The following is a 55,451-nucleotide window of genomic DNA, read 5'->3' on the forward strand; positions in this document are numbered from 1 at the left end:
GTGGTGACCCCGACGACCGCGGCGATCTCTCCGATCCGCATGCCCCCAGTAGAAACCCTGCCGCTGCGTCAAGGTCAAGCCAGGTCGTCGCCCCGGGTAACATGGTCGCCACGGCAGACGAGTCGGCCGGGCGGCCGCGTCGGGATCCTCGGATCCCGCCGAGGAACGTCCGGGCTCCACAGGGCAGGGTGGTGGCTAACGGCCACCCGGGGTGACCCGCGGGACAGTGCCACAGAAAACAGACCGCCAGGGGCTCCGGCCCCCGGTAAGGGTGAAACGGTGGTGTAAGAGACCACCAGCGCCTGAGGTGACTCAGGCGGCTAGGTAAACCCCACCCGGAGCAAGGTCAAGAGGATCCGTCCCCGGACGGGTCTGCGCGAACGCTCGAGGGCTGCCCGCCCGAGTTCGCGGGTAGACCGCACGAGGCCGGTGGCAACACCGGTCCTAGATGGATGGCCGTCTCCCCGGCGACCGCGAGGTCTCCGGGCGACAGAACCCGGCGTACAGGCCGGCTCGTCTGCCTTCTCCACTCCCGTTCGGGGCGCCGCCGAGGATTCCGGCGGCCGCCCCGCTCCCGGCAGTCGGTGCACACGCCTATCGGCGGTCCGGCCGATGCGGCACTCTCGGCCACATGACCGAGCACCCTGCCCGCGCGGCCGCGGCTGCCGCGCACATACGCGAACTCGCCGAAGCGACCACCGATCACCGCACCGCCTATGCGAGCCCCGCCGAGATCGCTGCCGTGACCGGGAGCCTGCGCGAACTCGCCCGCCATCTCGAGGACGCGCTGGACCAGTTGGAGACCCACGTGCGGCGGCGGGACAAGGGCGACTGGGTCCCGCCGGACGGGGAGGCGCACCGCCCGTACGCACGGCAGGCGGCCGATGCCGTCCAGTCCGCCCGGGCCGACGCGAAGACCATGGTCCGCCACCTCGACCGGGCCATGAACGCCCTCGGCCCCTTCAAGGCCGCGCCCTGACCGGCACACGGGAACGGACGCGTACACGGACGCCGACGCGGGCGCCGACGCGGTGACGAGCCGCCCCCGCCGGCGGACCGCCGTCGGCGAGGGCCTTCCCCGGCGGGGTCTACCGCAGGTGGGACGTGTCGTTCAGGAGACGGACCGAGGCGTTGCCGTCCGCGTAGTAGGCCACCGCCGAGAGGGAGGCCGCCGAGAGTTCCATGCGGAACAGGGCCTCCGGCGGGGCGCCCAGGGCCAGGCGGACCAGGATCTTGACCGGGGTCACGTGGGTGACCAGCAGGACCGTGCGGCCCGCGTGCGCGGACAGCAGCCGGTCCCGGGTGGCCGAGATCCGGCGGGTGGCGGCCATGAAGCTCTCGCCGCCGCCCGTGGGCGCCGCCTTCGGGGAGTCCAGCCAGGCCTGGAGGTCGTCCGGGAAGCGCTCCTGGACCTCGGCGAAGGTCATGCCCTCCCACGCCCCGAAGTCCACCTCGCGCAGCCCCTCTTCGACCGTCACGGTGAGGCCGAGGCGGTCCGCAACGGCCCGGGCGGTCTCGCGGCAGCGGCGCAGCGGGGAGCTGATGACCGTCTGGACGGTGCCGCGGGCGGCCAGCGCCTCGGCCACGGCGGCGGCCTGGCGGTGGCCGGCCGGGGACAGTTCGGGGTCGGTGCCGCCGCTGCCGGAGAAGCGCTTCTGCGGGGTGAGGGCGGTCTCGCCGTGCCGCAGCAGCACGAAGGTGGCGGGCGCGCCCATGTCCGGGCCCCAGCCGTGGCTGCCGGCGGCGACCGCCGGGGCGTCGGCGTCGAGGCAGGGCTCGATCGCCTCCGTCAGGGCCTCGGCGTCGGCGAACAGTGTGTCGTTCAGCTCCTGGGCCGCCATGCCCTTGGCCGCGCCCGCGGAGGCGGTGACCAGGGCCGCACGCACGGCCGCGGCGCCCTTCGCCGCGTCCCCCGGCGGACCCACCGGAGCCGGCGGGGTGGCCAGGGCACGCGCGGCGCCGTGGTCGAGGGCGGCCGTGGACGCCGAGGGCTCCCACTGCCTGCCGCGCTTGCCCGCGTCCATCGCCTCGTTCGCGAGCCGGTCCGCGTGCTTGTTCTGCTCGCGCGGGATCCACTCGTACGTCACCTGGGCGCGCGGCAGGATCCGCGCGGCCTCGGCCGCGAGCGGCTTCATGTCCGGGTGCTTGATCTTCCAGCGGCCCGACATCTGCTCGACGACCAGCTTCGAGTCCATCCGGACCAGGACCTGCGCGTCGGAGGCGAGGTCACGTGCCGCCGCGAGCCCGGCGATCAGGCCCTTGTACTCCGCCACGTTGTTCGTCGCGACGCCGATGTACTCGGCACGCTCGGCCAGCGTCTCGCCCGTCACCGGGTCGAGCACCACGGCGCCGTAGCCGGCGGGCCCGGGGTTGCCCCGGGACCCGCCGTCCGCCTCCACGACAAACCGGACGGGCCTCTGCATCAGATGCCCGAGTCGGCCGTACGGACCAGGATGCGGCCGCAGTTCTCGTGGCGGACGACCTGGTCGCGGGCCGCGGCCTTGATCTCGTTGACCTCGGCCATGTCCAGCTCCAGCCGGCAGCCCTCGCAGCGGCGCTGGTAGAGGCGCGCGGCGCCGACCCCGCCCTGCTTGACGCGGATCTTCTCGTACAGCGCCATCAGGTCGGCCGGCATGGACGCGACGATGACCTCGCGGTCCTTGGTGACCTTCGCGGCCTCGGCGTCGATCTCGGTGGTGGCGGCGTCACGGCGCGCGGTGGCGTCCGCGGCCTTGGCCTCCAGGGCGGAGACGCGCTCGGTGAGCCCGGTGACGCGCTCCTGCGCACCCTCCAGACGCTCCATGACCTCCAGGACCACGTCCTCCAGGTCGCCCTGGCGCTTGGCGAGGGAGACGACCTCGCTCTGCAGGTTCGCCAGGTCCCGGGCCGAGATGCCCACGCCCGAGTCGAGCCGCTGCTGGTCGCGGACGGCGCGCTGGCGCACCTGGTCCACGTCCTGCTCCGCCTTGGTCTGCTCGCGCGCGGTGTCGCTCGCCTGGGTCTGGGCGGCGACGAGCAGGTCGCGCTGCTGCGCCAGGTCCTTGGTGAGCGAGTCGAGCTCGGCGTGCTCGGGCAGCGACTTGCGCTTGTGGGCGAGCTGAGACAGCCGGACGTCCAGGGCCTGGACGTCGAGAAGTCGGATCTGGTCGGCGGGCTCGGCGTTCAGTTGGGGGCTCCAGAGATAGAAGGGGGTGTGACGGACGGCGCGTGGGCCGTCCACGGATCGGTGACCGTGTGCGACACGTGGGTCCGCAGACCCCAGCCGTGGCGCTCGGAGATGGCGTCGAGCTGCGCGGCCGCCTGCTCGCACCAGGGCCACTCGGTGGCCCAGTGGGCGGCGTCGACGAGCGCCAGCGGGCGGCTCGTCTCCCGGGCCTCGGACGCCGGGTGGTGGCGCAGATCGGCGGTCAGGAAGACGTCCACGCCTGCGGCGCGGACCTGCTCGAAGAGGCTGTCGCCGGAGCCGCCGCTGACGGCGACGCGACGGACCGGCATGTCCGGGTCGCCGGCCACGCGGATGCCCTGGGCGGTCGGCGGCAGCCAGGCCGCGGCCCGCGCGGCGAACTCGCGCAGGGTCTCGGGGTGGTCCAGTTCGCAGATCCGGCCGAGGCCACGGCGGCCTTCCCGATCGGTCGGGTCGGGCACCAGCGGGCCGATGATGCGCAGGTCCAGGGCGCCGGCGAGGGCGTCGGAGACTCCGGGGTCGGCGGTGTCGGCATTGGTGTGGGCGACGTGCAGCGCGATGTCGTTCTTGATCAGCGTGTGCACGACGCGGCCCTTGAAGGTGCCGGCCTCGACGGTGGTGGTGCCCCGCAGGTAGAGGGGGTGGTGGGTGATGATCAGGTCGGCGCCCAGCTTCACCGCTTCGTCGGCGATCTCCTGGACGGGGTCCACGGCGAACAGGACCCGGGTGACCTCGGCGTCGGGGTCGCCGCAGACGGTGCCGACGGCATCCCACTGCTCGGCCCGCGAGGGGGGCCAGAGAGCGTCCAGCGCGGCGATGACTTCAGAGAGACGGGGCACGGGCCAAGGCTACCGTCCGGGGCGACCGTCCCGGTCAGCCCCGTCCGGCCCCGTCCCCCGCTGCCAGACCGGGAAGCCGCGCGGGTCGTGAGGAACCTCGTCGCGGACATCGTCGCGAGCCTCGGCGCGGACCTCGTCGGCGGCGGTCACCCCGGGCTCCAAGCGCCGAGTTCCGTCCGGTACGGAGTCCCGTCCGGCACCTCCGCGGCCCGCGCGGAGCCGATCGCGGCGGCCGGTGAGGCACGGCTGACATCGCCGCACCCCAAACGCCCCGATATCGCACAGCACAATCGCCTCGTCCACCACGCACGAATCGCCGTGCGGACACCCGTATGTGTGAAGCGGTGTTGGTGGTGTTGTTCGCCGCGATGCCCGAAAACTACCTTCCCCCCCGGAGGTGACCACGGATGACTGTCTGTGCCATCGAAATGACGACCACGGCCGCGTTCACCATCGCCGCGGACGGGTCGTACGCCGCCCGGCTGGCCGGGGAGGGCGAGTCGCTCTACGTGGAGCGCTGGACCCTGGCCGGGCCCGAGGCGTACGCGGTACCGCTGCCGCTCGCGCAGCCCGAGGAGGCGGACAGCGAAGTGCTGCCGCTGGCCGACGGGCGGGTCCTGATCCACCGGCGGGTCGCCGACCGGCACGCCTTCGCTCTGCTGTACCCGACGGGCGCCGAGGCCGGGCCGAGCACCGGGGAGCTCCAGCTGGGCGCGGTGGACGTGCGGGAGGGCGTACGGCTGCGCCTGCTCCCGCCCTCCCCGGACGGGTCCGCGGCCTTCGCCCTGGCCGCGGAGGACACCGTGACCACGGTCTGGCAGGTGGCCGGTACCCCCTTCGGGCCGCAGCCCGTCGCCCGGATCCCCGGGCGGTGCTCGGGCGGCGTCTGGCTGGACCGGGCGGGCCGGCTGCTGGCCCTGGACCGCGAGCTGGAAGGGATCACCAAGGCCGTCGCCGTGGACCTCGGGCCCGGCGACGTCTCCCCGCTGCTGCAGATCACCGAGGACAGCGACGACCGGCTGCTGCTGGCCGACCCGGACAGCGGGCTGCTGCTGATCCGCTCCGACGCGCCGGGCGAATCACGCCTGGGCTGGGGGGTGTCGGGCAGCTCCCTGCCCGTCCGGTTCCCGGAGTGCCTCGCCCGCCTGGGGGCCGCGCACCCCTTCGCGGTCCAGCCGGGCCAGGCCCTGATGCCGGAGACGTGCGGGGTGGCGCTGCGGCTGCCCGAGGGCGGCATCGGGCTGTGGCGTCCCGCGGACCGGCACGTCTTGCGGGTCGGCGCCCCGGCGGGCTGGCTCGGCGGCACCGGCCTGTGGAGCCCGCAGGGCCGACTGCACCTGCCGTACGCGACGCCCGAGGTGTCCTGCGGGATCGCCGGCCTGAACCTGCCGGTCGCCCCTCCCCCGCCGGTGGTCCTGGACCCGCCCGCGCCGACCGCCCCCCGCCCGGTCCCCCTCCAGCAGGCACCACTGGCGGGACGTTAGGGCGGGGGGCGGCAGGACGGGGCGGAGGTTGCCCGCTATGCGTGCTTGAGGCTCAGGACCTCCGTCGCGGCGAAGGTCTCGTTCGCCGGGCGGGAGGCGTAGTGCGGGGTGAGCAGCTCGTCGAGCTCCTCGAAGGAGAAGGACTCCTTGGCCGTGTCGAACTTGGCGGCCACCTTCGGGCGCTCCATCACGACCACGATGCCGCCGTGCACGACGAACAGCTGGCCGTTGGCCCCGGCGGAGGCGGGCGAGGCCAGGTAGCCGACGAGCGGGGAGACGTGCTCGGGGGCGAGGGCGTCCAGCTTGCCCTCCTCCGGGACCTCGAAGCCGGCGAAGACGTCCTCGGTCATCCGGGTACGGGCCCGCGGGCAGATGGCGTTGGCCGTCACCCCGTACTTCGCGAGCGCGAGCGCCGTCGAGGTGGTCAGGCCCACGATGCCGCCCTTGGCCGCCGCGTAGTTCGGCTGGCCGGCCGAGCCGCCGAGGAAAGCCTCGGAGGAGGTGTTGACGATCCGGCCGTAGACCGGGCCGCCCGCCGCCTTGGACCGCTCGCGCCAGTGCACGGACGCGAAGTGGGTGGTGTTGAAGTGGCCCTTGAGGTGGACCCGGATCACCGAGTCCCACTCCTCCTCGGACATCGAGAAGACCATCCGGTCGCGCAGGATTCCCGCGTTGTTGACCAGGATGTCCAGCTTCCCGAAGCTGGACACCGCCAGCTCCACGAGCTCCCGCGCCTGCTCGAAGTCGGCCACGTCGCCCAGGTGCGCCACCGCCCGGCCGCCCGCGGCGCGGATCTCCGCGGCGACCTCTTCCGCCGGGGCGGCCGAGGCCTCCCCGGAGCCGTCGCGGCCCGGCTGGCCGAAGTCGTTGACGACCACGCTCGCGCCGAGCCGCGCGAGCTCGACCGCCTCGGCCCGGCCGAGGCCGCGGCCCGCGCCCGTGACGATGGCGGAGAGCCCCTCAAGTGGGAGTGACATCCGTAGCGTTCCTCTCGCAGTTCTCAGAGCGGTCAGCGATCCGCGGTCAGCGATCCGCAGCCGGCGGTCAGCGGTCAGAGTTCGATGCAGGTGCGCAGGGCCACGCCCGTACGCATCTGGTCGAGCGCGTCGTTGATCTCGGCGAGCTGCACCCGGTGCGTGATCAGGCTCGCCAGGTCCACCCGGCCGGCCCGCCACAGGGCGATGGTGCGCTCGTAGGAGCGCAGCACGTCCCCGCCGCCGTACATCGACGGCAGGATCTTCTTCTCGTCGAAGAACAGCGAGAACATGTCGATCTGGAAGTTGTCGTCCAGCGCACCGGCCCCGACGATCACCACGCTGCCGCCGCGGCGGGTCATCTTGTACGCGGTCTGCGCGGTCGCGGACTTGCCGACGACCTCGAAGACGTAGTCGAAGCCCTCGCCGCCGGTGATCCGGTTCTTGGCGTCGTCGAAGGCCTCCGGCCCCACAGCTTCGGTGGCCCCGAACCGCAGGGCCGCCTCGCGCCGCGACTCCACCGGGTCGACGGCGATGACCTGGGCGGCGCCCTGGACCTTGGCGCCCTGGATGACGGATATGCCGACGCCGCCGCAGCCGATGACGGCGACCGAGGATCCGGCCTCCACCTTGGCGGTGTTGATGGCGGCGCCCAGACCGGTGGTGACACCGCACCCGATGAGCGCGGCGATGTCGAAGGGCACGTCGTCGGGGATCGGGACGGCGCACGCGGCGTCGACCACGAGCTCCTCGGCGAAGGTGCCGGTCGCGGCGAAGCCGAAGATGTCGCCGCCCGCGCGCCGGAAGTTGGGGGTGCCCGCGTTGACCAGGCTCGCCAGGCACAGGTGGCCCTGGCCGCGCCTGCAGGACGGACAGCTGCCGCAGGGCGGCAGCCAGCAGACGAGGACGCGGTCGCCCTGCTTGAGGGTGGTGACCCCGTCACCGACGTCGGAGATCACTCCGGAGCCCTCGTGGCCCGGGACGAAGGGGGCGGGCTGCGGCAGGACCCCGCTCATCGCGGAGAGGTCCGAGTGGCACAGGCCGGTGGCCCTGATCCGGACCTTCACCTTGCCGGGGCCGAGGCCCACGGCCTCCATGTCGTCGACGACCTCGAGCTTGTCCTGGCCGATCTCGCTCTGCAGTGCTGCGCGCACGGTGCGGCTCCTTGGTCTCGTACGGTCTGTGCTCGTTCTCGCTGCTCGTTCTCGCTGCTCGTTCTCGCTGCTCGTTCTCGGTTCGCGTGCTCGTGCCCGGTGCTCTGTTCGCGTGGGCCTGCTTACGCGTGTTCGACGACGGTGTCGGCGAGGACCGGCGCGTCGTCCCGTTCGACGGCTGTCACCGACACCAGCACCCGGCCCGGCTCCTGCCACATCCGGATGCGCAGCGTCTCGCCGGGGAAGACGATCCCGGCGAAGCGCGTGCGGTAGGCGCGGACCCGCGAGACGTCCCCCTGGAGGACCGTGTCGACGACGGCCTTGAGGGTCATCCCGTACGAGCACAGCCCGTGCAGGATCGGCTGGTCGAAGCCGGCCGTCTTGGCGAACTCGGGGTCGGCGTGCAGCGGGTTCCAGTCGCCGGAGAGGCGGTAGAGGAGCGCCTGGTCCTCGCGGATGTGCCGCTCCTCGATGCGGTCCGGGGCGCGCTCGGGCAGTTCCTCCCGGACGGAGGGGCCGCGCTCGCCGCCGAACCCGCCCTCGCCCCGTACGAAGATCTGCGCGTCGCTCGTCCACAGCGGTCCGTCGGCGTCGGCCACCTCGGTGCGCAGGACGACGACGGCGGCCTTGCCCTTGTCGTAGAGGGCCGCGACCCTGGCGGTCGAGGTGGCACTGCCCTTGACGGGGATGGGCCGGTGCAGCTCGATGGACTGGCCGCCGTGCAGGACGTTCGCGAGGTTGATGTCGATCCCGGGGGCGGCGAGGCCGCCCATCATGGCCATGCCGGCACCGGCCACGGTCGCGAAGCTGGGGAGGACGTGCAGCTTGGATTCGAGGGTGTAGCGCAGCTCGTCCGGGTCGGTGGCCGGCAGGCCCGCGCCGAGGCCGAGGTGGTAGAGCTGGATGTCCTTGTGGTCCCAGCCGATGTCCCCCTGGCGGGGGTCGGCGGCGAGGGCCTTGGCGGCATCGATCGGCATGGGGATGCTGCTCCCTGTCATTGGAGAACCGGGGCCGTGGAAGAGCCGTCGGAAGAGCTGTGGAAGTGCTCTGGAAGACCTCGGTGCGACCGTCCGCACCGTCGGCCGCACCGAGGTCGTCTGCGGGGGCCGGTTCTAGAACGCGTTCTAGGCCCGACCGGTGAGGGAATGTATAACGCACGCCCCCGCACTTGGGAAGACTCTTGACTTCACGTCAGATCGGCTGTCTGCGGAGCGTGTTGCGTGCCCGCCGGGAGGCGGGGCAATAGCCTGCCCGCGTGGACGAAATGCCTGTTGATCACCGTGATGTCCGTGCCCTGCGGGTCCTGCTGGAGCCGCCGAATCCGGCCCTGGCGCTCCAGCTCGGCCTCCAGCCGGACATCGAGGTCGTACAGGACCCGATGGCCCGGCCCGCGGTGGCCCTGGTGGAGGAGCTCGCGGCCGTGACCGCGCTGCTGGCCGACGATCCCCAGTGCAGGGTGCTGGTCCTCACGGGCTCGGCGCACCCGGGCCTGGCGGAGGCCGCCCTGGCCGCGGGAGCGGCGGGGCTGGTGCTGCGGGACGGCCCGGTCGAGGATCTGGCGGACTGCGTCCGCCGTGCGTCGATGGGCGAAACGGTGGTGGACCCGGCCCTGGGATGAGCCGTGGTGCATCCTGGTGCCTCCGGAGGATCCCGGGGACCCGGGTGAATCCCATGGTTCCCGTGAATCCCATGGTTCCCGTGAATCCCGTGAATCCCGGTGAATCCTTTCGTGGCACCCGCGCCTCTTATGCATGTGCCGACGCCAAGGTCGGCACCTGACCCGGAGGTTGTCATGATCGCTGTTGTTGCCGGTGCCGTGGCCGTTCTGCTGCTCTGCACGTGCACCGTCCTCGTGGTGCGCCGACGGGCCCGCTCCCGTGGCTGAGTCGTCGGCCTGGCCCGCCGAGGCGCTGATCGTCGCCGCGCAGGGCGGGGACCTCGATTCGATCACCGCGCTGGTCTCCGGCTCGCACCCGAACGTCCGCAGGTTCGCGTACTCGCTGTGCGCCTCGCCCGAGGACGCCGAGGACGCGGCCCAGGAGGCGCTGATCATCCTCTACCGGAAGATCGGGATGCTGCGCGCGTCCGGCGCCCTGGCCTCCTGGATGTTCCGCATCGTCCGCAACGAGTGCCTGCGCCGGGCCCGGCTGATGCCGCGCGAGCGCGCTCCGCTGCCGGACACCGCCGTGATGTCGGCCGAGGAGGAGGTGCTGCAGCGTCTGGAGGCGGCCCGCGTGGCGCGGGCCGTCGCCGCCCTGCCCGCTGACCAGCGGCGCGTGCTCATCATGCGGGACATCCAGGGCTACAGCGGGCGGATGGCCGCCGACGCGCTCGGCATCGGTACCGCCGCGATGAAGTCACGGCTGCACCGGGCCCGGACGACCCTTCAGGACACCTTGCGCAACGCCCCCGGAGGCAACGATGAAGACCACTGACGGCCCCGACTTCGCGAGCTCCTCCGTGCCCCGCCACCTGGTCCGCGGCGCGATCGGATTCGGCTCGCTGATCGGGGCCTTCGCCCTCCTCCCGCTCTACGGGCCGCTCACGCTGCTGCTCGCCCCGGTCGGCGTACTGGCACTGCGCGGCTGCCCGATGTGCTGGGCGATCGGCCTGGCGCAGACCCTTTCCCGGGGCCGCCTGCGCCGCGAGTGCACGGACGGCCGCTGCGAACTGAAGCCGACCGGCTCCAGCCCCGCCGGTGTGTGAGGTGCGGGTCCGGGCAGCGCCCGGCGAGGCGCAGGCGGGTGACCCGATATGAGCGCAACTGCGCGGTCCCGGCCACTGATTGACGGATTCCGCAGCAGCGCGCGTCCACGTACGGGGACCAGGATGGGACTCCCTTCAACCTAGCTTCGTGGAGACGGAACCATGCGCTTATCCGCCCTGTCCGCCACCGCCGCGCTCGTGCTCGCGACCCTCGCCGGAGGCGCGGCCCCGGCTACTGCCGACGCCCCGGCCGGCCCGGTCCTCCAGGTCGACCTGGACGCCGGCAAGGGCCTCCACCACAACATGGGGACGGTGATCTACGAGCGCGTCGACGGCGCGGCGAACTCGGTCAGGATCATCTCCGTGCAGATCACCAGCGGCGAGCGCGACTGCGCCTGGGTGTCGTGGAACGACCCGCACAACTTCAACGGCTGGACGAACCTGACCACCGAGCCCTCCTGCAACGGAGGCGGCATGGGGGAGAACCCGGACATCATCATCAAGGCACCGGTCGGCCACCCGCTCAAGGTGCGCCTGTATGCCGACCACCCCGGCTCCGACGTGGTGCACAAGGACATCCAGAAGCTCTGACCGGGGCGGGCGGGGCCGGGGCGCTACGAGCCGTCCCCGCCGCCTTGGCGGCCTCGTCGTACTCGTCCCTGGTCACGCTGCCGGTGGCGCTGAAGGACGCCTCACGTATGTCGCTCACGGGGGCGGAGCCTGGCGCTCCGCCCCCACGGCCGAAAGCGCGTTCAGCGCTGGCCCCGCCGCAGCAGCGTCACCACCGCGGCGCCGCCCAGGCCGATGTTGTGCGCCAGCCCGACCCGCGCGCCCGAGACCTGCCGCGGCCCGGCCTCGCCCCGCAGCTGCCAGACCAGCTCCGCCGCCTGCGCCAGGCCCGTCGCTCCCAGCGGATGCCCCTTCGAGATCAGCCCGCCGGAGGGGTTCACCACCCACCGCCCGCCGTACGTGGTCGCGCCCGACTCCACCAGCTTCCCGGCGGCGCCGTCCTCGCACATGCCCAGCGCCTCGTACGTCAGCAGCTCGTTGACCGAGAAGCAGTCGTGCAGCTCCACCACGTCCACGTCCTCGATGCCGAGCCCCGAGGTCTCGTACGCCTGCCGCGCCGCGGCCGCCGTCATCGGCTTGCCCACCACGTCGATGCACGAGCCCGAGGCGAAGGAAGCCTCCGTGTCCGTCGTCATCGCCTGGCCGACGATCTCCACCGCCTTGTCGTGCAGCCCGTGCCGCACCACGAAGCGCTCCGACACCACCAGCGCCGCCGCCGCGCCGTCCGAGGTCGGCGAGCACTGGAGCTTCGTCAGCGGCGCGTGGATCTCCTTCGCCGCCAGGATCTCCTCCACCGTGTACGCGTCCTGGAACTGCGCGTTCGGGTTGTTCACCGAGTGCCGGTGGTTCTTCGCGCCGACCGCCGCGAGCTGCGCGGCCGTGGTTCCGTACCGCTCCATGTGCTCCCGCGCCGCGTTGCCGAAGATCTGCGCCGTGGGCGGGGACATCTCGAAGCCGTGGCCCGCGGCCATGATCCCGTAGTGCCGGGCCACCGGTGACGTCTTGAAATCGCCGCCGTCCGAGCCGCCGCCCAGTGCGCCGCGCTTCATCTTCTCGAAGCCGAGCGCCAGCACGCAGTCGCTGATCCCGCCCTGCACGAACTGCCGCGCCATCATCAGGGCGGTCGAGCCCGTCGCACAGTTGTTGTTGACGTTGTAGACCGGCACCCCGCTGAGCCCCAGCTCGTACGCCGCCCGCTGGCCCGCGGTCGAGGCCTGGAAGCAGTAGCCCACCGGGACCTGCTCGACGAGCCCGTAGTCCACACCCGCGTCGGCGAGCGCCGCCGATCCGGCCTCCTTCGCCATGTCCCAGTACTGCCAGTCCCGCGACTCCGGCTTCTCGAACTTCGTCATGCCGACGCCCACGATGTACGACTTCATGCCCCTGGTGTCCCTTCAGTCCCTCGGGAGGCCGAGAATCCGCTCGGCGACGACATTGAGCTGGACCTGTGTGGTGCCCCCGGCGATGGTCAGGCAGCGGGACATGAGCATCCCGTGCACCGCCCGCTCCCCCGCTCCCTCCCGCACCGCGCCCGCCGGCCCCAGCAGTTCGAGCGCGAGCTCGGCGGTCCGCTGCTGGTGCGGGGTCTGGACGAGCTTGCGCACGGAGGCGCCCGCGCCCGGCTCCAGCCCCGACACCTGCTGGAGCGTGGTGCGCAGCCCGATGCAGGCCAGGGCGTGGGCCTCGGCGGCCAGCGCTCCGATCCGCGCCCTGTACGTGCCGTCGAGACCGGCGGCGCGCGCCAGCAGCGCCTCCAGGCCGGTGTCGAAGGTCATCTGGTCGGCCATGTGGACGCGTTCGTTGCCGAGGGTGTTGCGGGCCACCTTCCAGCCGCCGTCCGCGGCGCCGACCAGCGCGTCCGCCGGGAGCTCCACGTCGTCGAAGTACACCTCGTTGAAGAGGGCCTCGCCGGTGATCTCCTTCAGCGGCCGGACGTCGATGCCGGGGGTGTTCTTCATGTCGACGACGAAGTAGCCGAGCCCCTTGTGCTTGGGCGCGTCCGGGTCGGTGCGGGCCAGCAGGATCCCGAGGTCGGCGCTGTGCGCGGAACTCGTCCACACCTTCTGCCCGTTGACCTTCCAGGAGCCGTCCTCCCGCCGCTCCGCCCTGGTCCGCAGCGAGGCCAGGTCCGAGCCCGCGCCCGGCTCCGAGAAGAGCTGGCACCAGGTGAGGTCCCCGCGCAGGGTCGGCAGGAGGTAGGCCTCCCGCTGCGCCTGCGTCCCGTAGGCGAGCAGTGAGGGCACCACCCAGGTGGCGATCCCGAGGTCGGCGAGCTTGACCCCGGCAGCGGCGAGCTCCTGCTGGACGACGAGCTGCTCGACCGGTCCCGCGCCGAGCCCGTACGGGGCCGGCAGGTACGGGGCGGCGTAGCCGGTGGGGGCCAGGATCCGGCGGGCTGCGGCCGGGCCCTGCCCACGCGCTTCCCCGATGGCGGTACGGGCCTCCGCACGGTACGTCTCGGCCTGCGCGGGCAGTTCCAGCTTCAGCTCCCGGCGCGCCCCGGCGGCCGCGAGCCGCACGGCCCGTACGCGGTGTCCGTCGCCGGGCCCCAGCAGCTGGCGGGCGACCAGGGCCCGCCGCAGGTAGATGTGGGCGTCGTGCTCCCAGGTGAAGCCGATCCCGCCGAGGATCTGGATGCAGTCCTTGGCGCAGGTGTAGGCGGCGTCCAGGGCGGTGCCGGCGGCGAGGGCCGCCACCAGCGAGCGCACCTCGGCGGGCTCGTCCATGGCCTGTGCGGCGTCCCAGGCCAGCGCCCGGGCCTGTTCGAGGCGGACCAGCATGTCGGCGCACAGGTGCTTCACGCCCTGGAACTGCCCGATGGGCCGGCCGAACTGCTCGCGCACCTTCGCGTACTCGGCGGCGGTGTGCAGGGCCCAGGCGGCGGTGCCGCAGGCGTCGGCGGCGAACAGCGTGCAGGCCAGGTCGCGCACCAGGGCCGCGTCCAGTTCCAGCAGCCGGTCCGGGCCGGTGGCGACCCCCCGCGCCCGGACCTCGGCGGTGGGGCGGGTCGGGTCGGCGCTCTCGTGCGTACGGATGTCCAGCGCGGCCGCGTCCACCGCGAACCACCGGGTGCCGTGCGCGGCCTCGGCGGCGAGCAGCACCAGGTCGGCCTCGCCGGCGCCGAGCACGGGCGGCGCGAGCCCGTCGAGCAGGTACCCGCCGCCCGGGGCGGCGACGGCGGTCAGGGTCCCGGGCCCGAGCGCGACCGCGCCGACCCGGCCTTCGAGCGGCTCGGCCCCGGCCCGGTCCAGCAGTACGGAGGCCAGCGCGCTCGGCAGGTACGCCCCGGGCAGCGCGGCCCGGGCCGCCTGCTCGACGACGACGGCCAGGTCGAGCAGGGTCCCGCCGTCCAGGTGCGGGTCCAGCAGGCCCTGCGCGGTCATGGCGTCCCAGTAGGCGGGCCGCGCCCCGGTCTGCGGCGGGGTGTCGAGCAGTTTGCGGACCTCTTCCGGAGGCGCGGCCCGCGCGACCCAGCCGCGCACCGCCTCGGCCAACTCGCGCTGCTCCTGCGTGATTCCGATGCCCATGCGCGGCAGACTAGAACACGTTCCAATCTGACGGAAGGTCAGATGACCGGTCGGATGGACGCGTTCTTCGTTCGGCGGCCGAGACCGCAGGTCGGGGCCCCGGCCGGTGACCCGCCCACCGCCACGGGCCTTGCCCGCCGGCGCTCTCAGATGTTGCGCAGCGCCCAGACCGCCCAGACGAGGGCGCCCGTCACCGTCACGACGGCCACCGTCCCGAGGGTGATCCCGGCCCGCGCCCGGGTGCGGCTGGCGCCCTCGTCGCCGCGCACGCGCCGCAGGGCGATGCCTCCCGAGACGACCGCCCAGACCCCCAGCGGCAGGACCAGGTAGAGCGGGAGGAAGCGCAGCAGGTTCGGAACGGACTCCGGAAGCAGCGGACAGCCGGTGGACGCGACGGCCACGCTCCCCAGCACGAGTGACCAGGTGCCCGTCACCTGCGGGAGGGCCTCGTCTTCGAACGGATCGGTCTGCGTGGAACTCATGGTCCGCACGCTAGGCGGCGGACGGTGTGCTCCGCCTGAGTACGGCTACCCGGACGGGCGTGAGTAGGCCGTGGCGGACCGCCGGTCCTCGCCCACCGCCCGCCGTAGGGTGGATTCCATCCGCGACGGACAGGAGCCCGTGATGACCGAGACGACGGTGGCGCAGGTCATGGCCGAACTGGCCGGGCTCGAGGACCCGAAGATGCGGGCGGTGAACGAGAAGCACGGCGACGACCACGGTGTGAACCTCGGCAAGCTGCGCGCGATCGCGAAGCGCCTCAAGACGCAGCAGGACCTCGCGCGCGGGCTCTGGCGGACGGACGACACCGCGGCCCGGCTCCTGGCACTGCTGATCTGCCGCCCGAAGGCCTTCGAGCGCGACGAGCTGGACACCATGCTCCGCGAGTCCCGCACCCCCAAGGTCCACGACTGGCTCGTGAACTACGTGGTGAAGAAGAACCCGCACGGCGAGGAACTGCGCCTCGCCTGGTTCGCGGATCCGGATCCGGTCGTCGCGAGCGCCGGCTGGGCCCTGACGACCGAGCGGGTGGCGAAGAAGCCCGACGGTCTCGACCTCCCGGGACTGCTCGATCTCATCGAGGCGCGGATGAAGGACGCCCCGGACCGCCTGCAGTGGGCGATGAACCACTGCCTCGCGCAGATCGGCATCGAGCACCCCGAGCACCGCGCCCGCGCGATCGCCATCGGCGAGCGCCTGGAGGTCCTCAAGGACTACCCGACTCCCCCGAACTGCACGTCTCCCTTCGCGCCCCTCTGGATCGGCGAGATGGTGCGACGGCAGGACGAGAAGCGGTAGGAGGGATTCAGCCGGCGTCGGCGGGCACGGCCGCCAGCGCGGCCTTGGCGACCGACTTGGCCTTGTCCTCGCACCCCCCGGGACGGTGGAGGCCGACCCAGACGACCAGATTGCCCTGCCGCACGGAGAGCGCGCAGGTCCATTCGGCGTTGGAGGACTCCCAGTACGCCCCGTCGCCGAAACCGAGGTTGTTCGCCCGCCTCCCGCCGTCCGCGTCCGCGGCGAAGCCGACCTGCTGGAGCCGCGCGTTGGCGGCGTCGTCACCGCCCCGCTTGACGTCCCACCGGACCAGCGCGCTCCGCCGGGTGGACCCGGCCTCGTACCAGGAGCACATCGTGTGCGCCTGATTCGCGGTCGTGCTGTGGAAGTCCTCCTTCGATTCCCGCCCCGCCAGCTGGAGGTTCCTGGTGGCTTCCCGGCAGGCCGGTACGTCGGGGTAGGCGGCGGGACCGGTGCCCCCCGCCCGGTCCAGGGCGTACGCCCCCACTCCGGCTCCCGTCGCCACGAGCACACCGGCGGCCACCAGGGCCACGGTCCGCGACCGCAGCCCCGGGGCGGGGCGCGGCGGCGTGGCCGACGGCTCGGTCGGCGGGGTGTCCGGCCGGGCAGGAACGACGGACGGCCCGGCCTGCGCCGCCTCGTCCCGCACGGGCTCGGGGGCCGGGGCGGGAGCGGGCTCGGCAGCAGGCCCGGGCCCGGGCTCGGGAGCAGGCTCGGCTTCCAGCTCGGGCTCGGGCTCGGGAAGCTGTTCGGGGAGCTGTTCGGGCGGGGCCACGGCGGTCGCCGTCCCCCCGGAGAGCAGCCCGTCGATGTCCGCCCGCTGCGCGGCGAGCATCCGGTACACGGCGGGCGGCCACTGCAGCCCGGCCGGAGCGACCGGTCCCAGCAGTTCGAGCAGCTGCGCCGGGGTCGGCCGGGCGGCCGGATCCTTGGCCAGGCACTGCTCCACGATCCCGCGCAGCCCGGCGGGTACGGCACTCAGATCGGGCGTCGAGTGCACCACGTCGTAGAGCGTCTGCAGGGTCGAGGCACCCGCGAAGGGGCTGCTGCCGGTGAACGCCATGACCAGCATCGAACCGAGCGAGAACACATCGCTCGCCGGGGTCAGCGGCTTGCTCTCGGCCTGCTCGGGCGACATGAACGCGGGCGAACCGATCACCCACCCGGTGCGCGTCAGCCCGGTCTCACCCTCGGACTCGTCCTCCGTCGCCCGCGCGATGCCGAGGTCGATGACGCGTACGCCGTCCTCGGCGAGGAGCACGTTGTCGGGCTTGAGGTCGCGGTGGATGAGCCCCGCCCGGTGGATCTCCGCGAGCGCCGACGCCAGACCCGCCGCGAGCCGGTGGACGACGGCCTCGGACAGCACCCCGTCCGCCTTGACCACGGCGCCGAGCGAGGGCCCGGCCACGAACACCGAGGCCAGCCACGGCGTCGGCGCGTCCGCGTCGGCGTCCATCACGGCCGCCGTGTAGGCACCGGAGACCTTGCGCGAGGCCACGACCTCACGACGGAAACGGGCCCGGAAGCCGGCGTCGTCGGCGTAGTGCGTGAGCACCTGCTTGACGGCCACGAGCCGCCCGTCGGGCCCCGCGCACAGCAGGACCCGCCCCATCCCACCCTGCCCGAGCACACCGGCCACCTTGAACGGCCCCACATGCGTCGGACCGTCCGGTCCTACGTGCTTCATGTCCCCCCGACTCCCTCCCCCTCGTCAGGGGCGGATCATACAGAGAGGGACCTCACGAACGCCTGGAACGCGGCCGGTTGGACGGTGAAGACGGGACCTTCGGGGTTCTTGGAGTCCCGCACGGCGACGAGGCAGGGCTGAGCGGCGATCTCGACGCAATTGCCTCCGGTGTCCCCGCTGTACGAGGCCTTGAGCCAGCCGGTGTCACCGAGCGGCGCGCACTCGACGCAGTCGCCGCCGGTGTCACCGCTGTACGAGGACTTACGCCACTGCGCGCCCGTCAGGTTCTGGTTGGTGTCCATAACGCTCCTCCATTACGCGGGCGATCCGTTCCGCCGAGTCGTCCAGAGACAGGGCGGCTGCCTGCAAATGATCGTATCGGAGCGAACCCTCCCTGAGAGCTTGCGGATTGGCCGTCATATGGCCCTGCACGAAGTCCTCGGTGTAGACGATGTCGGGGTCGTCCTCGAATCGCAGAAGGTTGAACGAGCCCATCACCCCCGCATGGGCGCCCGCCTCGAACGGCAGGATCTGCACCTTCACCCACTCCCTCCTCTGCTGTTCCAGCAAGTGGGCGAGCTGGTTCCGCATGACCTCGCGGCCACCGACCTCCTGGTGCAGTACGGCCTCGCTCATCACCACCCACATCAGTGGCGGGTCCTCGCGGTCGAGGATGCGCTGCCGCTCCATCCGGGCAGCCACCTTGGCGTCGAGGCCCCCCTCGGTCCGCACCCCGAGCACGGCCCTCGCGTACGCCTCCGTCTGCAGCAGTCCGTAGACCAACTGCGCCTGGTACGTCGAGATGTACGAGGCGCGCGCCTCCATCTCCGCGTACGGCTGGAACCACGTCGGCAGCTGGCACCTCAGCACCAGCCCCACCAGCCGGGAGAACACCCCGCCGGTACCGAGCGCCGCGTCCACCCGCTCCGAGAAGTCCCGCGTCGGGACCCGCTTCGTCGTCTCGATCTGGCCGACCAGGGAGCCCGTGCAGAAGATGATGTCGCCCAACTGCGCCTGCTTCAGGCCCGCCTGCTCTCTCAGCCGCCGCAGTTCGTAGCCGTAGTAGTCCAGCGGAGAGGCGCTGGGATCGAGCTCGCGGATCTTGACCATGAGGCGGTCACCCCCAAGTACACCTGTGTTCGGCGGTCGTTTCGCGCTGTCGCCGAGCGTAATCAGCCCGGTGCGCTCCGGTGGCCCGAATGGCTCGATCGGTCGCAGTCGGGCAGAAAGGGACGCGCGTGCCCGGCGATAATGCCCTGCTGGACCGATCTTGCGGCGACGGGGGCCGAGCACGTGCGGGAACTGATCGAAGACCGTTATGCCCTGGACGAGTTGCTCGGCCGGGGCGGCTTCGGCGAGGTGTGGCGGGCCGAGGACAGCCGGGTGGGCCGTCAGGTCGCGATCAAGATCGGATATCCGCAGACGCCGGAGGAGACCCGCCGTTTCGAGCGCGAGGCCAGCCTCGCCGGGAACCTCGCGCACCCCAACATCGCCACCGTCCACGACTTCGGCCGCACCGAACGGGCCGGTCGCAGCGCCGTCTTCCTCGTGATGGAGCTGCTCCAGGGCCGCAGCCTCGCCCAGGTCCTGGACGAGGGCGTGCCCCCGCTGGCGGACACCCTGGACTGGGCGGCGCAGGTGGCGGCCGCCCTCGGCGCCGCGCACGCCGGCGGGGTCGTCCACCGCGACATCAAGCCCGCCAACGTGATGGTCACCGGAGCCCGGGTGGTGAAGGTGCTCGACTTCGGGATCGCCAAGGCCCAGGGCGGCGCCGGTACGGAGCTGACCGGCACCGGGATGGTCATCGGCTCGTTCCCGTACATGGCACCCGAGCGCTGGACCGGCGGGGCGAACGGCGTCCCCGTGGACGGGCGGGCCGACCTGTACGCCCTCGGCTGCGTGCTCATGGAACTGCTCACCGGGACACGGCCGTTCGCCGCCCGCGAGATGCACGAGCTGCTCGCCCAGCACCTCACGGCCGTACCGCCCGCGCCCGGCACCCTGCGCGCGGGGCTGCCGCCCGCGCTGGACGCCCTCGTACGCGACCTGCTCGCCAAGGACCCGCGCGAGCGGCCCGCGGACGCGGGAGAGGTGTCCCGCCGGCTGGCGGAGATCGCCCGCGGACTGCAGCCGGCGGACCTGCCCGGGGCTGCTCCGGCGCCCGCCCCCGCTCCGCCCGCCCCCGCCCCGACCGCGGTGGTGACGGCCGTCGTGTCCTGGCCGCCGCCGCCCTCGTACTCCCCCACCGTGCACACCACGGCCGGCGACCCGGTCCGCACGATGCTGGACCGCAGGCTGACGCAGCTGCTGGAGGACGATCCGGCCGACATCGTGCAGCGGCTCACGATGCTGGTGGCCGACCTGACCGAGGAGGTGGGCGCGCAGGACGCGCTCACGGTGCGCGCCGCGTACCACCGGGCCCTGCTCGTCCGGAGGCAGTCCGCCATGGACCTGGAGCGCATCCTGCCCCGCATGGTGCGGGTCCTGGGCCTGGAGCACCCGGACACGATCACCGGGCGCGCCACCTCGGTCGGCGAGGCCGCGGCCTTCGGGCCCGGCGACGGCCGCCGCCACGAGGCGGAGCTGCGCGAGATCATCGGGCAGGCCGCCCGGGTGTTCGGCCCGCACGCCCTCGTCACGCTGACCGCCCGGTACCACCTGGCCTCGGCCATGCACCGGGGGGCCTCGGACCGCGACGGCCAGTGGGACGAGCGCACGCACGAGCGCGCCGTGAGCGAACGCCGTTGGCTGGGACCGCTGCTGCCCGATCTGGAATGGGCCCTGACCGCCGACAGCCCGATGCTGCTGGACGTGCGGCGGCGCCTCGCCCACGATGCCTGGCTGGTCGGCGACTTCGCGGGCGCCGCGCTCCTGTACTGGCGGCTCTTCCCCGACCTCGCGGAACTCGCCGAGTACGGGGACCCCGAGGTGGCGTACCGGGTGCTGCGCAGCATCGGCGAGGCGGGGGATCCCGTGAGCGCCCTGGCCCACATGGACCTGCTGCTGCACCGGCTTCCGCTGCTGTCCGGCACCCGGTGGCTGGCCCAGGAGGTCTCCGACACCCGGGCGGACTTCCGGCGGGTCGTACGGGAGCGGCGGCGCGCGGAGGGCACCGGCGGAACCGGCGGACTGTCCCGCCTGTTCGGCCGCTGACCGGGCGGCGGCGTACGGGCCCACCCCGGCCGTAGCGTCCTACCAGCGGGTAAGGCACCATGGGCCGCCACCGCCCCCACACGTTCAACGCCGGAGGAACACCATGGCCACCCCCAAGCCGGAGACCCTCGCCGCCTTCGAGGCCGCCAAGGGGTTCATGCCCGTGCGGGAGGGTCTCGCCCTGTACGAGGCGGCCGTCGCGGCCGGGGCGCTCGGGCTGCCGCTGCTGGAGGTCGGCACGTACTGCGGCCGCTCCACGATCCTGCTCGCCGACGCCGCCCGCGAGGCCGGCGTCGCGGCGATCACCGTCGACCACCACCGGGGCAGCGAGGAGCAGCAGCCGGGCTGGGAGTACCACGACCCGACGGTCGTGGACCCGGAGGTCGGGCTGATGGACACCCTGCCGACCTTCCGCCGGACCCTGCACAAGGCAGGGCTGGAGGACCACGTGATCGCGATCGTGGGCCGGTCCCCGCAGGTCGCGGCGGCCTGGGGCGGCAGCCTCGGCTTCGTCTTCATCGACGGCGGCCACACCGACGAGCACGCCACCGGGGACTACGAGGGCTGGGCCCCGCACGTCGCGTCGGGCGGCACGCTCGTCATCCACGACGTGTTCCCGGACCCGGCCGACGGCGGCCAGGCCCCGTACCGCATCTACCTGCGCGCCCTCGCCTCCGGTGCCTTCGAGGAGATCTCCGTCACCGACTCGCTGCGCGTGCTGCGCCGCACGGGCGCGGGCATCTAGGACCCCTGGGACACAGGAGGGAGCCTCCGTGCGGTCAGGGACCGTACGGAGGCTCCTTCTTCACCGGCGGGGCGCCGGGGCCCCTGGGCGGCTCAGTGCCAGTACGCCCCGAGCTGGCCGTTGCAGCTCCACTGCTGGGCCCGAGCGCCGTTGGACTTGGAGGAGTTCTCGATCTCCAGGCACTTGCCGCTCTTGGCGTTGACGACCTTGGCCGCCTGGCCGGCGACCACGTAGAAGCGCCACTTCGAGCCGGCCTGGCCCTTGCAGTCCCACTGCTGGGCCCGCGCGCCGTTGGCGGTGGAGGAGTTCTCGATCTCCAGGCACTTGCCGCTGTTGGCGTTGACGAGGTAGTAGTTGCCGCCGCCCGCGTCGGCCATGCCCCACTTCGAGCCGGCCTGGCCCTTGCAGTCCCACTGCTGGGCCCGTGCGCCGTTGGCCTTGGAGGAGTTCGAGATCTCCAGACACTTGCCGCTCTGGTTGTAGATGTACCCGATGGCGGGCTCGGCCTGGAGGGCCAGGTCGACCGTCCCGCCTTCGGTGAGCTGCGCCAGGATCGACGCGGAGCTGCTGCCGGACGGCGCGGTCTCGAGCGCCGTCGCGGATGCCGGTGCGAGGAGCACGGACAGGGCGAAGGCGGACACACCGACAGCGAGTGTTCCCTTGAGCTTCATGAAAGGTTTCTCCCCGTTTGCTGTGATGCAGTACGGCCTGAGAACGGCCGCTCCGAGCATGGCGGGGGCGCAAGTCGTCCTGCTATCCGCTTTCGGCGGGGCGCGGACACGTTTCCGGATAGCGAAGAGCCAGGTCGTTCGTTTTCACCCGAAGCCGAAGGAGCTGCGCAGGGTCTGCGAGGGGGTCTCTCCGTAGGCTTTGCGATAGTGGCCGGTGAACCGGCCCAGATGCGTGAACCCCCAGCGCAGGGCCACATCGGTGACGGTCCTGGGCGCATCGCCGTCGGCCGCCGCGAGGAGATCGCGGCGCGCGAGGTCCAGCCGCACGCCGCGCAGGTACGCCAGCGGGGTCGTGTCCAGGTGCATCCGGAAGCCTTCCCTCAGACTGCGCACCCCGACCCGGGCGGCCTGTGCCATGTCGGCCACCGAGATGGGCTCGGCGGCGTGTTCGGCGCAGAAGGCGGTGGCGCGGCGTACGGCGCTGGGCAGGGCGGCGCAGCCGCGGCCCGCCACGGCTTCGCTGAGCACGTGGGGCTGCGCGTCGAGCAGACCGTTCACGAGGAGCTGCTCGAAGTGTTGGACGGCCAGGGGTGAGCGGGCGGCGAGGGCGGAGCCGGCGAATTCGGCGAAGTGCGCCACCGCCGTCAGCCACGCCTTCACCGGTTCCGCCCGGTCGTCGAGGACCGGCACGAAGTCCACGGGGCGTTGCGGCAGGTCCCCGAGCCGGACGGCGACGGCCTGGTCGATGCTCCGGCGCGGGATGATCAGGACCCGGTTCACGCTGTCGTGGCTCCAGCGCATCCCCAGCTTCTGGTCCGGTCCCGCGACGCTGAGCGGGGAGGAGAGCAGCTTGCCGTTCAGGGTGACGGCGCCGTCACCGGCGAGCGGGACGTGGATGTTGTAGAAGTCCAGCGGCGCCTCGGGCGTGACGTCGACCTCCGAGCCGTATCCCAGCTCGTAGAGTGCGACCGTCCCCTCCCGGACACACCGGAAACGGCCGTCGAGCGGGAGATCCGCCAGGACCGATAATCGATGGGGCGCGAACCGCACGCGGATCAGATCACTGAGCTCCTCGACGTCCCTCCCGCGGAAGAGCAGACCTCCGTCTCCTGCTGGGGTTTGCGGCTCCGAACCAACTGCGCCGACCTCGGACATGTTCTTGACCTTCCGGTAACGTACAGGTGGATTTTGGAATGTACCGGTCAAGAAAATGGGCGTCGCTCATATAAGCGCACCGCGCCCTCGGACGGCCTACGGTCCGGACGGGCGCCGGGCCCCGGGTCTAGCATCGCCGCGTGCGCAACGACAACAGCCCCCCGCCCCCCGAGTCCGGCTCCTCCATCAGCACGGACCGGCCCTGGTTCACCCGACGCTCCACGCTCGTCGTCGGGGTTGCCGCGCTCGCCCCGGCCGCCCTCGCGGGCTGGGTCCTGACCCAGGCGTTCGCCGGGTCCGGGCCGGACGGGCAGGCGCGCCCGGCGCCGTTGCCCGCCTCGCACTCGGCCCTGTCGCCGGGCCAGCGGGACGCCAAGCCCGGATCCACCCCGAGCGAGAGCGCGAGTACGAGCCCCGGCGCCGGTACGAGCAGCCCGGCGGCCGCGCCCGCACCGGCCCCCGCCAAGGGCCCGCTCACCGGCCGGACCGTGGTGGTCGACCCCGGCCACAACACCGGCAACTTCAAGCACACCGACGAGATCGACCAGCAGGTCGACATCGGCACGAACCGCAAGGAGTGCGACACCACCGGCACGACCACCAACTCCGGCTACATGGAGGCCGAGTTCACGATGGACGTGTCGAAACGGCTGCGGACCGCCCTGGAGGCCCAGGGCGCGAAGGTGGTCCTCACCCACGAGACGGGCGACCGCGCCTGGGGGCCGTGCATCACGGAGCGCGCCCGCATCGGGAACGAGGCGAAGGCGGACGCCGTCGTGTCCGTCCACGCCGACGGGGTCTCGGCAGGCAACCGCGGCTTCCACATCATCCTCCCGGCCACGGTCAAGAGCGGCAGCGCCGACACCGCCAAGATCGTCGGCCCGTCCCAGGAGCTCGGCGAGCGCATCGCCGGGAACTTCGCCCGCACCACCGGATCGGCCCCCGCCAACTACCTCGGCAGCGGCACCGGCTTGGTCGTCCGCGACGATCTGGGCGGACTGAACCTGTCAACTCAGCCCAAGGTGTTCATCGAATGCGGCAACATGCGTGACGCCAAGGACGCGGCGCAGCTGACGAGTCCGGAGTGGCGGCAGAAGGCGGCCCAGGGCATCGCGGACGGCATCGTCGGCTTCCTCGGCGGGTAGTCACTCTCGGGAGTCCGGAGGGTCCACCCGTCGACCCGATCATCTCGGCCGCCGGAAACCTCCGTACGATGGTGCCGCCCGCCCCGCTGCAGGCATGATCTGCGACCGCGGCACCACGAGACGACCGAGACCGAGAAGGACACCTGAGACGTGAACATCCGCTCCCTCACTCGAGGCGACGGCGTGGTGATCGGAGCAGCGGCGCTGCTGTTCATCGCCTCGCTCCTCGATTTCTACTCCACCGACGTAGGTGAAACGCCGAACGGATGGAGCACCGACGCCTACCACCTGGTGCTCCCCACCATCTTCCTCGTCGGCTTCGTCGCCGCCGGCCTGCTGATCGCGGCCCGCTTCCAGCCGGAGACCCGCAAGGTGCTCGGCATGCCGCTGGCGACGTGGGGCACCGTGCTCGCCGTCTCGGCCGCATGGTCGTCTCTGTGGTCGCTGATCACCTGCCCGGACGTGCTCGACCTGGGTGCCGGCTCCATCCTCGCCTTCCTCGCCACCCTGGCCCTGGCCGGTGTGGCCCTGGCCGGCGCGAAGATCCCGGCGCTGGCCGGCCAGCTGGTTCCGGAGCCGAAGCCGGCCGCCGTGCCGCCGTACGCGGGCCAGCCGGGCCAGCCCCAGCCGGGTGCCGGGTACGGCTACCCGGGCGCGCAGCAGACCCCGTACGGTTCCACGCCGCAGCCGGTCCCGCCGTACGGCGGCTCGCCGAACCCGGCCGCCGGCCCCGGTCCGCAGGACTCCCAGCAGACCCCGGCCCCGGCTCCCGCGGCGGACTTCACGCCGTTCTGGTTCGCGGTCCCGGTGGCCCGCCCCCTCTTCGCCGAGGACGGCTCCCCCACCCCGATCGCCGAGCTCGCCCCGGGCACCTGGTACCTGGCCGTCGAGCAGCGTGGCGCGGCCACCCTGATCGCCCAGACCCAGGACGGCCGTCGCGGCCTCCTGAACGACACCTCGGGCATCCAGCGCGGCTGACCGCACCGGACCCGGCACCAGCGGCCCCCCGCCCTTCCGGGCGGGGGGCCGTTGCCCTACAGTCACCTGACGCCTCGTCAGATCCTGGAGGGAACGCGCATGCGCCTCGGACTCGCACTCGGCTACTGGGGCCGCGGCCCCAACCCCGGCCACCTCGACCTCGCCACCGAGGCCGAGAACCTCGGCTACCACTCGGTGTGGACCGCCGAGGCCTGGGGATCGGACGCCTTCACCCCGCTGACCTGGATCGCCGCGCACACCTCGCGGATCCGCCTCGGCACCGCCATCGCCCAGATGGCCGCCCGCACCCCCACCGCCACCGCGATGCACGCCCTGACACTGGACCACCTCTCCGGCGGCCGGATGATGCTCGGCCTCGGACTGTCCGGCCCCCAGGTGGTCGAGGGCTGGTACGGCCGACCCTTCCCCTCCTCACCGCTCACCGCCACCCGCGAGTACGTGGAGGTCATCCGGCAGGTGCTGCGCCGCGAGGGCCCGGTCGCACTGGACGGCCGCTTCCACAGCCACCCGTACCGCGGCGACGACGGCAGCGGCATCGGCAAACCCCTGAAGCCCATCACCCACCCGCTCCGCGCGGACCTGCCGGTGCTGCTGGGCGCCGAGGGACCGAAGAACATCGCGCAGACGACCCGGATCGCCGACGGCTGGCTCCCCCTGTACTGGTCGCCGACCCGCACCGATGTCTACCGGGCCTCCCTGACCGACCTCCCCGAGGGCTTCATGATCGCGCCGATGGCCCGCGCGAAGGTCTGCGACGACGTCGCGGAAGGACTGCTGCCGGTCAAGGCGATGCTCGGCTTCTACATCGGCGGCATGGGCCACGCGGCCCGCAACTTCCACGCCGACCTGATGGCGCGCATGGGCTACGAGGACGAGGCCCGTCGCATCCAGGAGCTGTTCCTCGCCGGCCGCAAGGAGGAGGCGGTCCTGGCGGTACCGGACGCGTTCGCGGACGAGATCTCACTGATCGGCCCGCGGGAACGGATCGCCGAACGCCTGGAGCTGTGGCGCAAGGGCCCGGTGACCGACCTCCTGCTGACGGCCCCGGACCCGCACACCCTGCGCGTCCTGGCGGAGCTGAACAGCTGAGGGTCGCCCCCGCAACGGCGGCCGCCCTCCGGGCAGGGGCCGGATCGATAGGGTCCGGATCGCAGCCGACCGAGGGGGCGGTCTACTTCGTCGCGCCCGACGGGGAGGCACGGTTCGCCAACTCGGGCGTCGGCCTGTGGCTCGACGTCCTGCACCGCTACGGCAGCCGCGTCACCGCCTCAGAGCTTCTCGGCGAGCCGGACGGTCCCGAGGAGTACCTCTCCGAAGAGGAGGAGGAGCAGGCCTTCGCCGAGCTGGACCGGCTGGCCGAGGAGCTGAAGGAGATCGACCCTGCGGCCTTCGACGGCTACGAGTACCTCCTGTGGCCGCAGCTCCTGGACCGATGGCTCTACTGACGGGTCGCACCGGTCACCACCTCCCGGGAGACCCCTCGGCCGGCCTCGCCGCGAAGTGACCGAAAAGACCCATTGGTCGCATCAACAAAAGATGCCCTCAAGCGGAATTACTAAAATCTCTTTGCAGCGGCGACGGTTCATTGCAGACTGTTCTCGATCTTGCTCAGCGAGACCGAAGGGGAATGCAAGAATCATGAAGATGTCCAGCAAGACTTTCGCCATTGCCGCCGCATCCGTTGCAGCCGTCGGAGCTTTCGCCACCGCGACCCCGGCCATGGCCGCGACGCCGCAGCCGTTCGTCTACACCGCCGCCGCCTCGGCGACCCCGCCGGCCGAGCTCATCGGCCCGAATGGCGAAAAGCCGACGCAGTGGGGCGTTGCCGCGGTTCCCGTGAACTCTTCCCGGGGCGCGTTCGCACCGCTGGCCAGCAAGAGCGTCGGCGGGGGCACCTGGAACTACGGCACCCGGGCCGCGGCCACGGGCACCACGTGCTACTCCAACTACATCCACCCGTCGAAGAAGCACTCAGCCACCGCCATCAAGGCAGGTCACACCAGCAAGGTCATCAAGGATGCCGACATCTGGGCCAACGCCTCGATCACGGCCGGCGCCGCCTACACCTGCTACACGTACTGGGGCGTCTACTAAGCCGACCGCTGAGGGCGCGCAGTAAGTCATCCACCCGAACCCCCTGGCCGTCGAATTCGGGCCAGGGGGCCGGGCCCGGAAACGGCGATGGTAAAATCTCTGCGCAATTCATATCGGGCCACATATCTTAAGGTTTCGATTTATGCGCTCTTATTTTACAGCGGGAATGTATGCGCTCGTCGCCGGTGTAATTCTCGGGGTTTCCGGCCCCTTGCTCCTCTCCGCCGACGGCGCAGTGGGGCATGCGGCGCATCTGGTCCTGAGCGCTGGATGGAGCTGGGCCGCCCTGGCCTTTTGCGTAGGCATAATTTCCAGTTCCAAACGGCAATCTGCGGTCCTGGGCGTCCTGTCGCTCGTCGCGGCCTCCCTCGCCTACTACCTGGTGAAGGCGGGCCAGGGGGAGTTCATGGCGGCGGACCTGACCGACACGACCGGGCAGATCACCCACTTCGACTGGGCCGGCCTGATGACGAAGGTCGTCGTGTGGTGGGTCTTCGCCGCTCTGCTGGGACCGCTCATGGGCGTGGCGGGCAACCTGGCCCGCAACGGGCCCTACCGGCTCCCCTGCAGGCTGGTCATCCCGTTCGTGGCCGTCGTGGAGACGACGATGCGGCTCAAGAACGAAGCCCCCATGCTGAACGACGCCCTCGTCGAGGCGACCTGGACCGCCACCCGCCTCGTGGCGGTGGCCGTCGCCCTCGGCCTCGTCTGCATCGAGGTGGCCGAACGACGGCGCCGCGCCTGAGGCGGCCGCGGGGTCAGGCGGGCGATTCGGCCTGCGGCACCGCTTCCAGCAGTTCCCGCACGTCCAGCGGCATCACGGCGATCTCGATGCTCCCGCCGCCCTCGTAGGCGCAGGTGACGATCCGTGAGCTCGGGTTGATGGAGATCCCCTCCTTCACGGAGGGCACCCGGACCCCGGTGGCACGCCCGCCGGGCAGCTCCACGGGCTCGCCCCGCTGCGGAACCCACCGGGCCGCGCCCCGCTCCCCGTACACCCGCCCGGGCCGCCAGCGGCCTTGACCGGCCGGGAAACGGACCATGCAGGGAATCCCGGGCACGGGCCCTGCGGCCGTCCGCTCACGATGCTTGCGCCGCAGGAGCCACCCGGCCCCTGCGGCGGCGAGGACGACCACCACGATCTCGATCACTCACCCATTGAATCAGCCGGGGTACGGCGCCGGCCGCTAGGACCTAGCCGCCCAGCTGCGACGCGCTCGGGACCTGGTCCGTCACCACCGCGCCCGCGCTCTTGCCGGCGTCCTTCACGCTGTTGATGACACTGTCGAACGCGTCGATGTCACCGTCGCCCGCCTGCCCGCTGCGGAGCTTGCTGCCCAGCCCCTTGAGGGACTCGATGCCCGCCGTGAGCGGAGCCACGGCCTTCGACAGCAGCGGGTCGCCCTTCGCGTTCTCGGACGCCGCCTTGAGCCGGTTGTACGCGAACGCCCCCGCCAGGCCGGCCTTGATCAGCGCGAAGGTGCGGCCCTTGGCGCCCTTCTTGAACTTGCCCGCACGGTACGGCTTGATGATCCACTGATACGTCGCACCGGCCGCCAGGCTCGCGTTCGCAACGAACCGCGTCTTGGCGAACTTCTGCTTCTCCACGGACGTACTGGGCGAGGGCGTCACCGCGGCGGCGGCCTGCTCGTCGGCCTCGGCGGCGACGGGCTCCGCCGCCGCGAGGGCGGCCAGCTCCCCCATCGAAGCCGCGGAGAGCTCCTCGCGCGGGCCGTTGCCGCCGCTGCCGCATGCGGTGGCGCCGACCATCAGCGCGGTGGACAGCACCACCGCCGTGACGGCGCGGCGAAGTCGAACGGTCGTGGGTACGGACACGGTTTCCTCCGGGGACTGAGGCGTCAACCGCAGCCTCGCCCCGGTCCACCGGCCCCGCCACCCGGGCCGCCCGTTCGGGTTCACGGCACGGGTTTACGACCCGTCAGCGCGGCAACACGCGCCCTATGAGCACTCACACACGAGCACGCACCCGAGGAAGCAGTCAGGCAGGCCGTGCCGTCGCACTTGTGGCGGACGTGCTCGCCTTCGTGATCGGACTCTGGATCCTGCTCTACCTGCTGGAGGCCAACCAGGGCAATTCCCTGGTCGACCTCGTCCACGACGTCGCCTCCTGGCTCGCGTCCTGGTCCTACGACCTGTTCACCTTCAGCCGCGAATGGGTCCAGGTCGTCATCGGCTACGGCATCGCCGCCGTGGCCTACCTCCTCGTCGGCCATGCCGTCGCCGGCTGGCTCTACCGCCGCTGAGCCCGCACCCCGCTCACCCGCAGCAGTCGGGCTCCAGCCCGGCCGGGAGCGAGGTCCCGCCGAACACCTCGGTGGTGGCCTCGTCCCCGCCGAGCGCCGCGACGGCCAGCAGCAGCGACCCGGCCGTCCAGGTGGTCTGCTCGACCGGCCAGACGGCCTTGTCCTGGAACACGTAGCCCGTCCAGTACATGCCGTTGTCCGCGCGCAGGTGCGTGATCGAACGCAGGATCTCCAGCGCCCGGTCCGACTCCCCCGTCGCCCACAGCGCGAGCGCCAGCTCGCAGGACTCGCCGCCCGTCACCCACGGGTTGGGCAGGACGCAGCGCACACCCAGGTCCGGGACCACGAACTCGTCCCAGCGGCCGTCGAGGCGCGCCTTGGCCTCGGAGCCGGTCAGGGCCCCGCCGAGGACCGGGTAGTACCAGTCCATCGAGTAGTGGTTCTTGTCGAGGAACCGCTCCGGGTGGCGCCGGATGGCATGCCGCAGCGCGCCCGCCGCGAGCTCCCAGTCGGGCTGCGGCTCCTCGCGGTGCTCGGCGATGGCCAGCGCGCAGCGCAGCGCCTGGTGGATGGAGGAGGAACCGGTGAGCAGGGCGTCGGTGACGGCCGTACCGTCCGCCTCCCGCTTCCAGCCGATCTCGCCGCCGGGCTGCTGGAGCGAGAGGACGCACTCCACGGCCGCGTAGACGGCCGGCCACATGCGGTCGAGGAAGGCGTCGTCGCCGGTGGACAGGTAGTGGTGCCACACGCCGACGGCTATGTAGGCGGTGAAGTTGGACTCGCGGCTCGCGTCCTGCGGCTCCGCGGTGTCCACGCCGTCCGGCCGGTCGGCGTAGGCCGCGTACCAGGAGCCGTCCCGGTTCTGGTGCCGGGCCAGCCACGCGTACGCGCGCTCGGCCGCCTCGTGCTCACCGGCCGCGTCCAGCGCCATCGCGGCCTCGGTGTGGTCCCACGGGTCCAGGTGGTGCCCGCGGAACCACGGTATGGCGCCGTCGGACCGCTGGGCGGCGAGGATGCCCGCCACCGTGAGGGCGGCCTCCTCGGCCGTCAGTACGCCGTCCAGGACCAGGTGTTCGGTGCGCCCGGGCGAGCTCACTGGGTGGCGCCGACGGGGAGGTGGGGCTTCGTCGCATACGCCACGAAGCTCTTGCCGATGAGCGGGTTCAGGGCCTGCTCCGCGAGCCGCGTCGCCATCGGCTTCTTCATGATGTCCCAGACCAGGAGCTTGTGGTACGCCTTGACCGGCAGCGCCTTGTCGTTGTCCACGCCGAAGGCGCACTTGAGCCACCAGTACGGGGAGTGCAGCCCGTGCGCGTGGTGCGTGCCGTACGGCTTGAGGCCCGCGGCCTTCATCTTGCCGAGCAGCTCGTCCGCCTTGTAGATGCGGATGTGGCCGCCCTCGACCTCGTGGTAGGCGTCGGAGAGCGCCCAGCAGATCTTCTCGGGGCCGTAGCGCGGCACGGTGATCGCGATGCGTCCGCCGGGCTTGAGCACGCGGACCATCTCGGCGAGCACGCCCTTGTCGTCGGGGATGTGCTCCATCACCTCGGAGATGATGACGACGTCGAAGGAGTCGTCGGGGAAGGGCAGGGCGAGCGCGTCGCCCTCCATGGCGGTGGCGGTGGCCCCGACCGGGGCCTCACCGGCCTCCTTCATGGCGGCGAACCACTTGGCGACCTCGCGGATCTCCTCGCCGTTGCGGTCGACGGCGACCACCTGGGCGCCTCTCCGGTAGCACTCGAAGGCGTGCCGGCCTGCGCCGCAGCCCAGGTCGAGTACGCGGTCGCCTGCGGCGAGCGGGAACCGGGAGAAATCGACGGTCAGCACGGGGTCCTGCCTTCGCGGTCGCGGGGGAATTCGGGGGTGGTGGGGAAAACAGCGGTGTGGCCGGGGCGGAAGGTCACCGCGCGCGGCGGGTGCGGGCGGCCCGCTCGACGGCGGCGCGGTAGTGCGCGACCGTGCCCTCGGCGGCCTTGGCCCAGGTGAACCGGGTCAGGACCCGTTCGCGCCCGGCGGCGCCGAGGCGGGCCCGCAGCTCCGGGTCGCCCAGCAGCCGGCTCAGGGCGGCGGCCAGCGCACCCGCGTCGCCGGGGGGCACCGCGAGGCAGGTCTCGCCGTCGGGGCCGGCGACCTCGGGGATCGCACCGCCGGTGGTGGCGACCAGCGGGGTGCCGGTGGCCATGGCTTCGGCCGCCGGGAGCGAGAAGCCTTCGTAGAGGGAGGGCACGCAGGCGATCTGGGCGCTGCGGACGAGGTCCACGAGTTCGGCGTCGGTGATGCCCTTGACGAAGCGGACCGCGTCCTGGAGTCCGTACGTCTCGATGGCGCGGGCGACCGGCCCCTCCTCGGCGCGCTTGCCGACGACGACGAGGTGGGCCTCGGGCTGCTCGGTGCGCAGTTTCGCGAGCGCCTCGACGAGGTGCACGAGGCCCTTGAGGGGCACGTCGGCGCTGGAGGTGGTGACGATGCGGCCCGGCACCTCGGCCACGGACGGGTCCGGCGACCACAGGTCGGTGTCGGCGCCGATGTGCACGACGTGGATGCGCTCGTCACGGACGCCCAGGTGCTGGGCGATCTCCTGCTTGGAGGAGCCGGAGACGGTGAGCACGGACGGCAGGCGGCGGGCCACGCGGCCCTGCATGCGGGTGAAGGCGTACCAGCGGCGCACGGAGGCCCGCTTCACACGGCCCGTCGCGGCGTCGAGGTCGAGCTTGCGGTCGACGGTGATCGGGTGGTGGATCGTGGTGACCAGCGGGGCGCCGAGGTCGGCGAGGAGGCCGTACCCGAGCGTCTGGTTGTCGTGGATGACGTCGAAGTCACCGGCGCGCGCGGCCAGGTGGCGGCGGGCGCGCAGCGAGAAGGTCAGCGGCTCGGGGAAGCCGCCGGTCCACATGGTGGCGACCTCGACGGCGTCGATCCAGTCCCGGTACTCGTCGCGCTTCGGCGTCCGGAAGGGGTCCGGGCTGCGGTACAGGTCCAGGCTCGGGAGTTCGGTGAGCGAGGCGCCCGTGTCGAGGACCGGGTAGGGCTGTGCACCGAGGACCTCGACGGAGTGCCCCAGCTGTACGAGCTCGCGCGCGAGGTGGCGGACGTAGACGCCCTGGCCCCCGCAGAACGGGTTCCCCTTATAGGTGAGGAGTGCGATGCGCAGCGGGCGGTCGCCGTCGGCGGCGGAACCCGCGAAAGGGCTCGTCACCATGGCCTCTGCGGTCACTCTCGGCCCCCTTCTCACTGCAACTTTCGCCGGAGCGTAACCGCTCGGATAATGTAGAACAAGTTTCAGACTTGATCCGTCGAAGACCATTGAATCTACCGGCCGGAAACCACACCGTAAGAGGCGGAGCAGGTGATTCACGCCACGGCTCCGGCGCCTACGATGCCGGCTGCGGATCAGCCCTGATTCAGCCCGCGCAACGACACGGAACGGGACACATGACAGCGGAAGTGAAGGCCGTCACCACACCGGCGTCGCCTCCCCTGACGGAGCGCCAGGAGGCACGCCGCCGGCGGATCCTGCACGCCAGCGCCCAGTTGGCCAGCCGGGGCGGATTCGACGCCGTGCAGATGCGCGAGGTCGCGGAGGCGGCGGGCGTGGCACTGGGCACGCTCTACCGCTACTTCCCGTCCAAGGTGCACCTGCTGGTCGCCACCATGCAGGACCAGCTCCAGCACATGCACACCACGCTGCGCAAACGCCCGCCGGCCGGGGACGACCCGGCGGCCCGGGTCGCGGAGACCCTGATGCGGGCCTTCCGCGCCCTGCAGCGGGAGCCGCAGCTGGCCGACGCGATGGTGCGGGCACTGACGTTCGCGGACCGGAGCGTGAGCCCCGAGGTGGACACGGTGTCCCGGCTGACCACGGCGATCATCCTGGACGCGATGGGCCTGGAGCAGCCGCCGACGGCGGAGCAGCTCTCGGCGGTCCGGGTCATCGAGCACACCTGGCACTCGGCGCTGATCACGTGGCTCTCCGGCCGCGCCTCGATCGCCCAGGTCAAGATCGACATCGAGACGGTCTGCCGCCTGATCGACCTGACGTCCCCGGAAAAGGCCTGAAGCCGCCGCTGCGGGGGGCGGGGCGGGGCGGGGCGGGGGCTTCGGGGGCGGGAGCCACGCGGGCGGTGGTCAGTGACGCGTATGGGGGTTTCCCGTCAGTCCCATCGTCTCTCCGCGTCGGGCCGGCCCCTCAAGGGCGCTCCTTCGTCGCGTCGCTACGCGATGTCGCTGCGCTCCACCCTTGACCGACCGTCCCGCCCCGGACATACGAAGACTGCCGGGAAACCCCCAAAGGAACGGGCCGGGCGTTCCTTTTAGGGACGGGGTGGCCGGAGAAGCCTTGCCCGGTCGGGCGTGAAAGGGCACCTTCCCGAGACGGGCCCATCCCGCACACCGGCCGGGTCGGTGGGCGCATCAAATCGCTACGCGCTCCGCACGTCTCAGCGTCCGACGACCATCCGGGGCCGGACATAGGCCGCCCACGGCCTCGATTCGTCCGTCGCCATGCGTCCGACGGCCGTCCGGGGCCGGACATAAGCCGCCCACGGCCTCGGTTCACCTCGCGAGGTGCGTCCGACGGCCGTCCGGGGCCGTTGAGAGGGATTGACGGCTGATTCCCCTGCCATTCCGTCGTGGATCCGGGTCAGAGCACAAGTGACACCACAAACCCAGCCTCAAAGCTGGGCAATTGGGGCAAACGGTCGGCGATCCGAGCGGTCCGCTCTCGCTGACCCGACTCCACGACGGAATAGCCGCTGTCGGCCGTCTTTCCACCCCGGACAGCCCTCAGACGCCCTCCATGAGGAGCACTGGGGCCTCTTGCGCGGCTTATGACCGGCTCCAGACGGTCGCCGGACGCATCTCGCGAGACGGACCGGGTCCGTGGGCGGCCTATGTCCGGCCCAAGACGGTCGTCGGACGCTGAGAGATGAGGAGCGCGTAGCGATGGGACGCGCTTCCCCCGACCCGGGCCCTGGTCCGGATGGGCCCCGCCTCGGGAAGGTGCCCCACCCCGACCGGGCCGGGCATCTGCGACCGCCCCGTCCCTCGGACCTCGGACCGGCTCGTTCTTTTGGGGGCTTCCCGGCAGTCTTTCGTTTCTCCGGGGCGGGACGGTCGGTCAAGGGTGGCCGCAGGCCATCGCGAAGCGACGCGACGACGAAGGAGGAGCGCCCTTGAGGGACCGTCCCGCCCCGGAGGGACGATGGGACTGACGGGAAACCCCCATACGCGTCACTGACCACCGCCCGCGTGGCTCCCGCCCCCGAAGCCACCGCCCACCGCCCCCTCACCGCCGCGTGAGCAGGGCTCCCCATACGGCCCGCGAACGGTGCAGGCGGTAGGAGAGCTTCCCCCACGGGCGGTACCTCCACGGGATGGCGTTCGTGTATCCGTCGACCTCGCGGAACTGTGCGAGGGCCGCACGGTGGCGGCCCTGCTTGACGAGGAAATAGGCGAGCAGGTGCCGCGCCTCGGGCAGGTACGCGTGCCCCTCCGCAGCAGCGACGTCCTCCAGGGCCGCGTCCACCATCGCGATCGCGTCCGGCATCCCGTAACGCCCCGCGCTGTCGCCCTCCTCCTCGTGCTCGAACCACACGAGGAGGGGCAGCAGGGTCATCAGGTGCCCGCGCGGCGCCTGCTGAACCGCCCGTGCCGCGAACTCCTCCGCCTCGGCCCGTGAACCGCGCCACTTGCGGCAGTAGTACTGCACCGCGGCATGGTGCGCGGCGAAGTGGTGCGGCGACCTGGCCTGGACCTCGGCCCACAAATCGGCCATGGCGTCCTTGGGATAGCCAAGCCCGAGGGCCACCCAGACGGTATCGGCCAGTGGCGTCGGATCGTCCGGACAGACCTTCGCCGCGTGCGCCAGCGCCCCGCGCGCCGAGTGGAGCTCGCGGTGGAAGGCGTCGAACTGCCCCTGCGACGTCGCAACCGCCCGCTGCGCTCCGCGCAGCTTCCAGGCCTGCTTGACGCGCGCACACGCGGCGACCATGACCGCATCGGGATGGTCCGGGTCGGCCGCCTGCCACGCCTTCAGCCAGGCATCACCGTCGTGGACGGCCGAGTAGGCCAGGCTCCCCGCACAGCGCGTTCGGCGGTCCCAGTCCGTACCGGCCGCCGCGAGCAGTTCGGCCGCGGGCTGCCACGCTCCGGAGCGGACGGCCTTGAGCGTGCGCCGGAGTTGGGGATCGGGGCCGGCCATACGTCCGTTCAGGAGCCGCAGGGGCATCAGGGTGGTGAGGAGAAAGCACACCGCCACGACCGCCACCACAGTGAGGAAGATCGGGACGGACACGGAGGGATCGACCACTGGGGTGACGTCCGGCGGGCGAAGGGCCACTGGGGTTCCTGTCGTTGGACTCGTCCGCTCGTCCGTCCATCCGTTCGAGACGTGAGCGCAGCGGAGTATGCAACACCGACAGCGGAACCTCCAAGGGGCGGCCGGGCCCTCGACCGAGGGCCCCGACCGCCCCGACCGAGTGGCCCCGACCGAGCAGCCCCCGGAGCCGCCCCTCCCCTCTCTACTCCTCCGGCGGGAACACCGGTTCGCCCGTCGCCGCCAGGGTGATCAGGATGGCCTCCACCGGACAGCCCTCCGCCGCGGTGAGGGTCGGTTCGTTCGCGTCCGACTGGGGTGCGCGCGGGTGGGACTGGCGCGCCGAGTCCAGGACGAAGCCGTCCGGGGCGTGGTTCACGCACATGCCCGAGCCGATGCAGACCCCTCTGTCCACCTCGACCTGCCAGCGGTCACCCATCAGGCACCCGCCTCGTAGCCTGCCGGGAGGTGGATCATCTTGTGCTCCAGGTACTCGCTCAGGCCCTCCGGGCCGAACTCCCGTCCCACGCCGCTGTTCTTGTAGCCGCCGAACGGCCCCAGCATGTCCAGGCTGAAGGTGTTCACGTTGAAGGTGCCCGTGCGGATCCTCCGGGCGAAGTCGATGCCGTGCTCGACGTCGGCGGTCCAGACGCTGCCGCTGAGGCCGAAGTCCGAGTCGTCGGCCACCCGTACCGCCTCGGCCTCGTCCTCGTACGGGATCAGGCAGACGACCGGGCCGAAGATCTCCTCGCGCGCGATCCGCATGGAGTTGTCGACGTCTCCGAAGAGGGTGGGCTCCACGTACCAGCCCTGCTCCAGGCCCGCCGGGCGGCCGCCGCCCGCCAGGATCTTCGCGCCCTCCTCCTGGCCGATCCGGATGTAGTCCAGGGAGCGCTGCTGCTGGCGCTGCGCGACGAGCGGGCCGAGCTGTGTCGCCGGGTCGAGCGGGTCGCCGACGACCAGCGCGCCGGCCGCGGCCGCGAGGGCCTCGGCCACCTCCTCGTACCGGCTGCGGGGCGCGAGGATACGGGTCTGGGCCACGCACGCCTGGCCGTTGTTCATCCAGGCCGCGGGCACGATCCCGGCGACCGCGGTCGCCAGGTCGGCGTCCGGGAGGATCACTGCGGCGGACTTCCCGCCGAGTTCGAGGGTGACGCGGGTGAGGTTGCGCGCGGCGACCTCCATCACGCGCTTGCCGGCCGCGACCGAGCCGGTGAAGGCGACCTTGTCGATACCGGGGTGGCCGACCAGGTACTCGCTGACCTCGCGGTCGGCGGGCAGGATCGACAGCACGCCCTCGGGGAGGCCGGCCTCCCGCACGATGTCGGCGAGGATGTAGGAGTCCAGCGGCGCCTCGGGCGACGGCTTGAGGATCACCGTCGACCCGGTCAGGAGCGCCGGGGCGAGTTTGGCCGCGGCCACGAACTGCGGGACGTTCCACGGGATGACGGCGGCGACCACGCCCACCGGCTCCCGGCGCACCAGGATCGGGCCGAGGACGCCCTGGCGGTGCTCCTCGTAGGGGTAGGCGCGGGCGACCGTGATCGCGGCGTCGTAGACCATCATCGGGCCGAGGGCCTGGGCGAGGACGCTCCAGGAGTACGGGGACCCGTTCTGGGAGCTGATGGAGCGGGCTATCTCCTCGTGCCGGACGGCGATGGCGTCCTTGATCCGGGAGACGACGGCGATCCGCTCGTCCAGGGTCATCCGCGGCCAGGGGCCCTCGTCGAACGCCTTGCGCGCGACCGCGACGGCACGGTCCACGTCCGCCTTCGAGGCGTGCGGGACGGATCCGATGACCTGCTCGGTGTGGGGGGAGACGATCCGGATCGTGTCGGTGCCCAGCGGATCCGTCCACTCCCCGCCGATGAACAGTTGTCCGTGTTCCACGAGCTCGGTCATGGCTGAGGCCTCCTGCGGCTTGGCGTTCCAGAACTGATACCAGTTCTAGTTAGAGGAGTCCACGGCCAGGACCGAACCACCGGCGCCGCTGCGGAGAAGATCGAACGACTAGTCAGAGAGCCGGGAAAGTGGTCGACTTGGGCTACTACTGAAACACGTTCTCATCCGAGGGCGGCAACAGGGGAGGGCGAGGGCGCATGACGGAGGACGGCACGTCACAGGCCGCGCAGGACGCACCACAGGACACGCAGGACAGGCGGGCTCCACGGGCCCCGCAGGACGTGCCAGCCCCGCAGGCCCCACAGGCAGCGCCGGTCCCGGCAGCCACGCCGGCCCCGCAGGACGCACCACACGTCACCGACCACGGCGGAGGCGTGTGGGCCATCAAGGTCCCCATCCCCGACAACCCCCTCGGACACACCCTCGTCCACGTCCTCGACACCGACCGCGGCCCGGTCCTCGTCGACACCGGCTGGGACGACCCCGCCTCCTGGAACACCCTCGTCGCCGGCCTCGGCGCCCTCGGCATCGCCGTCGCCGACGTCCACGGCGTCGTCATCACCCACCACCACCCCGACCACCACGGCCTCTCCGGCCAGGTCCGCGAGGCCTCCGGCGCATGGATCGCCATGCACGCCGCCGACACCGAGGTCGTCGTACGGACCCGCTCCTCCGAGCCCGGCGTCTGGTTCGACTACATGAGCGCCAAGCTCGCCGCCGCCGGAGCCCCCGAGGAGCACATCGCCCCGCTGCGCGCCGCCCGCGCGAGCGGCCGCATGCGGACCCTGCCCGGCCTGCGCGCCGCCGTCCCCGACCGGGAGATCGTCCCCGCCGAGCTGCTGCCCCTGGCCGGGCGCCGGCTGCGCGCGATCTGGACCCCGGGCCACACCCCCGGCCACGTCTGCCTGCACCTGGAGGAACAGCACCCGGCGAACCTCCCCGGCAACGGCCGCCTCTTCTCCGGGGACCACCTGCTGCCCGGGATCTCCCCGCACATCGGCCTGTACGAGGCCCCGGAGGACACCCGCGTCACCGACCCGCTCGGCGACTACCTCGACTCCCTCGAACGCATCGGCCGCCTGGGCCCCGCCGAGGTGCTCCCGGCCCACCAGCACGCCTTCACCGACGCTCCCGCCCGCGTACGGGAGCTCCTGGACCACCACGAGCAACGGCTCACCGGCCTCCGGGAGCTGCTGGCCGAACCGCTGACCCCGTGGGGGCTGGCCGAGCGGATGGAGTGGAACAGGCCCTGGGAGCAGATCCCGTACGGCTCCCGCAACATCGCCGTCTCGGAGGCGGAGGCCCATCTGCGACGGCTGGTCAAGCAGGGCCGCGCGGAGGCGGTGCCGGGCACGGACCCGGTCACCTACCGGGCCGTGTAAGGGGCACCCGGTCCCTGCACCCCGGAGCCCGCCGGTTACGGGCCGGTAGAGTGAACCTGTCGTCCACACCTCTGTACGGGGGGAAGCCGGTGCGATTCCGGCGCTGACCCGCAACCGTGACCCACACCCGGCACCGCTCCGCGCCCGGGCGGGGAGCCGGAATGCCCCGTACCGGAGGTGCGCGGCTCGTGTCGCCGGGAACCCCCGGCGGCCGGCACCGTCGAGGTAAGCGGAGCCGGAGCCCGGTGCCTGTGCGTGCCTGCTGCCGGTTCCCCCGTACGAGAGGCACTCGCCCCCCATGAACGTCCGTCGCAGCGCAGCCGCGCTCGCAGCCTCCGCCGTGCTCTGCGTGGGCGTCGCCCCCGCAGCCCTCGCCGACACCGCGCCGCCCGCCTCGCCCTCCGCGCCCCCGGTGATCCCCTCCGGTCTCTTCGGCAAGAGCGACCCCACCTACGACGGTGTGTGGCGGCAGTCCTTCGCGCTGCTCGCCCAGCACACCGTCGGGCTGAAGCCCTCCCGGGAGGCCCAGGTCTGGCTGGCCGGCCAGCAGTGCGACAACGGCGGATTCGCCTCGTTCCGCCCGAACGCCGCCATGGCGTGCGACGCGAACACGATGTACGACACGAACGCCACCGCCGCGGCCGTGCAGGCGATGAAGGCCCTCGGCGGCCAGGACGCCTCGGTGAAGAGCAGCGTGGACTGGCTGAAGTCCGTCCAGAACGAGGACGGCGGCTGGAGCTACGTGCCCGGCTCCCCCAGCGACGCCAACTCCACCGCCGTGGTCATCAGCGCGCTGTCCGCGGCGGGCCAGAAGCCGGCCGAGGTCAAGTCGAAGGCGGGCAAGTCGGCCTATGAGGGCCTGCTCTCCTTCCAGCTGGGCTGCACCGCCGAGCCGGCCGCCGACCGCGGCTCCTTCGCGTACCAGCCGGCCGACGGCAAGCTCCTCGCCAACGCCGATGCCACGGCCGCCGCGGCCCTGGCCGGCCTCGGCAAGGGCGCGGCCGTCGTACCGTCGGCCGAGAACACCCCCGCGGCCCCGCTGGTCTGCCCGGCGGCGAACGCCGCCGACCCGGCGGCCGCCGCCCAGGGCGCGGCCGGCTACCTGGCCGAGGCCCTCAAGAAGGACGGCCACCTCGTGGCCGTCACCCCGGGCGCGGACCAGCCCACCCCGGACACCGGCAACACCGCCGACGCGGTGATCGCCCTGGCCGCCGCCGGGCACAAGGAGTCGGCGGCGGGCGCGCTGGAGTGGCTGAAGGCCAACTCCGCCGAGTGGGCGAAGGGCAGCCCGGCGGCCCTGGGCACGCTCGTGCTCGCCGCGCACGCGACCGGCACCGACCCGAAGTCCTTCGGCGGCACCGACCTCGTCGCCGCACTGAACGCGACCGGCCCGGCCCCGCAGGGCGCCGACACCGAAGCGACCAAGGTGAACGGTGAGAAGGACAAGCCCTCCAGCGGCCAGAACGTCTGGTGGATCGTCGGTGCGGGTGCCGCGGCCGGTATCGGCATCGGCATCCTGCTGAGCGGCCGCCGGAAGAAGAACCAGTCCTGATGCGCCGCCGCCTGCCCGCCGTGGCCCTCGCCCTCGGGATCGCACTGGCCCTGCTGGCCGCCACTCCGGCGCTGGCGGCCGGCTACCGCTACTGGTCGTTCTGGGACGGCGCGGCGGGCGGCACATGGGTGTACGCCACCCAGGGCCCCTCGCTGGCCCGCCCGGCGGACGGCGCCGTCCAGGGCTTCCGCTTCTCGGTGAGCAAGGACGCGGCGGCGCAGGCGGCCCAGCCGCGCGCCGCGGCCGACTTCGAGGCCGTCTGCGGGGCGACCGCCCCGGCGGAGGGCAGGAAGCGGGTGGCGCTCGTCATCGACTTCGGCGTTCCCGAGGACGCCCCGGCGGGCGACACCCCGCCCGGGGCCGCGCCGCGCACCGCCTGCGCGCAGGTGGCCCCGGACGCCACGGCGGCCGAGGCGCTGGCCTCGGTCGCCAAGCCGCTGCGCTACAACAGCGCGGCACTGCTGTGCGCGATCTCCGGCTACCCGAAGCAGGGCTGCGGCGACCAGGTCGCGGACGGCCCGACGCCGTCGGCCTCCCCGGCCGCCCCGGCCGAAGCCGGCGACGGTGAGGGCGGGGGCCCGTCCGCGGGCCTGCTCGCGGGCATCGCCGCGGTGGCGGCCCTGGCCGCGGCCGGCGTCTGGCAGTCCCGCCGCCGCAGCCGATGACCGGCCACACCGCCGCGGTGCCCCCCGGCGACAGCGCCGGACCGTCCACCGGCACCGGCACCGGCACCGGTACCGGCACCCGCGGCGCCCGGCCTCAGGCCCACCGCACCCCCACCGGAGCAACACCCACCGGAGCGACACCCGGCGGCGTGACCCCGGCCCGCCGGAGCGAGGCCGCGGCGCCGGAACGCCCGCACCGGTCGACGTACGAACGCTGGAGGCCCCCGCAGGCCGGCCGGGCCACCGCCCTGCACGCAGGGGCCTGGTGGCTGTGGGCCCTCGGCCTTGCCACCGCAGCCTCCCGCACCACCAACCCGCTGCTCCTCGGGCTGATCATCGGCGTCGCCGGTTACGTGGTCGCGTCCCGCCGCACGGACGCGCCCTGGGCCCGTTCCTACGGCGCGTTCCTCAAGCTCGGGCTCTTCGTCATCGGCCTGCGCCTCATCTTCTCCATGCTCCTCGGCTCCGCCATCCCCGGCTCGCACACCCTCTTCACCCTCCCCGAGGTCCCGCTCCCCGCCTGGGCCCAGGGCATCCGCTTCGGCGGCCGGGTCACCGCCGAGCAGCTCGTCTTCGCCTTCTACGACGGCCTGAAACTGGCCACGCTCCTGGTGTGCGTCGGCGCCGCGAACGCCCTCGCCAATCCGGCGCGGCTCCTGAAGTCCCTCCCGGCCGCCCTGTACGAGGCCGGCGTCGCCGTCGTCGTCGCCATGACCTTCGCGCCGAACATGGTCGCCGACGTCGTCCGCCTGCGGACCGCCCGCCGGCTGCGCGGCCGCCCCACCGGCGGCGTGAAGGCCATCCTCCAGATCGGCCTGCCGGTCCTGGAGGGCGCACTGGAACGCTCCGTCGCCCTCGCCGCGTCGATGGACGCGCGCGGCTACGGCCGCACGGCCCGGGTCCCGCCCGCCGTCCGGCACACCACCAACGCCCTCACCCTCGGCGGCCTGCTCGGCATGTGCGCGGGCACGTACGGCCTGCTCGCCGCGCAGGGCGCCGCGTACGGGCTCCCCGTGCTCGGCATCGGCGCCGCCCTCGCCGTCGCGGGGCTGCGCCTCGGCGGCCGCCGGTCGGTGCGCACCCGCTACCGGCCCGACCGCTGGGGCGTACGCGCCTGGCTGGTCGCCGGATCGGGCGCGGCCGTCGCCGCCCTGCTGATCCACGCCGGCACCGTCGACCCCGCCGCCCTGCACCCGGGCGTGGTCCCGCTGGCGGCCCCCACACTTCCGCTGTGGCCGGCGGCCGCGATCCTGATCGGCCTGCTGCCCGCCTTCGTGGCACCCGTACCGCCCAAGGAGGCGTCGCAGTGATCCGCTTCGAGCAGGTGTCGGTCACCTACGAGGACGCGGCCGGCCCCTCCCTGCAGGGCGTCGACCTGGAGATCCCGGAGGGCGAGCTGACGCTCCTGGTCGGCCCGTCGGGCGTCGGAAAGTCCACCCTGCTGGGGACGGTCTCCGGGCTGGTCCCGCACTTCACGGGCGGCACCCTGCGGGGCCGGGTCACGGTCGCCGGCCGGGACACGCGCACCCACCTGCCGCGCGAGCTCGCGGACGTGGTCGGCACGGTCGGCCAGGACCCGCTCGCGCACTTCGTGACGGACGTGGTCGAGGACGAACTCGCCTACGGCATGGAGTCCCTGGGCCTGCCACCTGCGGTGATGCGCCGCCGGGTGGAGGAGACCCTGGACCTGCTGGGCCTGAACGAGCTGCGCGACCGGCCGATCGCGACACTGTCCGGCGGCCAGCAGCAGCGGGTCGCGATCGGCTCGGTCCTCACCCCTCACCCGAAGGTGCTGGTGCTGGACGAACCGACCTCCGCCCTGGACCCGGCGGCGGCGGAGGAGGTCCTCGCGGTCCTCCAGCGCCTGGTCCACGACCTGGGCACCACGGTGCTGATGGCGGAGCACCGGCTGGAGCGGGTGGTCCAGTACGCCGACCAGGTCCTGCTCCTGCCCGCCCCGGGCGCGGCTCCGCTGATCGGCACCCCTGCGGAGGTCATGGCCGTCTCCCCGGTCCACCCGCCGGTGGTCTCCCTGGGCCGCCTCGCGGGCTGGTCCCCCCTCCCCCTCTCGGTCCGCGACGCCCGCCGCCGGGCCGCTCCCCTCCGCTCCCGCCTGACATCCGTTCCGAATCCAGCCCCGCCCGCGCTCGAGGCGGATTCAGCCCCGCCGGCGCTCGAGGCGAATCCAGCCCCGCCGGCGTTTGAGGCGGATTCAGCCCCGCCGGCGTTTGAGGCGCGGGGGTCCGGGGGCGGAGCCCCCGCCACCGGAGCCCCCGGGTTCCTCTCGCGCCTGCTCCGCCGCGGCAGGCCGACCCCCGCCCCCGCCAACGCCAACGGCACCGCCACCGGCACGGCCCCCGCCGGAGTCCGCAACCTCTCCGTCCGCCGCGGCCGCGTCCAGGCCCTGCACGGCGTCACCCTCACCGTGTCCCCCGGCGAGACCGTCGCCCTCATGGGCCGCAACGGCGCCGGCAAGTCCACCCTCCTCTCGACCCTCGTCGGTACGGTCCCGCCCACCACCGGCGAGGTGACCGTCGGCGGCCGCGCCCCCCACCGCACGGCCCCGCCCGAGATGGTGCGCCGCGTCGGCCTCGTCCCGCAGGAGCCCCGCGACCTGCTCTACGCCGACACGGTCGCCGCCGAGTGCGCCGCCGCCGACTCCGACGCCGCCGCGCCCCCCGGCACCTGCCGCGACCTCGTCTCCGCGCTGCTCCCCGACGTCCCCGACGACACCCACCCGCGCGATCTCTCCGAGGGCCAGCGCCTGGCCCTCGCCCTCGCGCTGGTCCTCACGGGCCGCCCCGCCCTGCTGCTGCTCGACGAGCCCACCCGCGGCCTGGACTACGCCGCCAAGGTCCGCCTGATCGAGATCCTTCGCGGCCTCGCCGCCGACGGGCACGCCATCGTCCTGGCCACCCACGACGTGGAGCTCGCCGCCGAGCTGGCCCACCGCGTGGTGATCCTGGCCGGCGGGGAGGTCGTCGCGGACGGCCCGACCGCCGAGGTCGTCGTCTCCTCCCCCGCCTTCGCGCCGCAGGTGGCGAAGGTCCTGGCCCCGGGCCACTGGCTCACGGTGGCCCAGGTCGCCGAGGCGCTCGACGCGGCGGAGGCGCTCGACGCCGCGGAGGCGGCCCGATGAGCCGCCCCGTCCGCATCGGCCCCCGCGCCGCCGTGGCCCTGGTCCTCGTCACCCTCATCGGCATCGCGGCCTTCGGCTGGCCGCTGCTCGCCGACCGCCAGTCGGGCCTCGCCCACTCCCAGGACGCCCCCTGGCTCTTCGCCGCGCTCCTTCCGCTCCTGGTGGCGGTGGTCGTCGCGACCGTCGCCGACAACGGCATGGACGCCAAGGCGGTGGCGATGCTCGGCGTGCTCGCCGCCGTCGGGGCGGCGCTGAGACCGCTGGGCGCCGGCACGGCCGGGCTGGAGCCGATGTTCTTCCTGATGGTGCTCAGCGCACGCGTGCTCGGCCCCGGCTTCGGCTTCGTCCTGGGCTCGGTGACGATGTTCGCCTCCGCCCTGCTGACGGGCGGGGTCGGGCCGTGGATGCCGTTCCAGATGCTGGCGATGGGCTGGTTCGCGCTGGGGGCCGGGCTGCTGCCGGGCGCGATGGGGGTCCCCCCTGCTCGAGCGAAGCCGAGAGCTTGGGGGAAGATCAGGGGCCGGGCGGAGCTGCTGATGCTGGCGGCGTACGGCTTCGCGGGCGCGTTCGCGTACGGCACGATCATGAACCTGCAGGGCTGGGTGATCCTGCAGGGGATGGACCAGGGCGTCTCCTTCCATGCGGGGGAGCCGGTGGCCGCGAACCTGGTGCGGTTCCTCGCGTACTGCCTGGCGACCTCGGTGGGCTGGGACCTGGGCCGGGCCGTGCTGACGGTCGTACTGACCCTCACGCTCGGGGCGACCCTGCTGAAGGCCCTGCGCCGGGCGACCCGCAAAGCCGCCTTCGACGCGCCCGTCGCCTTCGATCCGGGGACCGGAACCGGCAGCGCCCCCGTCCTCGAGAGGGGTACGAAGGGCGACGGAGGGTGACATTCGGGGCCTCCGCCGGTGACCCGCCCCATAGGAGCCACGTCACATACGACGGCGGCTAGTAGACCCCCGGCCCGCTCCGCTGCGGGGGTTCGGCGCGCACGGCCGGCCCCTTGCTGCGAGGAGCGCTAGTAGGAGCGACCTTTGCCAGGCCGTCGGGGCGTCTGTAGAACTGGATGAGTCGCAAGGCGGCAGGGGTACTTCAGGTACTTCACCCGCCGCCGACGAACCCCTCTCCTTTGCGTGAGTGGCTCACGCATGTCTTCGGCATGCGTGCGACCGCCCTTGTCCCCGTCGGAAGGTCCATCCGTGTCCAACGCCATCATCCGCCGCATCGCCACCTCCAAGAAGGCCCTCGCGGGCACCGTCGTCGCCCTCGGTGTCGCCGGTTCCATGCTTGCCACGGTTCCCGCCCAGGCGGCCCCGATGAGTGCCAAGGCGATCGCGCAGCAGATGATCAAGGACCCGGCCCAGTTCGCCGCCTTCGACAAGATCATCTCGCACGAGAGCGGCTGGAACCACACCGCGACCAACGCCTCCTCCGGCGCGTACGGCCTGGCCCAGGCCCTGCCGGCCTCGAAGATGGCCTCGGCCGGCGCGGACTGGAAGACCAACCCCGCCACCCAGATCAAGTGGGGCCTGGACTACATGAACGACCGCTACGGCAGCCCGGTCGGCGCCTGGAACTTCTGGTCCGCCAACCACTGGTACTGAGCCACCAGCGGGCAGCAGCACAGCAGACATACGAGGGCCCCGGTGGCCGGCCTCCCCAGGTCCGGCCACCGGGGCCTTCTGCATCCCATCCCACGGGACTCAGGGGCGCCTCACAGGCGCTGGATGATCGTGCCGGTCGCCAGCGCGCCTCCCGCGCACATGGTGATCAGCGCGAACTCCTTGTCGCGGCGCTCCAGCTCGTGCAGCGCCGTGGTGATCAGCCGGGCGCCGGTGGCGCCGACGGGGTGGCCGAGCGCGATGCCCCCGCCGTTGACGTTGACCTTCTCCAGGTCCTGGTCGAAGACCTGCGCCCAGGACAGGACCACGGAGGCGAAGGCCTCGTTGATCTCGACGAGGTCGATGTCCCGCAGCGACATCCCGGCCTTGCCGAGCACGGCCCGGGTCGCGTCGATCGGCCCGTCGAGGTGGTAGTGGGGGTCGGCGCCGACGAGGGTCTGGGCGACGATCCGGGCGCGCGGCTTGAGCTTGAGTGCGCGGGCCATCTTGCGCGAGGCCCACATCACGGCCGCGGCGCCGTCGGATATCTGCGAGGAGTTCCCGGCGGTGTGCACGGCCGTGGGCATGACCGGCTTGAGCCGGGCCAGCGCCTCCATGCTGGTGTCGCGCAGGCCCTCGTCCCGGTCGACCAGGCGCCACATGCCCTGGCCGGCGGCCTGCTCCTCCTCGGTCGTCGGCACCTGCACGGCGAAGGTCTCGCGCTTGAACCGCTCCTCGGCCCACGCGGCGGCGGCCCGCTCCTGGGAGAGCAGCCCCAGCCGGTCCACGTCCTCGCGGGACAGGCCCCGGTGGCGCGCGATCCGCTCGGCGGCCTCGAACTGGTTGGGGAGGTCGACGTTCCACTCGTCCGGGAAGGGCTTCCCCGGGCCGTGCTTGGATCCGGAGCCGAGCGGCACACGGCTCATGGCCTCGACGCCGCAGGCGATGCCGATGTCCATGACCCCGCCGGAGATCATGTTGGCGACCATGTGGTTGGCCTGCTGCGAGCTGCCGCACTGACAGTCCACCGTCGTCGCGGCGGTCTCGTACGGGAGCCCCATGGCGAGCCAGGCGTTGCGGGCGGGGTTCATCGACTGCTCGCCTGCGTGCGTCACGGTGCCGCCCACGATCTGCTCCACGCAGTCGGGCTGGATTCCGGTACGGGCCAGCAGTTCGCGGTAGGTCTCACCGAGCAGGTAGGCGGGATGGAGGTTGGCGAGAGCGCCCCCGCGCTTACCGATGGGGGTGCGTACGGCTTCGACAATGACGGGTTCCGCGGCCATGAGCTCGTCCTCTCCTGCACTGCGTCAGCACGGCGGGCCGTCCCGGCGCCCCGCCCGAACTAGTACGCGTTCTAGTTCTCCCCCGCAGTCTTATGACCTGAGGCCCCGGCACGCAAGGGTCTTGCACGCGCCCTGCACGGATTCCACACGCAACAGTTGGCGCCGCGACCCTTGTCACTTCTAGAACTCGTTACTACCTTCAAGCCAACTTCTGATGGTCCGTCAGACTTTGGAGTTGCCCGATGTCCTGCCCCGCACTGCCCGAAGGCTTCGACGCCACCGACCCAGACCTGCTCCAAAGCCGCGTCCCCTTCCCGGAGTTCGCGCAGCTGCGGCAGACCGCACCCGTGTGGTGGTGCCCGCAGCGGCGGGGCGTCACCGGCTTCGACGACGAGGGCTACTGGGCCGTGACCCGGCACGCGGACGTCAAGTACGTCTCCACGCACCCGGAACTGTTCTCCTCGACGACCAACACCGCCATCATCCGCTTCAACGAGCACATCCAGCGTGATGCGATAGATGCCCAGCGTCTGATCATGCTGAACATGGATCCGCCGGAACACACGCGCGTACGCCAGATCGTGCAGCGCGGCTTCACCCCGCGGGCCATCCGCGGCCTGGAGGAGGCCCTGCGCGACCGCGCCCGGAAGATCGTCGAGGAGGCCTCGGCCTCGGCGGCCGACGGCAGCTTCGACTTCGTGACGCAGGTGGCGTGCGAACTCCCGCTGCAGGCCATCGCCGAACTGATCGGCGTGCCACAGAAGGACCGAACCAAGATCTTCGACTGGTCGAACAAGATGATCGCCTACGACGACCCGGAGTACGCGATCACCGAGGAGGTCGGCTCCAACGCGGCGATGGAGCTCATCGGTTACGCGATGAACCTCTCCGCCCAGCGCAAGGAGTGTCCGGCCAAGGACATCGTCACCCAGCTGGTGGCGGCCGAGGGCCAGGGCAACCTGGGCTCCGACGAGTTCGGCTTCTTCGTGCTGCTGCTGGCGGTCGCGGGCAACGAGACCACGCGCAACGCCATCAGCCACGGCATGCACGCCTTCCTCACCCACCCCGAGCAGTGGGAGCTCTACAAGGCGACGCGGCCGTCGACGGCCGCCGAGGAGATCGTGCGCTGGGCCACCCCGGTGGTGTCCTTCCAGCGCACCGCCACCCAGGACACCGAGTTGGGCGGCCAGAAGATCAAGGCGGGCGACCGGGTGGGGATGTTCTACTCCTCCGCCAACCACGACCCCGAGGTCTTCACCGACCCGGACGTCTTCGACATCACCCGCGACCCCAACCCCCACCTGGGATTCGGCGGCGGCGGCCCGCACTTCTGCCTCGGCAAGTCCCTGGCCGTGATGGAGATCGACCTGATCTTCAACGCCCTGGCCGACGCGCTCCCGGACCTCCACCTGACCTCCGAACCCCCACGCCGGCTCCGCGCGGCCTGGCTCAACGGCATCAAGGAACTCCGCGTCACCCACCCCTGACCCATCGACCCACGCCCAGCCCCACGGACGCACTTCGAGCCCCACCGGTGCGCTGCCCCCCTGCCCGGCACACCCCCAGCCCCGCCGGCGCTTGAGGCGCGGGGGTCCGGGGGCAGGGCCCCCGGCAACGGCGCCGCACCCGTTCGAGTGGCGCCCCACCCCGATCAGGGCGATCCTGGCAAACAGCGGCGATCCAGCCGAAGGGGCGCCGGGGCAGCGAATGCCCCGGCGCCCCTTCGGCCTTCCCGAGCCAAGCCTGGCCAGGCGGCGGCCAGGCGGCGGCCAGCCGGCGGCCAGCCGGCGGCAGCGCAACGGCCCGGCCAGGGCTACGGCTCCGACGGCCGCCCCGCAACCACGTCGTACACCCGCACCCGCACCCGCCGCTGCCACCCCTCCCTCTCCTCCCGCACCCGCGCCCTCCGCTCCTTCCGCCCCCCGGCGGGATACCGCGCCCGCGCCCACGGCGACCCCGGCCGGGCCAGCCGTACCGCCCCGACCAGCGCGAAGAACGGTACGAGGATCCCCAGCAGCCCGGTGAACACCTTCCCCTTGGCCAGCGTCACCAGCGCGAACGCCGCGTTCAGCGCGACCACCACCACGTACGACCAGTCGGAGACCCTCGTACCGCCCTCCGAGACCTCGGCGTCGTCGACGCCGAAGGGCGACGCCCCCAGCAGCAACAGCCCGCACGCCGCCGCGCCGACCACCACCGCGTCCACCGAGAGCCGGCCCTCCTCGGACCAGTAGACGTCCTTCAGGTGCAGGATCAGCGCGAACTCGTCGAGCACCAGCGCCGTCCCGATGCCGAACACCGCCGCATCGATCTCCGCCCACGGAGTCTTGTTGCCGATCGGGGAGGCGAGCCCCAGCCCGCCGACGATCATCAGCACCACGCCGAACACCACGTGGTGGATGTGCAGCCCGCCCGGCGTGACGTTCTTCGGCCACCAGGAGACCTGCGCCCGGATCAGCCGGACGCTGATCCGGATGAAGAGGAACGCGCCGAGGAAGCCCAGCAGCAGGCACAGCAGCGGCTGCTTGCCGGGCTCGACGATCTGGCGCTGGTACCAGTCGCCCACGGTCAGGCCGCCCGCCCGGCCGGGGCGACCCCTGTCGGCTTTGCGCTCATGACCCGATGCTGGCACCGCGGCGGACCCGCCGCCCGGCGGGAGCGGACGTCGCGCCGGCGCCGGCTACGAGCTCCGCGCCGCGTCCCGCAGCTCCCGCTCCGTGTCGCTCGACCCTTCGCTCGACCCTTCGCCCGGCGCCTCGCCCGACCGCTCGCCCGGCGCCGGCGCACCCGTACGCTGCCCCGGCAGGCTCAGCTGCAGCCCCCGCGGCCCGGAGAGCGCGTACACGAGCCCGAATCCGGCGCCCACGACGACCGCCCCGCCCACCGCGTCCAGCACCCAGTGGTTGGCGGTGGCGACGATCGCGCACACCGTGATCAGCGGGTGCAGCGCCCCGAGCAGCTTCTGCCAGCCCTTCGGCGCCAGCACCACGATCACGATCCCGCACCACAGCGACCAGCCGAAGTGCAGCGACGGCATCGCCGCGTACTGGTTGGAGATCGCGGTCATGGCCCCGTACGAGGGGTTGGCCAGGTCCTGCGGCCCGTGCACGGTGTCGATGAAGCCGAGACCCGGCATCAGGCGCGGCGGCGCCAGCGGGTAGAGCCAGAAACCGACGAGGGCGAGGACGGTGGCCAGGCCCAGGGAGGCCCGTGCCCAGCGGTAGTCGCCGGGGCGCCGCCAGTACAGAACCGCCAGGATCGTCAGCGGGACGACGAAGTGGAAGGAGGTGTAGTAGAAGTTGAAGAACGCCTCCAGCCAGGGCGTACTCACCACGGCGTGGTTCACGGCGTGCTCGATGTCGAGGCCCAGCGCCCGCTCGATCCCGAGGATCTGGTTGCCGTTGCCCTCGGCGAGGGAACGGCTGGTGGGGGCCGCTGCCCGGATGTGGGAGTAGAGCGAGTAGCCGACCCGTATCAGCAGGAGTTCCAGCAGCAGGTTCGGGCGGGACAGCACGCGCCGCCAGAACGGCAGCAGCGGCACCCGCGACCAGCGGGCCGCCGCCGGGCGCCCGTAGTCGGTCGGTACTGGCTCGCGCCAGTACGGCGAGGAGCGCGGCAGGAACGGCACCGCGCAGGCCGCCGCCACCGCGGTGAGCAACAGCACGTTGTCGCGTACGGGGGCCAGTGCGGCCAGGTTCGGCAGCAGCACCGCGCTCGGCAGGGTCATGGCGAGGACCACGGCCACCGGCCACACGGGCCGGTCGGCGGCGCGCTTGCCCACCTTGCCGGCGACGGCGAGCAGCACCCACAGCAGCTGGTGGCGCCAGCCGGCCGGGGACACGGCGACGGCCACGCAGCCGGTGACTGCGACGGCGAGCAGCAGCTGGCCGTCGCGGGCGTAGCGGACGGCGCGGCGCAGGCCGAACCAGACGATGGCGCCCGCGAGGGCCGCGTAGAGCAGGATCTCGAGCGGGCCGGTCAGGCCGAGGCGCAGCAGCGCGCCGTGCACGGACTGGTTGGAGAGGCCGTCGGGGGCGCCGCCCAGGCCGGTGCCGGCCAGGTGCTCGATCCAGTACGTCCACGAGTCGCGCGGCATGGCCGCCCAGGACAGCGCGGTGGCCGCTGCGAAGGTCACGGCGGCGGTGCGTGCGGCGGGGCGGCGTCCGGTCAGCCACAGCAGCGGGGCGAAGAGCAGGAGGGCCGGCTGGAGCGCGGCGGCGAGGCCGACGAGGAGGCCCGCGGGCCGGTCGCCCGGCACCCGGAAGACGGCCAGCAGCACCAGCAGGACGGGCAGGAGAGCGGTCTGGCCGGGTGAGGCGGCCTCGCGGACGGGGAGCGAGACCATCATCAGGGCCGTGAGCACGGGCGCGGCGAGCAGCGCGGTGCGCCGCGGCACCGGGTCGGGAAGGCCGCGCGCGGCGACGAGCCCGATGGCGGCGACGCACAGCAGCGTCAGGCAGGTCCAGGCGACCTCCAGCGACGGGGCGGCGAGGCCGGCCAGTGGCTTGAGGACCAGCCCGGCGAAGGGGGTGCCGGAGAACTGGCCGGTTTCGTAGATCGACCCGGGCAGGCTCCCGGGGAGGTGGAAGCCGTTCAGCCACTCGCCGGGTGGCACCCGCAGCACTGCGGCGGCCTGTCTGACGGCGAGGGCGCCCGCCAGCGCCCACAGGAGGAGGCGTGCTGCCCCGAGCCTGCTCTCATCGCCTATGACTCCGGCATGTCCGTTCGCACCGCTGTGCTCTGCCGCGTTAGCCACGCCTCGCCGGCCTCCCGCCGTTTTGACCGCAACCCTGACTTCGCCCGGCTGCCGCGCTCCATTACCCGCACGACGATATCTCCCGCGGGATACCTAGGATGGCCCTCATGAGCATCGTGAAGATCAACGCACTGACGGTTCCCGCCGAGCAGCGGGAAGTTCTGGAGCAGCGTTTCGCCTCGCGGGCCGGGACGGTGGAGAGCTCGGACGGGTTCGAATGGTTCGAGCTGCTGCGTCCCGTGGAGGGTACGGACCAGTACTTGGTCTACACGCGGTGGCGTTCGGAGCAGGACTTCCAGGCGTGGATGGAGGGGCCGATGAAGGCCGCTCACCAGGGCGGGGGCGGCGCGGCGGGCGGCGCGGCGGCCGGCGGTGAGGGTGGTGGCGAGCGGCCGAAGCCCGCGGCCTCCGCCTCGACGGTGTGGTCCTTCGAGGTCGTGCAGCAGGCGGCGCCGAAGCAGGCCTGACGCGGTGCGGGGCCCGGCCCTCTTCCGGGCCGGGGCCCGTGGTGGTGCGTGTCGCAAGCGTCGCGGATACCGCGGGTTCTACGGGCCGGGCAACGGTCAGGCCCGCAAAGCGCCGTGGTCAGGCCCAGAAGGCGTCTTCCTCGTCGATGTCCGCGGTGCACGCGTCAATGTCGGTGATCTTGTTGCCGATGATCGTGAAGAAGAGTCCCTGGCGGATCTCGATGCCGCGGTCTCCGCGGTCACCGCGCGCCGTGTGGAAGCTCATCACGTGGCCGCGCCCGTCCGCCAGCACCGATTCCAGGTGCACCTGGAAGGTGCCGCTGGTCTCCTCGCCGAGGCGGCGGTAGAGGTCGAGGACGTTCTCCCGCCCCTTGTGATGCCCGGACAGGGGGTTGCTGCCGGGCACGTGGTGGATGGCGTCGGCCGTCAGCAACGTGCCCATCATCTCCATGTCGCCCTTGCCGAAGGCTTCGTAGCCGCGGCGGACCAGGGCACAGTCGGGATGCTCTGACATGGCGTTTCCCACCCTCCGGGTACGCGAGGAATGTCCTTTTTCCTATCATCGGCCCGGCCCTGTGGATATTCCACGCGGGAGATCCTCCGCGAACTCCACAATGACGCCATGACCACTCACAGCGAACACCGCACAGCCACCTCATCCGCCACCCCGTCTGCCACCCCGTCCGCTTCGGCCCGGTCGTGGACCGTGACCCCCGAGCCCTTCACCACCCGGGACGCCACCGCCCTGCGCCGCGCGTACTACGCCGAGGTCGCCGGCCGGTACTGGGAACGGCAGGTCACCGAAGCCGAGATCGACCAGGGGCTGCTGGACTTCCCGGACGACGAGCTGGTCCCGCCGACCGGGCGGTTCGTCGTGGGCAGGCTGGACGGCGAGCCCCTGGCGTGCGGCGGGGTCCGGCTGCTCGACCCGGTCACCGCCGAGCTCACCCGGGTGTACGTCGACCGGCGCGCCCGCGGCACGGGCGGCGGGGCGGCCCTGCTCGAGGCCCTGGAGGCGGAGGCCCGCGCACTGGGCGCCGGGCGGGTCCGGCTGGACACCCGGTCGGATCTCGTGGAGGCCCGGACGCTCTACGCGCGGCACGGGTATGCGGAAATACCGGCCTACAACGCGAGCCCCTACGCCGGCCACTGGTTCGAAAAGATCCTCACGGCGCCGTAGCCACTGGCCGGCGACCACCGTCGGGGCGGCGGGGCAGCAGGGCAGCAGGGCAGCAGCTACGGCCTAGTGGGCGGCGTGGTCCCGGCGCGGCTCGGAATCGTAGGGCTCCTCGGCATCGGAACCGCACAGCTCCGTATTGAGCTGCTCCACCAGTTTCACCAGGTCGGTCGGACGGTCCGGGCCCCACCAGTCGCCGAGCAGCTCGGCGAGGGACTCCTGCCGGGCGTCGGCGAGCTTCGCGGCGCAGATCCGCCCCTCGTCGGTCAGGACCAGCGGCAGCCCGTCCCGGACGGCGAGCCCGCGCCCCTCGATCTGACGGGCGGCATCCGTGATGATCTTCAGTGGCACATTGGTGCGGTCGGCGAGCAGCGAGGGCTCCGCGGAGCCGTACTTCTTGATCCGCAGCAGCAGCCAGCTGGCCGCGGGCAGCAGGTCGTAGCCTGCCTTCTCGGTGATCTTCTCGTAGACGTGGCGGCGGCCCTCACGGGTGCCGAGGACCGACAGCGCGCGGGCGACCTCGTCGTGGGAGGAGCGGTGGACGGGGTTGGAGGCCAGGGTCTCCGTCACATCGGGGGCGGTGACCGAGCCGCGGAGCTTGTCCTCCTTCAGGAACCAGGCGATCACGAAGGCGATCAGAACGATCGGCACGGCGTACAGGAACACGTCGGTGATGGCGGTGGCGTAGGCGTCGAGCACCCGCGGCTGGAGGTCGGCGGGAAGTGCGCCGATGGCCCGTGGGTCGGCCTCCAGCTGCGCGACGCTCGCACCGGCCGGCAGCGTGACACCGGCGAGGGAGGCGGACAGCTTGTCGTCGAGCTGGTTGGTGAAGACCGTGCCGAAGATCGCGACGCCGAAGGAGGCTCCGATGGAGCGGAAGAAGGTGGCACCGGAGGTGGCGACCCCGAGATCGGCGTAACTGACCGCGTTCTGCACCACCAGGACGAGTACCTGCATGACCAGGCCGAGCCCGGCGCCGAAGACGAAGAAGTAGACGCTCATCTCCAGGGTGGAGCTGGTGCGGTGCAACTGGTGGAGGAGGAGCAGGCCGAGCGCGGTCACCGCCGTGCCGGTGATCGGGAAGACCTTCCAGCGCCCGGTACGGCTGACGATCTGACCGGAGACGGTGGAGGTGATCAGCATGCCGATCACCATCGGCAGCATGTGGACGCCGGACATGGTCGGTGAGACGCCCTGGACGATCTGGAGGAAGGTCGGCAGGTAGACCATCGCGCCGAACATCGCGAAGCCGACGACGAAGCTGATCACCGAGCAGAGGGTGAAGGTGCGGATCCGGAACAGGCCCAGCGGCAGGACGGGCTCGGCGGCCTTGCGCTCGACGAGGAGGAAGCCGGCGAGCAGTACGACACCGAGGACGGCGACGCCGATGATCCGGGCCGAGCCCCAGCCCCAGGTGCCGCCGAGGGAGGCGACGAGCACGAGGCAGGTGGCGACACAGGCGATGAGGAAGGTGCCGAGGTAGTCGATGCGGTGCTTCGAGGAGCGTGCCGGGATGTGCAGGACGGCGGCGATGACGACGAGCGCGACGAGACCGATGGGGAGG

At 72.4% G+C, this 55,451-nt stretch carries 55 protein-coding genes, 1 other RNA gene and 1 riboswitch (2 of these 57 cut by a window edge); of the genes, 28 read left to right on the plus strand and 28 right to left on the minus strand.

All coding sequences use genetic code 11. From position 1 onward, the window contains the following. Positions 1 to 41 carry the 5' end (the start) of a MerR family transcriptional regulator gene (locus OG753_RS14700; RefSeq protein WP_327262250.1) on the minus strand. Its footprint begins 694 nt before the window's first position, so the window shows 41 of its 735 coding nt (coding positions 1-41); it begins with the start codon at positions 39 to 41; the stop codon falls past the left edge of the window. Positions 42 to 118: 77 nt separating this feature from the next. On the opposite strand from OG753_RS14700, the gene rnpB reads away from it, so the two are divergent. Next, an RNA gene (rnpB, locus tag OG753_RS14705) (RNase P RNA component class A) lies at positions 119 to 520 on the plus strand. A gap of 111 nt (positions 521 to 631) precedes the next feature. Further along, positions 632 to 979: a hypothetical protein gene (locus OG753_RS14710; protein ID WP_327262251.1), complete on the plus strand. Its 348-nt coding sequence runs from the start codon at positions 632 to 634 to the stop codon at positions 977 to 979. A 109-nt stretch (positions 980 to 1,088) separates the two neighbouring features. Here the strand turns inward: OG753_RS14710 and OG753_RS14715 are convergent, their stop codons facing one another. The 3 genes from OG753_RS14715 to OG753_RS14725 are packed head-to-tail and all read right to left on the minus strand — an operon-like array spanning position 1,089 to position 4,023. After that, positions 1,089 to 2,423, minus strand: a complete 1,335-nt coding sequence (locus OG753_RS14715) for a bifunctional RNase H/acid phosphatase (protein WP_405788708.1) — start codon at positions 2,421 to 2,423, stop codon at positions 1,089 to 1,091. Further along, entirely contained in the window at positions 2,423 to 3,166 is a 744-nt protein-coding gene (locus tag OG753_RS14720; protein ID WP_327266756.1) for a C4-type zinc ribbon domain-containing protein, read from the minus strand. The genes OG753_RS14715 and OG753_RS14720 overlap by 1 nt, the downstream gene beginning before the upstream one ends. Next, on the minus strand, positions 3,163 to 4,023 hold the full coding sequence (locus OG753_RS14725; RefSeq protein WP_327262253.1) for a Nif3-like dinuclear metal center hexameric protein: 861 nt from the start codon (positions 4,021 to 4,023) through the stop codon (positions 3,163 to 3,165). Before OG753_RS14725 ends, OG753_RS14720 begins: the two co-directional genes overlap by 4 nt. Before the next feature lie 407 nt (positions 4,024 to 4,430). Here OG753_RS14725 and OG753_RS14730 point away from each other — a divergent pair, with 407 nt between their 5' ends. Then, positions 4,431 to 5,507, plus strand: a complete 1,077-nt coding sequence (locus tag OG753_RS14730) for a hypothetical protein (protein ID WP_327262254.1) — start codon at positions 4,431 to 4,433, stop codon at positions 5,505 to 5,507. Positions 5,508 to 5,542: 35 nt separating this feature from the next. Here OG753_RS14730 and OG753_RS14735 read toward each other — a convergent pair whose 3' ends face one another. The 3 genes from OG753_RS14735 to OG753_RS14745 all read right to left on the minus strand — a co-directional run bounded on the left by OG753_RS14735 (position 5,543) and on the right by OG753_RS14745 (position 8,612). After that, positions 5,543 to 6,484 (minus strand): 3-oxoacyl-ACP reductase, encoded by a 942-nt coding sequence (locus OG753_RS14735; protein ID WP_327262255.1) that lies wholly within the window; start codon positions 6,482 to 6,484, stop codon positions 5,543 to 5,545. Between the two features lie 74 nt (positions 6,485 to 6,558). Continuing rightward, on the minus strand, positions 6,559 to 7,635 hold the full coding sequence (locus tag OG753_RS14740; RefSeq protein WP_327262256.1) for a Zn-dependent alcohol dehydrogenase: 1,077 nt from the start codon (positions 7,633 to 7,635) through the stop codon (positions 6,559 to 6,561). A 122-nt stretch (positions 7,636 to 7,757) separates the two neighbouring features. After that, entirely contained in the window at positions 7,758 to 8,612 is an 855-nt protein-coding gene (locus OG753_RS14745) for a MaoC/PaaZ C-terminal domain-containing protein (protein WP_327262257.1), read from the minus strand. A 287-nt stretch (positions 8,613 to 8,899) separates the two neighbouring features. Here OG753_RS14745 and OG753_RS14750 point away from each other — a divergent pair, with 287 nt between their 5' ends. The 4 genes from OG753_RS14750 (at position 8,900) to OG753_RS14765 (ending at position 10,932) form a co-directional block, all read left to right on the plus strand. Beyond that, positions 8,900 to 9,253 (plus strand): DNA-binding response regulator, encoded by a 354-nt coding sequence (locus OG753_RS14750; protein ID WP_327266757.1) that lies wholly within the window; start codon positions 8,900 to 8,902, stop codon positions 9,251 to 9,253. 259 nt (positions 9,254 to 9,512) lie between these two features. Continuing rightward, on the plus strand, positions 9,513 to 10,070 hold the full coding sequence (locus OG753_RS14755; RefSeq protein WP_327262258.1) for an RNA polymerase sigma factor: 558 nt from the start codon (positions 9,513 to 9,515) through the stop codon (positions 10,068 to 10,070). Next, on the plus strand, positions 10,057 to 10,341 hold the full coding sequence (locus tag OG753_RS14760; RefSeq protein ID WP_327262259.1) for a hypothetical protein: 285 nt from the start codon (positions 10,057 to 10,059) through the stop codon (positions 10,339 to 10,341). Before OG753_RS14755 ends, OG753_RS14760 begins: the two co-directional genes overlap by 14 nt. 162 nt (positions 10,342 to 10,503) lie before the next feature. After that, the gene (locus OG753_RS14765; RefSeq protein ID WP_327262260.1) at positions 10,504 to 10,932 is read left to right on the plus strand and encodes a hypothetical protein; all 429 of its coding nucleotides are present in this window, start codon (positions 10,504 to 10,506) and stop codon (positions 10,930 to 10,932) included. Between the two features lie 161 nt (positions 10,933 to 11,093). Here OG753_RS14765 and OG753_RS14770 read toward each other — a convergent pair whose 3' ends face one another. The 3 genes from OG753_RS14770 to OG753_RS14780 form a co-directional block, all read right to left on the minus strand. Further along, a complete protein-coding gene (locus tag OG753_RS14770; protein WP_405788710.1) occupies positions 11,094 to 12,290 on the minus strand; it encodes a lipid-transfer protein in 1,197 nt (398 codons plus the stop codon). A gap of 15 nt (positions 12,291 to 12,305) precedes the next feature. Then, positions 12,306 to 14,438 (minus strand): acyl-CoA dehydrogenase, encoded by a 2,133-nt coding sequence (locus tag OG753_RS14775; RefSeq protein ID WP_405788711.1) that lies wholly within the window; start codon positions 14,436 to 14,438, stop codon positions 12,306 to 12,308. Between the two features lie 146 nt (positions 14,439 to 14,584). Continuing rightward, entirely contained in the window at positions 14,585 to 14,920 is a 336-nt protein-coding gene (locus tag OG753_RS14780) for a hypothetical protein (protein ID WP_327262263.1), read from the minus strand. 142 nt (positions 14,921 to 15,062) lie between these two features. On the opposite strand from OG753_RS14780, the gene OG753_RS14785 reads away from it, so the two are divergent. After that, complete coding sequence (locus OG753_RS14785; RefSeq protein ID WP_327262264.1) at positions 15,063 to 15,737, plus strand: DNA alkylation repair protein; 675 nt, start codon at positions 15,063 to 15,065, stop codon at positions 15,735 to 15,737. 7 nt (positions 15,738 to 15,744) lie between these two features. On the opposite strand, the gene OG753_RS14790 is transcribed toward OG753_RS14785, so the two are convergent. Genes OG753_RS14790 through OG753_RS14800 form a run of 3 tightly spaced genes read right to left on the minus strand, consistent with a single transcriptional unit; the run spans position 15,745 to position 18,534 of the window. Then, entirely contained in the window at positions 15,745 to 17,424 is a 1,680-nt protein-coding gene (locus tag OG753_RS14790) for a serine/threonine-protein kinase (protein ID WP_405788713.1), read from the minus strand. 35 nt (positions 17,425 to 17,459) lie between these two features. Beyond that, on the minus strand, positions 17,460 to 17,726 hold the full coding sequence (locus OG753_RS14795) for a DUF397 domain-containing protein (RefSeq protein ID WP_405788714.1): 267 nt from the start codon (positions 17,724 to 17,726) through the stop codon (positions 17,460 to 17,462). After that, the gene (locus tag OG753_RS14800; protein ID WP_327262267.1) at positions 17,686 to 18,534 is read right to left on the minus strand and encodes a helix-turn-helix transcriptional regulator; all 849 of its coding nucleotides are present in this window, start codon (positions 18,532 to 18,534) and stop codon (positions 17,686 to 17,688) included. The genes OG753_RS14795 and OG753_RS14800 overlap by 41 nt, the downstream gene beginning before the upstream one ends. Positions 18,535 to 18,717: 183 nt before the next feature. Here OG753_RS14800 and OG753_RS14805 point away from each other — a divergent pair, with 183 nt between their 5' ends. Beyond that, complete coding sequence (locus OG753_RS14805; RefSeq protein WP_405788716.1) at positions 18,718 to 20,577, plus strand: protein kinase domain-containing protein; 1,860 nt, start codon at positions 18,718 to 18,720, stop codon at positions 20,575 to 20,577. 103 nt (positions 20,578 to 20,680) lie between these two features. After that, the gene (locus OG753_RS14810; protein ID WP_327262269.1) at positions 20,681 to 21,322 is read left to right on the plus strand and encodes a class I SAM-dependent methyltransferase; all 642 of its coding nucleotides are present in this window, start codon (positions 20,681 to 20,683) and stop codon (positions 21,320 to 21,322) included. A 92-nt stretch (positions 21,323 to 21,414) separates the two neighbouring features. Here OG753_RS14810 and OG753_RS14815 read toward each other — a convergent pair whose 3' ends face one another. Both OG753_RS14815 and OG753_RS14820 read right to left on the minus strand, forming a co-directional pair. Next, complete coding sequence (locus OG753_RS14815) at positions 21,415 to 21,993, minus strand: RICIN domain-containing protein (RefSeq protein ID WP_327262270.1); 579 nt, start codon at positions 21,991 to 21,993, stop codon at positions 21,415 to 21,417. Between the two features lie 144 nt (positions 21,994 to 22,137). Continuing rightward, on the minus strand, positions 22,138 to 23,148 hold the full coding sequence (locus OG753_RS14820; RefSeq protein ID WP_405788718.1) for an AraC family transcriptional regulator: 1,011 nt from the start codon (positions 23,146 to 23,148) through the stop codon (positions 22,138 to 22,140). 140 nt (positions 23,149 to 23,288) lie between these two features. On the opposite strand from OG753_RS14820, the gene OG753_RS14825 reads away from it, so the two are divergent. From OG753_RS14825 to OG753_RS14850, 6 genes are all read left to right on the plus strand, one after another. Continuing rightward, positions 23,289 to 24,293: an N-acetylmuramoyl-L-alanine amidase gene (locus OG753_RS14825; protein ID WP_405788720.1), complete on the plus strand. Its 1,005-nt coding sequence runs from the start codon at positions 23,289 to 23,291 to the stop codon at positions 24,291 to 24,293. A 150-nt stretch (positions 24,294 to 24,443) separates the two neighbouring features. Next, positions 24,444 to 25,271, plus strand: coding sequence for a hypothetical protein (locus tag OG753_RS14830; protein WP_405788722.1), 828 nt, complete (start codon positions 24,444 to 24,446; stop codon positions 25,269 to 25,271). Positions 25,272 to 25,370: 99 nt separating this feature from the next. Continuing rightward, entirely contained in the window at positions 25,371 to 26,381 is a 1,011-nt protein-coding gene (locus OG753_RS14835) for an LLM class F420-dependent oxidoreductase (RefSeq protein ID WP_327262274.1), read from the plus strand. Then, positions 26,297 to 26,737 carry an SUKH-4 family immunity protein gene (locus OG753_RS14840; protein WP_405788723.1) on the plus strand — a complete coding sequence of 147 codons (441 nt, stop codon included), beginning with the start codon at positions 26,297 to 26,299 and terminating at the stop codon, positions 26,735 to 26,737. The genes OG753_RS14835 and OG753_RS14840 overlap by 85 nt, the downstream gene beginning before the upstream one ends. Before the next feature lie 199 nt (positions 26,738 to 26,936). Beyond that, a complete protein-coding gene (locus OG753_RS14845) occupies positions 26,937 to 27,386 on the plus strand; it encodes a lactococcin 972 family bacteriocin (RefSeq protein WP_327262276.1) in 450 nt (149 codons plus the stop codon). Between the two features lie 211 nt (positions 27,387 to 27,597). Continuing rightward, entirely contained in the window at positions 27,598 to 28,131 is a 534-nt protein-coding gene (locus tag OG753_RS14850) for a DUF6518 family protein (RefSeq protein ID WP_405788724.1), read from the plus strand. Positions 28,132 to 28,144: 13 nt separating this feature from the next. On the opposite strand, the gene OG753_RS14855 is transcribed toward OG753_RS14850, so the two are convergent. Both OG753_RS14855 and OG753_RS14860 read right to left on the minus strand, forming a co-directional pair. Further along, the gene (locus OG753_RS14855) at positions 28,145 to 28,537 is read right to left on the minus strand and encodes a hypothetical protein (RefSeq protein WP_327262278.1); all 393 of its coding nucleotides are present in this window, start codon (positions 28,535 to 28,537) and stop codon (positions 28,145 to 28,147) included. Positions 28,538 to 28,580: 43 nt separating this feature from the next. Next, positions 28,581 to 29,156: a hypothetical protein gene (locus OG753_RS14860; protein ID WP_405792671.1), complete on the minus strand. Its 576-nt coding sequence runs from the start codon at positions 29,154 to 29,156 to the stop codon at positions 28,581 to 28,583. 191 nt (positions 29,157 to 29,347) lie between these two features. Here OG753_RS14860 and OG753_RS14865 point away from each other — a divergent pair, with 191 nt between their 5' ends. After that, a complete protein-coding gene (locus OG753_RS14865; RefSeq protein WP_327262279.1) occupies positions 29,348 to 29,650 on the plus strand; it encodes a hypothetical protein in 303 nt (100 codons plus the stop codon). Between the two features lie 13 nt (positions 29,651 to 29,663). Here the strand turns inward: OG753_RS14865 and OG753_RS14870 are convergent, their stop codons facing one another. From OG753_RS14870 to OG753_RS14880, 3 genes are all read right to left on the minus strand, one after another. Beyond that, positions 29,664 to 30,746 carry a prenyltransferase/squalene oxidase repeat-containing protein gene (locus OG753_RS14870; RefSeq protein ID WP_327262280.1) on the minus strand — a complete coding sequence of 361 codons (1,083 nt, stop codon included), beginning with the start codon at positions 30,744 to 30,746 and terminating at the stop codon, positions 29,664 to 29,666. After that, a complete protein-coding gene (locus OG753_RS14875) occupies positions 30,743 to 31,477 on the minus strand; it encodes a class I SAM-dependent methyltransferase (protein WP_189963912.1) in 735 nt (244 codons plus the stop codon). Before OG753_RS14875 ends, OG753_RS14870 begins: the two co-directional genes overlap by 4 nt. A 73-nt stretch (positions 31,478 to 31,550) precedes the next feature. After that, complete coding sequence (locus OG753_RS14880; protein WP_405788725.1) at positions 31,551 to 32,864, minus strand: glycosyltransferase family 4 protein; 1,314 nt, start codon at positions 32,862 to 32,864, stop codon at positions 31,551 to 31,553. A gap of 218 nt (positions 32,865 to 33,082) precedes the next feature. On the opposite strand from OG753_RS14880, the gene OG753_RS14885 reads away from it, so the two are divergent. Then, positions 33,083 to 33,706, plus strand: a complete 624-nt coding sequence (locus OG753_RS14885) for a TetR family transcriptional regulator (RefSeq protein ID WP_301371478.1) — start codon at positions 33,083 to 33,085, stop codon at positions 33,704 to 33,706. 1,228 nt (positions 33,707 to 34,934) lie between these two features. Here the strand turns inward: OG753_RS14885 and OG753_RS14890 are convergent. From OG753_RS14890 to OG753_RS14900, 3 genes are all read right to left on the minus strand, one after another. Next, positions 34,935 to 35,942, minus strand: coding sequence for a hypothetical protein (locus tag OG753_RS14890; RefSeq protein WP_327262282.1), 1,008 nt, complete (start codon positions 35,940 to 35,942; stop codon positions 34,935 to 34,937). A 226-nt stretch (positions 35,943 to 36,168) separates the two neighbouring features. Continuing rightward, positions 36,169 to 36,402 carry a ferredoxin gene (locus OG753_RS14895; protein ID WP_327262283.1) on the minus strand — a complete coding sequence of 78 codons (234 nt, stop codon included), beginning with the start codon at positions 36,400 to 36,402 and terminating at the stop codon, positions 36,169 to 36,171. After that, positions 36,402 to 37,865 (minus strand): aldehyde dehydrogenase, encoded by a 1,464-nt coding sequence (locus tag OG753_RS14900; protein WP_405788726.1) that lies wholly within the window; start codon positions 37,863 to 37,865, stop codon positions 36,402 to 36,404. Before OG753_RS14900 ends, OG753_RS14895 begins: the two co-directional genes overlap by 1 nt. A gap of 197 nt (positions 37,866 to 38,062) precedes the next feature. Here OG753_RS14900 and OG753_RS14905 point away from each other — a divergent pair, with 197 nt between their 5' ends. From OG753_RS14905 to OG753_RS14935, 7 genes are all read left to right on the plus strand, one after another. Continuing rightward, complete coding sequence (locus OG753_RS14905; protein WP_405788728.1) at positions 38,063 to 39,247, plus strand: MBL fold metallo-hydrolase; 1,185 nt, start codon at positions 38,063 to 38,065, stop codon at positions 39,245 to 39,247. Positions 39,248 to 39,326: 79 nt separating this feature from the next. After that, a riboswitch (cobalamin riboswitch) is annotated at positions 39,327 to 39,414 on the plus strand. Positions 39,415 to 39,545: 131 nt separating this feature from the next. Then, positions 39,546 to 40,799 carry a prenyltransferase/squalene oxidase repeat-containing protein gene (locus OG753_RS14910; protein WP_405788729.1) on the plus strand — a complete coding sequence of 418 codons (1,254 nt, stop codon included), beginning with the start codon at positions 39,546 to 39,548 and terminating at the stop codon, positions 40,797 to 40,799. Continuing rightward, the gene (locus OG753_RS14915) at positions 40,799 to 41,464 is read left to right on the plus strand and encodes an SCO2322 family protein (RefSeq protein ID WP_327262287.1); all 666 of its coding nucleotides are present in this window, start codon (positions 40,799 to 40,801) and stop codon (positions 41,462 to 41,464) included. The genes OG753_RS14910 and OG753_RS14915 overlap by 1 nt, the downstream gene beginning before the upstream one ends. Next, positions 41,461 to 42,774, plus strand: coding sequence for an energy-coupling factor transporter transmembrane component T (locus tag OG753_RS14920; RefSeq protein WP_405788731.1), 1,314 nt, complete (start codon positions 41,461 to 41,463; stop codon positions 42,772 to 42,774). The genes OG753_RS14915 and OG753_RS14920 overlap by 4 nt, the downstream gene beginning before the upstream one ends. Continuing rightward, positions 42,771 to 44,603 carry an ABC transporter ATP-binding protein gene (locus OG753_RS14925; protein ID WP_405788733.1) on the plus strand — a complete coding sequence of 611 codons (1,833 nt, stop codon included), beginning with the start codon at positions 42,771 to 42,773 and terminating at the stop codon, positions 44,601 to 44,603. Before OG753_RS14920 ends, OG753_RS14925 begins: the two co-directional genes overlap by 4 nt. After that, complete coding sequence (locus OG753_RS14930) at positions 44,600 to 45,493, plus strand: ECF transporter S component (protein ID WP_405788734.1); 894 nt, start codon at positions 44,600 to 44,602, stop codon at positions 45,491 to 45,493. Before OG753_RS14925 ends, OG753_RS14930 begins: the two co-directional genes overlap by 4 nt. A gap of 258 nt (positions 45,494 to 45,751) precedes the next feature. After that, positions 45,752 to 46,207: a transglycosylase SLT domain-containing protein gene (locus OG753_RS14935; protein ID WP_327262291.1), complete on the plus strand. Its 456-nt coding sequence runs from the start codon at positions 45,752 to 45,754 to the stop codon at positions 46,205 to 46,207. Positions 46,208 to 46,317: 110 nt separating this feature from the next. Here OG753_RS14935 and OG753_RS14940 read toward each other — a convergent pair whose 3' ends face one another. Next, complete coding sequence (locus OG753_RS14940) at positions 46,318 to 47,487, minus strand: steroid 3-ketoacyl-CoA thiolase (protein ID WP_030390693.1); 1,170 nt, start codon at positions 47,485 to 47,487, stop codon at positions 46,318 to 46,320. A 242-nt stretch (positions 47,488 to 47,729) separates the two neighbouring features. Here OG753_RS14940 and OG753_RS14945 point away from each other — a divergent pair, with 242 nt between their 5' ends. Next, the gene (locus tag OG753_RS14945) at positions 47,730 to 48,974 is read left to right on the plus strand and encodes a cytochrome P450 (protein WP_327262292.1); all 1,245 of its coding nucleotides are present in this window, start codon (positions 47,730 to 47,732) and stop codon (positions 48,972 to 48,974) included. Positions 48,975 to 49,300: 326 nt separating this feature from the next. On the opposite strand, the gene OG753_RS14950 is transcribed toward OG753_RS14945, so the two are convergent. Beyond that, the gene (locus tag OG753_RS14950) at positions 49,301 to 50,053 is read right to left on the minus strand and encodes a hypothetical protein (RefSeq protein ID WP_405788736.1); all 753 of its coding nucleotides are present in this window, start codon (positions 50,051 to 50,053) and stop codon (positions 49,301 to 49,303) included. A gap of 114 nt (positions 50,054 to 50,167) precedes the next feature. Next, positions 50,168 to 52,243, minus strand: coding sequence for a bifunctional glycosyltransferase 87/phosphatase PAP2 family protein (locus OG753_RS14955; RefSeq protein WP_405788737.1), 2,076 nt, complete (start codon positions 52,241 to 52,243; stop codon positions 50,168 to 50,170). Between the two features lie 107 nt (positions 52,244 to 52,350). Between OG753_RS14955 and OG753_RS14960 the strand changes: the two genes are divergently transcribed. Further along, entirely contained in the window at positions 52,351 to 52,710 is a 360-nt protein-coding gene (locus tag OG753_RS14960; RefSeq protein WP_405788739.1) for an antibiotic biosynthesis monooxygenase family protein, read from the plus strand. A 118-nt stretch (positions 52,711 to 52,828) separates the two neighbouring features. Here the strand turns inward: OG753_RS14960 and OG753_RS14965 are convergent, their stop codons facing one another. Continuing rightward, positions 52,829 to 53,224, minus strand: a complete 396-nt coding sequence (locus OG753_RS14965; protein ID WP_405788740.1) for a nuclear transport factor 2 family protein — start codon at positions 53,222 to 53,224, stop codon at positions 52,829 to 52,831. A gap of 108 nt (positions 53,225 to 53,332) precedes the next feature. On the opposite strand from OG753_RS14965, the gene OG753_RS14970 reads away from it, so the two are divergent. Next, positions 53,333 to 53,890, plus strand: coding sequence for a GNAT family N-acetyltransferase (locus OG753_RS14970; RefSeq protein WP_405788742.1), 558 nt, complete (start codon positions 53,333 to 53,335; stop codon positions 53,888 to 53,890). 63 nt (positions 53,891 to 53,953) lie between these two features. Here the strand turns inward: OG753_RS14970 and OG753_RS14975 are convergent, their stop codons facing one another. After that, positions 53,954 to 55,451, minus strand: the 3' portion of a protein-coding gene (locus OG753_RS14975) for an MFS transporter (RefSeq protein WP_327266759.1). 545 nt of this gene lie beyond the right edge of the window; the window shows 1,498 of its 2,043 coding nt (coding positions 546-2,043); its start codon lies off the right edge, out of view; the stop codon is at positions 53,954 to 53,956.

The sequence above is a fragment of the Streptomyces sp. NBC_00029 genome, assembly GCF_045160505.1.
Classification (GTDB): Bacteria; Actinomycetota; Actinomycetes; order Streptomycetales; family Streptomycetaceae; genus Streptomyces.

Bases quoted from the DNA above. Each gene is read 5' to 3' on its own strand.
- OG753_RS14730 (WP_327262254.1), top strand. From the start codon at position 4,431: ATGACTGTCTGTGCCATCGAAATGACGACCACGGCCGCGTTCACCATC.
- OG753_RS14905 (WP_405788728.1), top strand. From the start codon at position 38,063: ATGACGGAGGACGGCACGTCACAGGCCGCGCAGGACGCACCACAGGAC.
- OG753_RS14865 (WP_327262279.1), top strand. From the start codon at position 29,348: ATGAGCACTCACACACGAGCACGCACCCGAGGAAGCAGTCAGGCAGGC.
- OG753_RS14835 (WP_327262274.1), top strand. From the start codon at position 25,371: ATGCGCCTCGGACTCGCACTCGGCTACTGGGGCCGCGGCCCCAACCCC.
- OG753_RS14960 (WP_405788739.1), top strand. From the start codon at position 52,351: ATGAGCATCGTGAAGATCAACGCACTGACGGTTCCCGCCGAGCAGCGG.
- OG753_RS14930 (WP_405788734.1), top strand. From the start codon at position 44,600: ATGAGCCGCCCCGTCCGCATCGGCCCCCGCGCCGCCGTGGCCCTGGTC.
- OG753_RS14815 (WP_327262270.1), bottom strand. From the start codon at position 21,993: ATGAAGCTCAAGGGAACACTCGCTGTCGGTGTGTCCGCCTTCGCCCTG.
- OG753_RS14915 (WP_327262287.1), top strand. From the start codon at position 40,799: ATGCGCCGCCGCCTGCCCGCCGTGGCCCTCGCCCTCGGGATCGCACTG.
- OG753_RS14935 (WP_327262291.1), top strand. From the start codon at position 45,752: ATGTCTTCGGCATGCGTGCGACCGCCCTTGTCCCCGTCGGAAGGTCCA.
- OG753_RS14760 (WP_327262259.1), top strand. From the start codon at position 10,057: ATGAAGACCACTGACGGCCCCGACTTCGCGAGCTCCTCCGTGCCCCGC.
- OG753_RS14860 (WP_405792671.1), bottom strand. From the start codon at position 29,156: ATGGTCGGCGCCACCGCATGCGGCAGCGGCGGCAACGGCCCGCGCGAG.
- OG753_RS14970 (WP_405788742.1), top strand. From the start codon at position 53,333: ATGACCACTCACAGCGAACACCGCACAGCCACCTCATCCGCCACCCCG.
- OG753_RS14885 (WP_301371478.1), top strand. From the start codon at position 33,083: ATGACAGCGGAAGTGAAGGCCGTCACCACACCGGCGTCGCCTCCCCTG.
- OG753_RS14945 (WP_327262292.1), top strand. From the start codon at position 47,730: ATGTCCTGCCCCGCACTGCCCGAAGGCTTCGACGCCACCGACCCAGAC.
- OG753_RS14775 (WP_405788711.1), bottom strand. From the start codon at position 14,438: ATGGGCATCGGAATCACGCAGGAGCAGCGCGAGTTGGCCGAGGCGGTG.
- OG753_RS14900 (WP_405788726.1), bottom strand. From the start codon at position 37,865: ATGACCGAGCTCGTGGAACACGGACAACTGTTCATCGGCGGGGAGTGG.
- OG753_RS14965 (WP_405788740.1), bottom strand. From the start codon at position 53,224: ATGTCAGAGCATCCCGACTGTGCCCTGGTCCGCCGCGGCTACGAAGCC.
- OG753_RS14895 (WP_327262283.1), bottom strand. From the start codon at position 36,402: ATGGGTGACCGCTGGCAGGTCGAGGTGGACAGAGGGGTCTGCATCGGC.
- OG753_RS14790 (WP_405788713.1), bottom strand. From the start codon at position 17,424: ATGAAGCACGTAGGACCGGACGGTCCGACGCATGTGGGGCCGTTCAAG.
- OG753_RS14845 (WP_327262276.1), top strand. From the start codon at position 26,937: ATGTCCAGCAAGACTTTCGCCATTGCCGCCGCATCCGTTGCAGCCGTC.
- OG753_RS14715 (WP_405788708.1), bottom strand. From the start codon at position 2,423: ATGCAGAGGCCCGTCCGGTTTGTCGTGGAGGCGGACGGCGGGTCCCGG.
- OG753_RS14800 (WP_327262267.1), bottom strand. From the start codon at position 18,534: ATGGTCAAGATCCGCGAGCTCGATCCCAGCGCCTCTCCGCTGGACTAC.
- OG753_RS14810 (WP_327262269.1), top strand. From the start codon at position 20,681: ATGGCCACCCCCAAGCCGGAGACCCTCGCCGCCTTCGAGGCCGCCAAG.
- OG753_RS14795 (WP_405788714.1), bottom strand. From the start codon at position 17,726: ATGGACACCAACCAGAACCTGACGGGCGCGCAGTGGCGTAAGTCCTCG.
- OG753_RS14745 (WP_327262257.1), bottom strand. From the start codon at position 8,612: ATGCCGATCGATGCCGCCAAGGCCCTCGCCGCCGACCCCCGCCAGGGG.
- OG753_RS14920 (WP_405788731.1), top strand. From the start codon at position 41,461: ATGACCGGCCACACCGCCGCGGTGCCCCCCGGCGACAGCGCCGGACCG.
- OG753_RS14940 (WP_030390693.1), bottom strand. From the start codon at position 47,487: ATGGCCGCGGAACCCGTCATTGTCGAAGCCGTACGCACCCCCATCGGT.
- OG753_RS14910 (WP_405788729.1), top strand. From the start codon at position 39,546: ATGAACGTCCGTCGCAGCGCAGCCGCGCTCGCAGCCTCCGCCGTGCTC.
- OG753_RS14765 (WP_327262260.1), top strand. From the start codon at position 10,504: ATGCGCTTATCCGCCCTGTCCGCCACCGCCGCGCTCGTGCTCGCGACC.
- OG753_RS14780 (WP_327262263.1), bottom strand. From the start codon at position 14,920: ATGAGTTCCACGCAGACCGATCCGTTCGAAGACGAGGCCCTCCCGCAG.
- OG753_RS14785 (WP_327262264.1), top strand. From the start codon at position 15,063: ATGACCGAGACGACGGTGGCGCAGGTCATGGCCGAACTGGCCGGGCTC.
- OG753_RS14710 (WP_327262251.1), top strand. From the start codon at position 632: ATGACCGAGCACCCTGCCCGCGCGGCCGCGGCTGCCGCGCACATACGC.
- OG753_RS14750 (WP_327266757.1), top strand. From the start codon at position 8,900: ATGCCTGTTGATCACCGTGATGTCCGTGCCCTGCGGGTCCTGCTGGAG.
- OG753_RS14820 (WP_405788718.1), bottom strand. From the start codon at position 23,148: ATGTCCGAGGTCGGCGCAGTTGGTTCGGAGCCGCAAACCCCAGCAGGA.
- OG753_RS14735 (WP_327262255.1), bottom strand. From the start codon at position 6,484: ATGTCACTCCCACTTGAGGGGCTCTCCGCCATCGTCACGGGCGCGGGC.
- OG753_RS14770 (WP_405788710.1), bottom strand. From the start codon at position 12,290: ATGAAGTCGTACATCGTGGGCGTCGGCATGACGAAGTTCGAGAAGCCG.